The sequence below is a fragment of the Leifsonia sp. 2MCAF36 genome, assembly GCF_052115525.1.
Taxonomy (GTDB): domain Bacteria; phylum Actinomycetota; class Actinomycetes; order Actinomycetales; family Microbacteriaceae; genus Leifsonia.
Map to the genome: position 1 here is coordinate 1 of NZ_JBFRGV010000007.1, position 56,962 is coordinate 56,962.

Annotated in this window: 52 protein-coding genes (1 of these 52 cut by a window edge); 31 read left to right on the top strand and 21 right to left on the bottom strand. The window is 68.4% G+C overall.

All coding sequences use genetic code 11. The annotated features are described in order from the left end of the window. From AB4079_RS12180 to AB4079_RS12240, 13 genes are all read left to right on the top strand, one after another. Positions 1–810, top strand: an 810-nt coding sequence (locus AB4079_RS12180; RefSeq protein ID WP_441787564.1) for an alpha-hydroxy acid oxidase, incomplete at its 5' end; no start/stop codon positions are given. 304 nt (positions 811–1,114) lie between these two features. Next, positions 1,115–1,621: a GNAT family N-acetyltransferase gene (locus tag AB4079_RS12185; protein WP_441787565.1), complete on the top strand. Its 507-nt coding sequence runs from the start codon at positions 1,115–1,117 to the stop codon at positions 1,619–1,621. A gap of 224 nt (positions 1,622–1,845) precedes the next feature. Further along, positions 1,846–3,519, top strand: a complete 1,674-nt coding sequence (locus AB4079_RS12190) for a helix-turn-helix domain-containing protein (protein ID WP_441787566.1) — start codon at positions 1,846–1,848, stop codon at positions 3,517–3,519. A gap of 150 nt (positions 3,520–3,669) precedes the next feature. Further along, the gene (locus AB4079_RS12195; RefSeq protein ID WP_441787567.1) at positions 3,670–4,617 is read left to right on the top strand and encodes a C-terminal binding protein; all 948 of its coding nucleotides are present in this window, start codon (positions 3,670–3,672) and stop codon (positions 4,615–4,617) included. A 17-nt stretch (positions 4,618–4,634) separates the two neighbouring features. Continuing rightward, entirely contained in the window at positions 4,635–5,921 is a 1,287-nt protein-coding gene (locus AB4079_RS12200; RefSeq protein ID WP_441787568.1) for an aspartate aminotransferase family protein, read from the top strand. Beyond that, positions 5,921–6,805, top strand: coding sequence for a fumarylacetoacetate hydrolase family protein (locus tag AB4079_RS12205; protein ID WP_441787569.1), 885 nt, complete (start codon positions 5,921–5,923; stop codon positions 6,803–6,805). Before AB4079_RS12200 ends, AB4079_RS12205 begins: the two co-directional genes overlap by 1 nt. Positions 6,806–6,833: 28 nt before the next feature. Next, positions 6,834–8,924 carry a hydantoinase/oxoprolinase family protein gene (locus tag AB4079_RS12210; protein ID WP_441787570.1) on the top strand — a complete coding sequence of 697 codons (2,091 nt, stop codon included), beginning with the start codon at positions 6,834–6,836 and terminating at the stop codon, positions 8,922–8,924. A gap of 1 nt (position 8,925) precedes the next feature. After that, complete coding sequence (locus tag AB4079_RS12215; RefSeq protein ID WP_441787571.1) at positions 8,926–10,689, top strand: hydantoinase B/oxoprolinase family protein; 1,764 nt, start codon at positions 8,926–8,928, stop codon at positions 10,687–10,689. Positions 10,690–10,750: 61 nt separating this feature from the next. Then, positions 10,751–12,259 carry a PucR family transcriptional regulator gene (locus AB4079_RS12220; RefSeq protein WP_441787572.1) on the top strand — a complete coding sequence of 503 codons (1,509 nt, stop codon included), beginning with the start codon at positions 10,751–10,753 and terminating at the stop codon, positions 12,257–12,259. A 102-nt stretch (positions 12,260–12,361) separates the two neighbouring features. After that, positions 12,362–14,323, top strand: a complete 1,962-nt coding sequence (gene iolD / locus AB4079_RS12225) for a 3D-(3,5/4)-trihydroxycyclohexane-1,2-dione acylhydrolase (decyclizing) (protein WP_441787573.1) — start codon at positions 12,362–12,364, stop codon at positions 14,321–14,323. Positions 14,324–14,358: 35 nt separating this feature from the next. Next, on the top strand, positions 14,359–15,714 hold the full coding sequence (locus AB4079_RS12230) for an aldehyde dehydrogenase family protein (RefSeq protein WP_441787574.1): 1,356 nt from the start codon (positions 14,359–14,361) through the stop codon (positions 15,712–15,714). A gap of 32 nt (positions 15,715–15,746) precedes the next feature. Then, complete coding sequence (locus AB4079_RS12235) at positions 15,747–17,504, top strand: dihydroxy-acid dehydratase (RefSeq protein WP_441787575.1); 1,758 nt, start codon at positions 15,747–15,749, stop codon at positions 17,502–17,504. Then, positions 17,498–18,487 carry a D-2-hydroxyacid dehydrogenase gene (locus AB4079_RS12240; protein WP_441787576.1) on the top strand — a complete coding sequence of 330 codons (990 nt, stop codon included), beginning with the start codon at positions 17,498–17,500 and terminating at the stop codon, positions 18,485–18,487. The genes AB4079_RS12235 and AB4079_RS12240 overlap by 7 nt, the downstream gene beginning before the upstream one ends. Before the next feature lie 57 nt (positions 18,488–18,544). Here the strand turns inward: AB4079_RS12240 and AB4079_RS12245 are convergent, their stop codons facing one another. Next, complete coding sequence (locus tag AB4079_RS12245; RefSeq protein ID WP_441787577.1) at positions 18,545–19,078, bottom strand: VOC family protein; 534 nt, start codon at positions 19,076–19,078, stop codon at positions 18,545–18,547. Between the two features lie 181 nt (positions 19,079–19,259). On the opposite strand from AB4079_RS12245, the gene AB4079_RS12250 reads away from it, so the two are divergent. From AB4079_RS12250 to AB4079_RS12270, 5 genes are all read left to right on the top strand, one after another. After that, a complete protein-coding gene (locus tag AB4079_RS12250) occupies positions 19,260–20,468 on the top strand; it encodes an FAD-binding protein (RefSeq protein WP_441787578.1) in 1,209 nt (402 codons plus the stop codon). 182 nt (positions 20,469–20,650) lie between these two features. Beyond that, positions 20,651–22,159 carry an APC family permease gene (locus AB4079_RS12255; protein ID WP_441787579.1) on the top strand — a complete coding sequence of 503 codons (1,509 nt, stop codon included), beginning with the start codon at positions 20,651–20,653 and terminating at the stop codon, positions 22,157–22,159. 252 nt (positions 22,160–22,411) lie between these two features. Next, positions 22,412–23,683, top strand: coding sequence for a Glu/Leu/Phe/Val family dehydrogenase (locus AB4079_RS12260; protein ID WP_441787580.1), 1,272 nt, complete (start codon positions 22,412–22,414; stop codon positions 23,681–23,683). A 288-nt stretch (positions 23,684–23,971) separates the two neighbouring features. Next, complete coding sequence (locus tag AB4079_RS12265; protein ID WP_441787581.1) at positions 23,972–25,585, top strand: LuxR C-terminal-related transcriptional regulator; 1,614 nt, start codon at positions 23,972–23,974, stop codon at positions 25,583–25,585. A gap of 86 nt (positions 25,586–25,671) precedes the next feature. Then, positions 25,672–26,757 carry a flavin-containing monooxygenase gene (locus AB4079_RS12270; protein WP_441787582.1) on the top strand — a complete coding sequence of 362 codons (1,086 nt, stop codon included), beginning with the start codon at positions 25,672–25,674 and terminating at the stop codon, positions 26,755–26,757. Positions 26,758–26,798: 41 nt separating this feature from the next. Here the strand turns inward: AB4079_RS12270 and AB4079_RS12275 are convergent, their stop codons facing one another. Together AB4079_RS12275 and AB4079_RS12280 are read right to left on the bottom strand one after the other, a co-directional pair. Beyond that, the gene (locus AB4079_RS12275; protein WP_441787583.1) at positions 26,799–27,920 is read right to left on the bottom strand and encodes an epoxide hydrolase family protein; all 1,122 of its coding nucleotides are present in this window, start codon (positions 27,918–27,920) and stop codon (positions 26,799–26,801) included. A 189-nt stretch (positions 27,921–28,109) separates the two neighbouring features. Beyond that, positions 28,110–28,739, bottom strand: a complete 630-nt coding sequence (locus tag AB4079_RS12280) for a nucleotidyltransferase domain-containing protein (RefSeq protein ID WP_441787584.1) — start codon at positions 28,737–28,739, stop codon at positions 28,110–28,112. A 72-nt stretch (positions 28,740–28,811) separates the two neighbouring features. On the opposite strand from AB4079_RS12280, the gene AB4079_RS12285 reads away from it, so the two are divergent. Then, positions 28,812–29,348: an MOSC domain-containing protein gene (locus AB4079_RS12285; RefSeq protein ID WP_441787585.1), complete on the top strand. Its 537-nt coding sequence runs from the start codon at positions 28,812–28,814 to the stop codon at positions 29,346–29,348. A 26-nt stretch (positions 29,349–29,374) separates the two neighbouring features. On the opposite strand, the gene AB4079_RS12290 is transcribed toward AB4079_RS12285, so the two are convergent. Then, positions 29,375–30,025, bottom strand: coding sequence for a hypothetical protein (locus AB4079_RS12290; protein ID WP_441787586.1), 651 nt, complete (start codon positions 30,023–30,025; stop codon positions 29,375–29,377). 383 nt (positions 30,026–30,408) lie between these two features. Further along, positions 30,409–30,555, bottom strand: a complete 147-nt coding sequence (locus AB4079_RS12295) for a hypothetical protein (RefSeq protein WP_441787587.1) — start codon at positions 30,553–30,555, stop codon at positions 30,409–30,411. Between the two features lie 139 nt (positions 30,556–30,694). Here AB4079_RS12295 and AB4079_RS12300 point away from each other — a divergent pair, with 139 nt between their 5' ends. Next, the gene (locus AB4079_RS12300; RefSeq protein WP_441787588.1) at positions 30,695–32,482 is read left to right on the top strand and encodes a DEAD/DEAH box helicase; all 1,788 of its coding nucleotides are present in this window, start codon (positions 30,695–30,697) and stop codon (positions 32,480–32,482) included. Between the two features lie 15 nt (positions 32,483–32,497). On the opposite strand, the gene AB4079_RS12305 is transcribed toward AB4079_RS12300, so the two are convergent. Then, the gene (locus AB4079_RS12305; protein WP_441787589.1) at positions 32,498–32,788 is read right to left on the bottom strand and encodes a zinc-binding dehydrogenase; all 291 of its coding nucleotides are present in this window, start codon (positions 32,786–32,788) and stop codon (positions 32,498–32,500) included. An 820-nt stretch (positions 32,789–33,608) separates the two neighbouring features. Here AB4079_RS12305 and AB4079_RS12310 point away from each other — a divergent pair. After that, positions 33,609–33,815 (top strand): hypothetical protein, encoded by a 207-nt coding sequence (locus AB4079_RS12310; protein WP_441787590.1) that lies wholly within the window; start codon positions 33,609–33,611, stop codon positions 33,813–33,815. A 90-nt stretch (positions 33,816–33,905) separates the two neighbouring features. On the opposite strand, the gene AB4079_RS12315 is transcribed toward AB4079_RS12310, so the two are convergent. After that, positions 33,906–35,291, bottom strand: coding sequence for a dihydrolipoyl dehydrogenase family protein (locus tag AB4079_RS12315; protein WP_441787591.1), 1,386 nt, complete (start codon positions 35,289–35,291; stop codon positions 33,906–33,908). Between the two features lie 72 nt (positions 35,292–35,363). Between AB4079_RS12315 and AB4079_RS12320 the strand changes: the two genes are divergently transcribed. Beyond that, positions 35,364–36,302 (top strand): AraC family transcriptional regulator, encoded by a 939-nt coding sequence (locus AB4079_RS12320; protein ID WP_441787592.1) that lies wholly within the window; start codon positions 35,364–35,366, stop codon positions 36,300–36,302. 1 nt (position 36,303) lies between these two features. Here AB4079_RS12320 and AB4079_RS12325 read toward each other — a convergent pair whose 3' ends face one another. Further along, on the bottom strand, positions 36,304–37,524 hold the full coding sequence (locus tag AB4079_RS12325) for a DNA polymerase domain-containing protein (protein ID WP_441787593.1): 1,221 nt from the start codon (positions 37,522–37,524) through the stop codon (positions 36,304–36,306). A 90-nt stretch (positions 37,525–37,614) separates the two neighbouring features. On the opposite strand from AB4079_RS12325, the gene AB4079_RS12330 reads away from it, so the two are divergent. After that, complete coding sequence (locus AB4079_RS12330) at positions 37,615–38,976, top strand: LLM class flavin-dependent oxidoreductase (RefSeq protein WP_441787594.1); 1,362 nt, start codon at positions 37,615–37,617, stop codon at positions 38,974–38,976. Here AB4079_RS12330 and AB4079_RS12335 read toward each other — a convergent pair. Further along, complete coding sequence (locus AB4079_RS12335) at positions 38,973–39,353, bottom strand: UBP-type zinc finger domain-containing protein (RefSeq protein ID WP_441787595.1); 381 nt, start codon at positions 39,351–39,353, stop codon at positions 38,973–38,975. The two genes, AB4079_RS12330 and AB4079_RS12335, sit on opposite strands and share 4 nt — an antisense overlap. Continuing rightward, positions 39,350–40,639, bottom strand: a complete 1,290-nt coding sequence (locus tag AB4079_RS12340; RefSeq protein WP_441787596.1) for an APC family permease — start codon at positions 40,637–40,639, stop codon at positions 39,350–39,352. Before AB4079_RS12340 ends, AB4079_RS12335 begins: the two co-directional genes overlap by 4 nt. Before the next feature lie 134 nt (positions 40,640–40,773). Between AB4079_RS12340 and AB4079_RS12345 the strand changes: the two genes are divergently transcribed. Together AB4079_RS12345 and AB4079_RS12350 are read left to right on the top strand one after the other, a co-directional pair. Then, complete coding sequence (locus AB4079_RS12345; RefSeq protein ID WP_441787597.1) at positions 40,774–40,923, top strand: hypothetical protein; 150 nt, start codon at positions 40,774–40,776, stop codon at positions 40,921–40,923. 96 nt (positions 40,924–41,019) lie between these two features. Then, on the top strand, positions 41,020–41,145 hold the full coding sequence (locus tag AB4079_RS12350) for a hypothetical protein (RefSeq protein ID WP_441787598.1): 126 nt from the start codon (positions 41,020–41,022) through the stop codon (positions 41,143–41,145). A 117-nt stretch (positions 41,146–41,262) separates the two neighbouring features. On the opposite strand, the gene AB4079_RS12355 is transcribed toward AB4079_RS12350, so the two are convergent. Beyond that, positions 41,263–41,967: an SDR family oxidoreductase gene (locus AB4079_RS12355; protein WP_441787599.1), complete on the bottom strand. Its 705-nt coding sequence runs from the start codon at positions 41,965–41,967 to the stop codon at positions 41,263–41,265. A gap of 27 nt (positions 41,968–41,994) precedes the next feature. Continuing rightward, positions 41,995–43,218: an MFS transporter gene (locus AB4079_RS12360; RefSeq protein WP_441787600.1), complete on the bottom strand. Its 1,224-nt coding sequence runs from the start codon at positions 43,216–43,218 to the stop codon at positions 41,995–41,997. A gap of 78 nt (positions 43,219–43,296) precedes the next feature. Between AB4079_RS12360 and AB4079_RS12365 the strand changes: the two genes are divergently transcribed. After that, positions 43,297–44,172, top strand: a complete 876-nt coding sequence (locus tag AB4079_RS12365; RefSeq protein WP_441787601.1) for a LysR family transcriptional regulator — start codon at positions 43,297–43,299, stop codon at positions 44,170–44,172. Between the two features lie 259 nt (positions 44,173–44,431). Here the strand turns inward: AB4079_RS12365 and AB4079_RS12370 are convergent, their stop codons facing one another. The 6 genes from AB4079_RS12370 to AB4079_RS12395 form a co-directional block, all read right to left on the bottom strand. After that, positions 44,432–44,836, bottom strand: a complete 405-nt coding sequence (locus AB4079_RS12370; protein ID WP_441787602.1) for a hypothetical protein — start codon at positions 44,834–44,836, stop codon at positions 44,432–44,434. After that, positions 44,787–46,496, bottom strand: coding sequence for a cytochrome bc1 complex cytochrome b subunit (gene qcrB, locus AB4079_RS12375; RefSeq protein ID WP_441787603.1), 1,710 nt, complete (start codon positions 46,494–46,496; stop codon positions 44,787–44,789). Before qcrB ends, AB4079_RS12370 begins: the two co-directional genes overlap by 50 nt. Before the next feature lie 29 nt (positions 46,497–46,525). Next, entirely contained in the window at positions 46,526–47,857 is a 1,332-nt protein-coding gene (locus AB4079_RS12380) for an NAD(P)/FAD-dependent oxidoreductase (RefSeq protein ID WP_441787604.1), read from the bottom strand. Between the two features lie 96 nt (positions 47,858–47,953). Continuing rightward, complete coding sequence (locus AB4079_RS12385; protein WP_441787605.1) at positions 47,954–48,847, bottom strand: RNA polymerase sigma-70 factor; 894 nt, start codon at positions 48,845–48,847, stop codon at positions 47,954–47,956. A 9-nt stretch (positions 48,848–48,856) separates the two neighbouring features. Then, on the bottom strand, positions 48,857–49,618 hold the full coding sequence (locus AB4079_RS12390) for an SDR family oxidoreductase (RefSeq protein ID WP_441787606.1): 762 nt from the start codon (positions 49,616–49,618) through the stop codon (positions 48,857–48,859). A gap of 87 nt (positions 49,619–49,705) precedes the next feature. Further along, the gene (locus AB4079_RS12395) at positions 49,706–51,121 is read right to left on the bottom strand and encodes a DHA2 family efflux MFS transporter permease subunit (RefSeq protein ID WP_441787607.1); all 1,416 of its coding nucleotides are present in this window, start codon (positions 51,119–51,121) and stop codon (positions 49,706–49,708) included. Between the two features lie 185 nt (positions 51,122–51,306). On the opposite strand from AB4079_RS12395, the gene AB4079_RS12400 reads away from it, so the two are divergent. From AB4079_RS12400 to rox, 4 genes are all read left to right on the top strand, one after another. Next, on the top strand, positions 51,307–52,065 hold the full coding sequence (locus tag AB4079_RS12400) for an SDR family oxidoreductase (RefSeq protein ID WP_441787608.1): 759 nt from the start codon (positions 51,307–51,309) through the stop codon (positions 52,063–52,065). Positions 52,066–52,218: 153 nt separating this feature from the next. Beyond that, positions 52,219–52,611 carry a hypothetical protein gene (locus tag AB4079_RS12405; protein ID WP_441787609.1) on the top strand — a complete coding sequence of 131 codons (393 nt, stop codon included), beginning with the start codon at positions 52,219–52,221 and terminating at the stop codon, positions 52,609–52,611. A gap of 48 nt (positions 52,612–52,659) precedes the next feature. Further along, on the top strand, positions 52,660–53,544 hold the full coding sequence (locus AB4079_RS12410; RefSeq protein ID WP_441787610.1) for a LysM domain-containing protein: 885 nt from the start codon (positions 52,660–52,662) through the stop codon (positions 53,542–53,544). 127 nt (positions 53,545–53,671) lie between these two features. Then, on the top strand, positions 53,672–55,108 hold the full coding sequence (rox, locus tag AB4079_RS12415) for a rifampin monooxygenase (protein WP_441787611.1): 1,437 nt from the start codon (positions 53,672–53,674) through the stop codon (positions 55,106–55,108). A gap of 19 nt (positions 55,109–55,127) precedes the next feature. Here the strand turns inward: rox and AB4079_RS12420 are convergent, their stop codons facing one another. Further along, positions 55,128–55,397 carry a DUF4190 domain-containing protein gene (locus AB4079_RS12420; protein ID WP_441787612.1) on the bottom strand — a complete coding sequence of 90 codons (270 nt, stop codon included), beginning with the start codon at positions 55,395–55,397 and terminating at the stop codon, positions 55,128–55,130. Positions 55,398–55,461: 64 nt separating this feature from the next. Further along, positions 55,462–55,887 (bottom strand): MarR family transcriptional regulator, encoded by a 426-nt coding sequence (locus tag AB4079_RS12425; RefSeq protein WP_441787613.1) that lies wholly within the window; start codon positions 55,885–55,887, stop codon positions 55,462–55,464. Between the two features lie 105 nt (positions 55,888–55,992). On the opposite strand from AB4079_RS12425, the gene AB4079_RS12430 reads away from it, so the two are divergent. Beyond that, a complete protein-coding gene (locus AB4079_RS12430; protein ID WP_441787614.1) occupies positions 55,993–56,697 on the top strand; it encodes an NAD(P)-dependent oxidoreductase in 705 nt (234 codons plus the stop codon). Between the two features lie 118 nt (positions 56,698–56,815). Here AB4079_RS12430 and AB4079_RS12435 read toward each other — a convergent pair whose 3' ends face one another. Continuing rightward, on the bottom strand, positions 56,816–56,962 hold the end of the coding sequence (locus AB4079_RS12435) for a hypothetical protein (RefSeq protein WP_441787615.1). 159 nt of this gene lie beyond the right edge of the window; only the last 147 of its 306 coding nucleotides appear in the window; its start codon lies beyond the right edge, outside the window — the gene reads right to left on this strand; its stop codon occupies positions 56,816–56,818.

Sequence of the window (56,962 nt, forward strand, 5' to 3'; positions counted from 1 at the left end):
GCCGGTCGGAACTGGTTCCAGTTGTATGTGATGCGGCAACGCGAGATCTCCTACGGGCTGGTGGAGCGGGCAGCAGCGGCGGGGTTCGACACCCTGTTCTTCACGGTGGACACCCCGATCGCCGGGGCCCGGTTGCGGGATAAAAGGAATGGGTTCTCCATCCCACCCCAGCTCACTCTCGGCACGGTGCTGAACGCGATCCCGCGGCCGTGGTGGTGGTACGACTTTTTGACCACCCCGAAACTGGAGTTCGCATCCCTGTCCGCGACCGGGGGCACGGTCGGTGACCTGTTGAACGCGGCGATGGACCCGTCGATCAACTACGAGGACCTGAAGATCATCCGGGAGATGTGGCCGGGGAAGCTGGTGATCAAGGGGGTGCAGAACGTCGACGACGCCAAAACCTTGGTCGATCACGGGGTGGATGGGATCGTGCTCTCCAACCACGGCGGCCGGCAACTGGACCGGGCACCGATCCCGTTCCACCTGCTCCCCGACGTGGTCCGTGAGGTCGGTGCGCACACCGAGGTCGCCATCGATACCGGCATCATGAACGGCGCCGACATCATCGCCGCCTACGCATTGGGGGCCAAGTTCACCCTGATCGGCCGCGCCTATTTGTACGGGCTGATGGCCGGCGGCCGGGAAGGGGTCGACCGCACCATCCAAATCCTCACCGACCAACTGGTCCGCACCATGAAACTCCTCCAAGTCCGCACCCTCGACGAACTCACCCCCCACCACGTCACCCAACTCACCCGGCTGCAACCCCTCCGCCGTGACCCGGCACGACAGGACACCGACGCCTAACGACGGATAACCGCCCCGAAACCTCCGACCGGCCGCGGCCGGTCGGAGAAACCCGGCCCACGCATCCACATCCCCGACCGAGGCCCGCGAATCTCCGACGCAACGCGGCCGGCCCGGATGCCTGGACGCCGCGGGTTAGGCACAGGTGGGTCGAAACATCACCTCATAGTTCGGATGTTCTGATGTGGCGCTGCCATGACAGCGCGTGCCCCTTCAAAAAAACCCACAACCGAGTTTCACGATCGCTGCCGCATTCCTCGCAGATCTGCCACCGTGTCGGTGCCGCGGCGTAGAGTCCGGCCGCATGAGCAATGACATCTCCCTCCAGCGCTGGACAGCAGCTGACCTCGCGGTCTTGGAACGAACGAACACCCCGCAGATGACTGCCTTCCTGGGTGGCCCCGAGACACAGGAGAAGCTCGAAGAGAGGAACGAACGCTACGTGCGCGGCTGGGAGACCGGTGCCGCCGCGATGTTCACCATCCGCCTCGAGGGCGAACGGGACCCCGTGGGGTCGGTCGGCTACTGGCCGACGATGTGGCACGACCTCGACGTGTACGAGACCGGATGGGCTGTCACCGAGCCGTTCCAGGGTCGCGGTATCGCGTCGCGCGCTGTGGTGGCGGTTCTGAAACACGCCGCCGAGCATGGCGACCGTGCGCTGATGCTCGCCTTCCCGCGCGTCGACAATTCAGCGTCGAACGCGCTCTGCCGGTCCTGCGGCTTCGTGCACCGCGGCGAGGAGGACTTCGAGTATCCCGCTGGGAACCCGATCCGCACCAACGTCTGGGCGTTCGGCCTCCAGGGTTAGTGCATTTGTCCAAACATCACGCGATCCTTTGGCTGCTCCACGTATCCGTCTGAAGCCTCGGGTGTGTTACTTTCTGGGTCTGGTCAGTCATAACGGACAGGGAAGTTCATATGCACACAGGCGCTGTTGGCACCGCTCGCTCTTCCCCCGCGTCATTCACCGCCAATGACATCAGGGAGCAATTCCTGAGCCGGGCCACGGATGATCTTTCTGCTCTTCGCCCCGTGGTGGCGCGCTCGTGGTGGCGGAGCCGCGCGGCCGGTGTGGACGGAAGCCGTGATCGAGGGATCATCGACGAGGGCCACGTCGACGAGCGCACGCTGGGAATCGCAGAGCGCTACCTGCGCGAGCTGGACGCGGTCGCCGAAGACATCGGTGGATATGTCAGCCTCACGTCGCCGAGTGGCTCGCTCGTGAAGCCTGGATTCCTACGGGATGAGGTCGAGTTTCCGTCGGGGTACTCGCTGCTTGAAAGCAGCTGCGGAAGCAGCGGCGAGGGTGTGGCGCTCGAAGAGGGCCGCGCCGTGTGGCTCTCCCCCGAGGAACACTTCCGCGAGGACATGCGCGGCAACTGGTGTTTCGCGTCGCTCGTGCGCGACCCGTTCCACGAGCGCGTGCGTGCGGTCGTGGGACTGACCTTGCCGAACGCTCGAGTTCAGGGGCTCGACCCGTCGTCCACGCTCCTGATGCTGGAAGGTGTCACCGCGCGCATCGAGCGTGAGATCGAGCACTGCATGTCCTCACGAGAGCGTGCTCTGCTCAAGGAGTACATGATGGTCTCGCGTCGTCGCAGCAAGGCTGCGGTCGTCGCAACCAACGGCAAGCATTCGTTCATGAACGGAATCGCGACGTCTCAGTTGGAAGGCACCGACCTCTCGATCGTCACGGGCTATGCCAAGAGCGTGATGTCATCCGGTAGGCCGGTCAGCTTCGAGGCGATGCTCACGGGTCCCGGCCCGTCCGTCGTAGACATCACCGCCGTCGAACTGGGGGGATCGGCCTTCGGCGCGGTCGCGGTGGTGCGACCGCGCGCCCTTTCGCACCCGGCAGAGCTCGACTCCACGCCCTCGACCCGCGTGCTCGCTCCCGCGCCGACAGATCCCCTGACCGAACGACTCCAGGGGCAGAGCATCGCCTTCCAGCGGACCGTGTCATCTGCGCGGATGGCGATGGAAAGTGATCGTTCGGTTCTCATCGTCGGCGAGCCCGGCGCTGGAAAGAAGCGCCTTGCCGACGCCATCTCTTCGGTCCGACAGTCGGTCGTGCCACTGGACGGCCGCGATCCGGCAGCGGGTGTCCGGATGGAGGAGGCGCGGCACGCTGTGGCCGCGCGGCCCCCACAGACCTTCGTCATCGCGCACGCTGACGAGCTTTCGTCGGTCGACGCGCGAGACGTCGCTGCCCAGATCCGGATCGGCAACTGCAGCGTCATCCTCACCGTCGAGAGTGTGACGGAGGGCGTCCGCGCGATGGCTGACGCAAGCGGGGCGCTCGAGATACGCGTCGCTTCTCTGCGCCGCCGGCGCGAGGACATCCCTCTCCTCGCCACGGCGATCGCCGCCGAGATCGGCACGCGACGCCTCTCGCGCAGACTGGTCGCCAGTCTCACCAAGGCCGACTGGCCCGGAAACGTGACGCAACTGCAGCAGATCGTTTCCGACGCCGCGAAGCAGGCTGAAGGAATCGAAGTCGAGGACCATGACCTCCCCGCAAGCTTCCACCACCTCCTCACCGGCGGACGACTGTCGCGCCTCGAGGACGCCGAGCTTGCCGAGATTCGTGGCGCCCTTCGCGAGGCAGCGGGCAATCGTCGCCTCGCGGCCGAGTCCCTCGAAATCGGGCGCTCCACCCTGTATCGCCGCATGGACTACTTCCGCAGTCGCGGTTTCGATCTCTGACGTCTCCTGACGGCGACGAGGGGCTCAAGTCTCTCGTTCGCGCGCCCGGAATCCCGGGCCGAGTGTACCGATCTGACACGAATCGACTCTGCTGCACGCTGTTTGAATCGACTGGTTCCCGTGGACCACGACTAGGACAGGACGGCACGAATGAGCGGCGAAAAGCAGGGCACCATACTGGTGGCTCCCCATCACTTTCCCGACTTGAATCGTGAGCACGCGCTCGCGGAAGAACTCGGCTACGAGTTGGTCGCAGCCGCCGACGTCGACGCTTTCCGCGCGGGTCTGCCGGACGCCTCGGTCGTGATGGTCACTCCGTACGCGCGGCTCACGGCCGAGGACTACCCCTCGATGCCGAAGACCCGGGCCGTGATCCGCTACGGCATGGGCTACGACAACATCGACGTCGAAGCGGCCGCCGAGGCAGGAATCCCGGTCGCGATCGTGCCGGGAACGGCGTCGGAGGAGGTCGCCTCGCACGCGTTTGCCATGGGCTTGGCTCTCGTTCGCCGGCTTCCGGCCGGTGACACGGCGATCCGCGAACACGGTTGGGCCGGCATCATCGGCTACGACACTCCGGTGCTCTCGGATCTGCGGATCGGTGTCCTCGGCCTCGGCCGCATCGGGCAGCACGTGGCGCGGATGTGGTCGGCTGTCGGCGCACACGTACGCGGCTACGACCCCTACATTGCGAACGTTCCGGTGGAGCTCGCTGCCCTCGACAGCGTGCTGGAGGAGTCCGATGTGGTCTCGTTGCACCTTCCCCTCAACGACGGCACTCAGCATCTGATCTCCGCCGACAGTCTGAGCAGGATGCGCCGCGGCGCCGTGGTGGTGAACGTGTCGCGTGGCGGCCTGATCGACGAGGAAGCCCTCGCGGTCGCGCTCGCCTCCGGGCAGATCGGCGGAGCCGGCATCGACACCTTCTCGCAGGAGCCCCTCCCGCCGGAGCATCCGTTGCGCTCGACGCCGAACACCATCCTCACCCCGCACATCGCCTGGCGGTCCAATCGTTCGACAGGCGCCCTGCAGGAGGGCGCGGTCGAACGGGCGCGGCTTGCACTCACCGGGCAGCCCCTGACCGACGTCGTGAACTGAGAAGGCGGATCGGAGACATGACTACGAGCAACCCAGCCAGCGACTTCGTCGACGATGGAGCTCTGGAGGACCCGCACCTGCGCCGTGGACCGCGAGGATACCCGCTCCTGCCCGGTGGGTACGGCCGTTCCACCTACTACACCGGCCGGCCGAGCCCGTATGCGGTGCGCGGTGCGGGCTATCGCGTCTGGGACGACCGCGACCTCGAACTGATCGACGCGAACAACAACTTCACCTCGCTCATCCACGGCAACGCGCATCCGGAGATCACCAAGGCGGCGACAGCAGCGTTGTCGGCGGGGGCGAGCTGGGGCATCCCGAATCTGTACGAGTGGGAACTCGCCGACCTTCTGCTCGAACGGCTGCCGACGCTGGATCAGGTGCGGTTCACGAATTCGGGTACCGAGGCCGTCATGTCGGCCATCCGCATCGCGCGGGCGGCGACCGGTCGCGATCGCATCGTCGTGACGCAGGGTGGCTACCACGGCACCTCCGACGTCGCTTTGGCAGCTGGCGGTCCTGCGTACACCCGCGGTGTGACGGCCGGAGTGACACGCGATGTCACCCCGATTCCGCTCAACGACGTGCAGGCGCTGCGGGATGCGGTCGAGTCGGCTCCGGACGAGTACGCGGCGATCATTCTCGACCTGCTCCCGAATCGCGCCGGACTGCTCCGGATCACACAAGAGTTCGTGACGACTGCTCGTGAGCTTGCGAGCCGTCACGGCATCGTTCTGATCATCGACGAGGTCATCAGTTTGCGACTGGGCCTGCAGGGCCTGAGCGGGGCGTACGGTATCGCGCCTGATCTCCTGACCACTGGGAAGACGATCGGGGGAGGCTTTGCGGTCGGGGCCGTCGTGGGCCTAGCCGACCTGATGTCCGAGGTCGACCCGACCCGGGCAGGAAGCCTCCCCCACGGCGGTACCTTCTCAGGCAATCCGGTCAGCATGGCGGCGGGGGCGGCTGCCTTGCGCCTCTACCCGGAGTCCGAGATCGAGAGGCTGAACACGCTGGGTGATGTCGCCCGGGCCACGATCCAAGGCAACCTTGCCGGCAGCGGCTGGGAGATCCGTGGTTGGGGGTCGCTTCTGCGGGCGGTGCCCGAGGGAAGCCAGAAGGTGCCGGAGGACCTCCAGCACAAGCTCTGGTGGGAGTCCTACTATCGCGGCCTGCTCGGTTCGCCGGCGAATCTGCTCTCGCTCTCGACTCCGATGGACAAAGGGGTCGTCGACGACATCGTCGACCGGCTCACCGATGCGGTGTGGGCCGTCGCCGGCAACCAGGGTGCGAGGCGCGACTGATGCGACTCGTCTCCTACCTGCATCACGGCTCCGCTCGCGGCGGAGTGATCGTCGGCGACTCGGTGATCGACCTCAAGCGATTCCTGACCGTTGCCAAAGTGGAGCCGACCGCCTCGGTGCGCGAGTTCCTGGCCATGCATGCCGACGCGATCGCTGCTCTGTCGGGGGAAACGACACGACTCGCCGAGCTCTGCCCGGAGATCCGAGCAGGCGCACTGGCTGAAGTGCGGCTGCTCAGCCCGGTGCCCGACCCGGCGAAAGTGCTCTGCATCGGCCTGAACTACAAAGACCACGTCGCCGAGACCGGCCGAGCGCTGCCGCAGTACCCCGACGTGTTCGTCAAGTTCGCGTCGACACTCATCGGACCGCAAGACGAGATCCGCGGCGCCGACGTGAGCGACAACCTCGACTTCGAGGGCGAGGTGGCCGTCGTCATCGGACGCAGGGCTCACGGTGTCTCCGAGGCCGACGCGCTTTCGCACGTCGCCGGGCTGGCGCCGCTCAACGACACCACTGCGCGTGATCTCCAGTACCGCGGAACTCAATGGACCGCCGGTAAGGCCGTCGATGGCTCAACCCCCTGGGGTCCGGCGATCGTCACTCTCGATGAGGTCGGCGACCCGCAGACCCTGGAGATCCGAACCCGGGTCAACGGAGTCGAGGTGCAGCACTCCAACACCCGGCACCAGATCTTCACGATCGCGAAAATCGTGTCCTACCTCTCGAGCTTCCTCGCCCTCGAGCCGGGAGACCTCATCGCGACGGGGACTCCCCAAGGAATCGGCGCCAAACGCACACCCCCGGTGTGGCTCGCCCCCGGCGATGTCGTTGAAGTCGACGTCGACCGGGTGGGCCTGCTGCGGAACAGTGTCGCGTCCCTTTGACCACTTTGTACACAGATATGGAAGACAAATGACTGACGTACACTCGGCTCCCGCTCAAGAGCGATATCGCATCGCCGTCGACACCGGCGGTACGTTCACGGACGTCGTGGTGGGTTCCGGTCGCGGCGAGATGGCGGTCGGCAAGGCCCTCACGAACTACGACCGTGTCTTCCAAGGCTTCGAGGCGGCGGTGCATCGTGCCGCTGAGTCCGTCGGCTGGAACGGCCCGGACGTATTACGCAACGCCGACGTGATCGTGTACGGCACAACGCACGCCACCAACGCGGTCCTCACAGGCAGGGTCGCGAATACGGCGCTGCTGGTGACCGACGGCTTCGCCGACACCCTGTTGCTCCGCGAAGGAGGACGTCGCGACGCGTTCGATTCCAAGGCCGCGTATCCCGGTCCTTACATACCCCGACGACTCACCTTCGAGATCCGGGAGCGCATCTCCTCCGAGGGTGAGGTGCTCACTCCACTCGACGAGGCTCAGGCACGTGAGGTGCTGACCCGACTCAGCTACGACGGGGTGGAAGCGGTCGCCGTGTCCTTCCTCTGGTCGATCATCAACGACTCTCACGAGCTCAGGCTCGGCGAGCTCATCGAAGAGATCCTCCCCGGTGTGCCGTACACGCTGTCGAATCGCGCGAACCCGACCATCCGCGAGTACCGCCGCTCATCGGCCGCCTCGATCGACGCGTCGCTGAAGCCGCTCATGGCCGACCACCTCGGCAACTTGCGCTCGGACCTGCTCGACAACGGCTTCGCAGGCGATCTCCTCGTCGTTACCTCCGAAGGTGCCGTGCTCGACGTCTCCGATGTGCTCGACCGCCCGGTGCTGCTCCTCAACTCCGGGCCGTCGATGGCGCCTCTGGTCGGCGCGGCGGCCGCTCCGGACCGCGAAACCGTCGTCGTCTGCGACATGGGAGGCACGACCTTCGATGTGTCGCTTGTCGAGAAGGGCGTCGTGCGGCACACGCGCGAAGCCTGGCTCGGCGAGCCGTTCGTTGGGCACCTCACGGGCCTGTCGTCGGTCGCGGTCTCGAGTATCGGTGCGGGCGGCGGCAGCATCGCGTGGATCGACGGCGGCGGCTTGCTGCGCGTCGGCCCGCAGAGCGCTCGGAGCACGCCGGGCCCGGCAGCGTACGGACGCGGCGGGCTGGAGCCGACGGTGACCGACGCGTGCGTGGTGCTCGGCTACCTGGATGCGAGCGGATTCGAGGGAGGATTCGTCCTCGACCGCGATGCGGCAGAGGAAGCCATCGCGTCTCGCATCGCCGGGCCGATGAACATGAGCGTCGAGCAGGCCGCCCAAGCGATCCTCGACGTGTCGGCCAACCACATGGCGACCGCGATCCGCCATGCCTCGCTCGAGCAGGGGGTGGACCCGCGCGGCGCCCTCATCGTCGCCGGCGGCGGCGCGGGCGCCATGGTGGCTGCGGCGATCGGGGGCCTTCTGGAGACCGACACCGTACTCATCCCGGCCACCGCGGGTGTGCTTGCCGCCTACGGGGCCCACCGGGCGCCCATTGCCACCGAGTTCCTTTCTCCGCTTCACAACGACACCCTCGCGTTCGATTCGGAGAGCGCCGCGCGGGCGATCACCGAGCTGAAGGCCAAGGCCGCAGACTTCGCGGAACGGTTCGACGGTGTGGGCGGCGCGCCTGAGTTCACCTACTTCGTCGACGCACGCTACCCTGGTCAAGCATGGGATCTCAGGGTGCGCCTGGTCGGTCCACCCGAGACCGACGGGAATGCGGCCGAGGTGATCGCGACGGCGTTCCACGAGGAGCACGATCGCCGAAACGGCACCCACGACCCCCGGAGCCGGGTGGAGATCATCAGCTGGGGTGTCCGCGTCGAGGTGTCGCGTCCGGAGAACCTCAACATCCAGGTCGCCTCGGGCGGATCGCCGCAATCCCATCGAACCGATCAGATCATCTTCGATGGTGAGAGCTATGCGACCCCACGCTTCCGGGGCGTTACTCTCGGCCCGGACGACTCACTTCCCGGTCCGGCGGTCATCGATCAGCCGACCACCACGATCGTCGTCCCGCCCGAATGGAACGCCACCCTCGATGATCGTTCGAACATCTACCTGACCCGCAAGGAGGCGTGAGGTGTCACGCAATTTCGACCCAGTGAAGCTCTCGGTGCTGGCAAACGCCTTCGACGGTGTTGTCCGGGAGATGACGAGCGGACTTCTGCGCTCCGCGCGATCGTCGGTGATCAACACTGCCCGAGACTTCTCGTGCGCGGTGCTGACGGCGGACAATCAGTTGCTGGCGGCCGCTGAGGGCGTACCGGTGCACGTCTTCGGCGCCGGACCGCTCGGCGAGGACATGGTCGCGCTGCACCACGACATTCGTGAGGGCGACGCTTTCCTCCACAACGATCCGTACCTGGGCAATTCGCACGCTGCCGACCACGTGATCCTCGTGCCGATCTTCATCGAGGGCCGGCACCTCTTCACCGCGGTGACGAAGGCGCACCAAGCCGACTGCGGCAATTCCCTGCCGACGACGTTCTTCGCGACGGCACGGGACGTCTATGAAGAGGGCGCACTGATCTTTCCCTGTGTCCGGATACAGCGGGATTACACCGATCTAGACGACATCATCCGCATGTGCCGGGCTCGCATCCGAGTGCCCGACCAGTGGTACGGCGACTACCTGGCCTCGGTGGGTGCCTCCCGTATCGCGGAGCGTCGCGTCCAGGAACTCGCCGACAAGTTCGGTGCCGACACCCTGGTCGAGTTCGTCGACGCATGGTTCGACTACTCGGAACGTCTCGCGGTCAGCGCGATCGAGAAGCTGCCGGAGTACGTGATGACCGGCAGTTCGACACACGACCCCTTTCCGGGAACCGGGCCGGACGGCGTGCCGCTGCAGGCGACGATCAGCGTGAAGCCGCAGGAGGGCCGCGTAACGATCGACCTCCGCGACAACCCGGACAACCTTCCGAATGGGCTCAACCTCACTCGCGCGACGGCGACGGGCGCTGCACTCGCGGGAATTCTTGCTGGCCTACCCGAGAGCCTCCCGAGCAATGCCGGCACCTTCCGGCGGGTGGAGGTGCTCCTGCGTGATGGTTGCGCTGTGGGAGTTCCGAAGCATCCGTACTCGTGCTCGTCGGGAACGACCAATCTTGCGGACCGCGTGGTCAACATCGTTCAGGCCGCGTTCGCCGGAATCGAAGACGGCTACGGCACCGCGGAAGGAGCAGCCGGCCAGGCTCCCGCCAAGTCGGTCATTTCGGGCATCGACGAGCGCAACGGCAACGCCTACGTCAACCAGATCCTGGTCGGCGGGGTGGGAGGACCGGCCACTCCGTACGTCGATGGCTGGCCGACATATCAGCGGCCTGTCTGCGGCGCGCTGCTTTATCACGACAGCGTCGAGGTCGACGAGCAGCGCTATCCGATCCTGGTTCACGAGCGTGTTCTGATCGCCGACTCCGGCGGTGCCGGACGTCAGCGCGGCGGCCTGGGGACACGCGTCACCATCGAGGCCCGCGACGACGGTCTGACCCTCACCTACGGACTCGAGGGCAAGTTCAACCCGCCGCAGGGTGTGCGAGGCGGCGCCAACGGCTCGGTGCCGGAAGCCTGGGTCGAAACGCCGGACGGCACCCGGAGGGAGATCCCGGTGGTCGGCCGATTCGACATGGCGCGCGGCGAGCGAGTGGTTTCGATCGCTCCAGGCGGTGGCGGCTACGGCGACCCGCTGCAACGCGACGTCGACGCGGTTCTCGACGATCTGCGCGAAGGCCGCATCACGCCCGCGTCGGCTCGCGACGACTACGGTGTGGTCGTCAGCGGAGACGTTGTCGACGAAGCCGCGACGACTGCCGCTCGTCAGGCGGGGACGAAGACGGCGACATGACCGCGGGGAACCTGTCGGCTGAGTTACGCTCGTCCTGATCGAGAGGAGGACGACCGCGTTGGTGGCCTCCGGACGAGATTTCCTGACGATCGCCGACCTTGTCGCGATGCCGCACCTCGCGCTCCAGCTGGTGGGAGGCGCGGGCGGGTTGGAGAACGCCGTCCTCTGGACGCACACGTCCGAACTCGTCGATCCGGGACCGTGGCTCGAAGGTGGCGAGCTGCTCATCGTCAACGGCTTCGGCATCCCAGAGGACCCTGCCGGGCAGGTCTCATATCTCGCCAGTCTTGCTCAGCACCGCCTCGCGGGCATCGCGATCAGCGTCCGCGCGCCAGAGCTGTCCACCGAAATGTTGGACGAAGCGGATCGGTTGTCCTTCCCCGTGCTGCGGATCCCGCGTGAGATCCCGTTCATCGAGCTGTCGTACCTCGTTGCCAACGCCAGCGATCGCTCGGCGCGGAGCCGACTCGCGCGACATCTGCAGATCTTCGAGACCCTGCAGCTGCGGAACAGTCGTGATGGCGATACCGTCGCCATCTACTCCGAGCTCGAGCGCCTCTCGGGGTACCGCCTTGCCGTTGTCTCGCCTACCGGTCGACCCCTCCTCCCGGAATGGCCGTGGGTTCCCTCAGCCGAGAGTTTAGATTGGCTGGCGAACGGGAGCAGCGAACTGCAGGTGATCGAGGGTGGCTTCGTCGTTCCCCTTCTCGTGGGGGATCGCGTGACCGCATATCTCATCGGGAAGGAGCACCCCGAGGCCGCACCCGCCGGCCTCGCGGCGCTGCAACACGTTGCGACCCTGGCCGCCCTCGACGCGATCGACGACCAGCGGCGACGCGAAGCGATGCACCGGAAGGGCGGCGAACTGCTGGCCGGGCTGCTCGATGAGAATGCTGCGCTGTCCGATGCGGAGGATCGGCTGGCCGATTTCGGCCTCGTCAGCACACGTGGTCTGCGGGTGCTCGCCGTCGCCGACCGAACAGCGGACGTGGCGACGGAAATCGGCATGCGGGACTGGCTCGTCGACCATGACCTGCCGCACCTCCTGCTGAAGCAGGGTGTGCTCCTCGCCCTCGTCGACGCAGCGGAGAGCGACCTTCGGCGTCTCGCGGCGGAGGTGGGCGTTCGAGTGGGCGCCAGTTCACGGTTCACCGAGCTGTCCGAGCTTCCGCGGATGCGGCGACAAGCCACGTGGTCGCTCGGGCTGGCGGTCGATTCAGCCGAATCGGGAGCTTTTCTGGCGGAAGAGGAACTCGGGTTCGCGCAGTGGCTCAACCCCGACGTCGAGACGATCCGGCAGTTGACCGTCCGCACGCTCCAGACGCTGCTCGATCGCGAGGGGGAAGACCAGGCGGATCTGCTGAACACACTCGTGGTGTACTTCCGTCACCAGGGCAGAGTGCGCCCTGCCGCAGCCGAGCTCTTCGTCCACGAGCACACGCTGAGCTATCGGCTCAAACGGATCGAGAAACTCACGGGACGCGACTTGCGCAGCTATCGGGATGCGTTCGAACTCTGGCTCGCGGTGGCAGCGCTGCCCCTGCTCGACGAGAGGGATCGAAACCGTTAGGGCGCGTACTCGTGTCAATTTGGCACAGGCGTGAGATCGACGCCGCTGGAAGGCTGACCTCAGAGCAGGATCCGTCCGGATCCATCATGCGGAGGAGCAGTCATGAGCACTACCCTGACGGTCGACACCAGCGCCAGCGCGAGGGTTCCAGAGCGTCGGATCCGCCGTCGCACAGTCGCGCAAGCGGTGGTCGAGTATCTTCAGGTCCAGTACAGCGAGGTGGACGGCCGTCGTCGCCGCTTGATCCCCGGCATGTACGGGATCTTCGGGCACGGTAATTCGGTCGGTCTCGCGCAGGGCATCGATGAGTACGGCGTCGAGTTCCCGCACTATCAGGGCAAGAACGAGCAGAACATGGTGCACGCGGCCATCGGATACGCCAAAGCGACGAACCGCGCTGCAACCCTCGCCTGTACCGCCTCGGCCGGCCCGGGCTCGACGAACATGATCAGTGGTGCATCCACGGCGACGACCAACCGGATTCCCGTCCTGCTGCTGCCGGCGGACATCATCAACACCCGCAAGGGCGATCCGGTTCTGCAGCAGATCGAGCACCCCGTCGAGCGCGATGTCTCCGCCAATGACGCGTTCCGGCCCGTCAGCCGCTATTTCGATCGGATCACGACGCCATCGCAGCTTCTGGTCACGTTGCCCGAGGCGATGCGGGTGCTGACCGATCCTGTCGAAACCGGAGCGGTCGTCGTCTGTCTGCCTCAGGACATCCAGGGCGACGCGTACGACTTCCCTGAGGAGTTCTTCACCCCGCGTGTGTGGCCCATCCGCCGCCGGCCGGCGGCGCAGGAGGAGATCCGCGACGCGATCGAGATCATTCGGCACGGCAAGCGTCCGTTGCTCATCGCCGGCGGAGGGGTTCGCTACTCCGACGCCGCGGCCGAGCTCGCGGCCTTCAGCGAGGCGTTCGGCGTGCCGGTCGCCGAGACCTACGCCGGGAAGGGCATCGGGCCGAAGACGGACCTTCTCCTGGGCGGTTTGGGCGTCGATGGAACGGTCGGAGCCGACGAGATCGCGAGCGGTGCCGATTGTGTCATCACCGTCGGCTCGCGGTTGCAGGACTTCGTCACGGCCTCGCACTCCCTGTTCCAGAACCCCGACGTCCAGTTCGTACACCTCAACGTCAGCTCGTTCGATGCACACAAAATGGGCTCGTATCCCGTCGTCGGCGATGCGAGACTCTCGCTCTCTGCGCTTCACGAGGGACTCGCAGCCGTCGGCTACCACAGTGACGAGGGATACGAGGACGAGATAGCGGCCGGGCGCGCGAAGACGGCTCGCAACCTGGAGCATGACCTACAGGACTTCGCGGGCGAAGCGATGAGCCAGGCCCAGGTGATTCAGGTCCTCAACGAGCACACGGGTGCGGATGACGCGCTCGTGCTCGGTTCCGGCGGTGTGGTCGGCAATGTGCACAAGGCGTGGGACACGTCCAACGGCACGACGGTGCTCTCCGAGTACGCCAACTCGTGCATGGGTCACGAACTGCCGGCCGGCCTCGGCTACCGGCTCGCCACGCCAGGTGCTCCCGGCGATGTCTTCGTCCTGATCGGCGACGGTACGTACTACATGGCACCGACTGAACTGATCACGGCGGTGCAGGAGCACCAGAAGATCATCGTGGTGATCATCGACAACAGTGGTCACCAGTGCATCTGGCCCCTTCAGGTGGCGAAAGGCGGCGAGGGGCGGGAGTTCGGCACGCAGCTGCGCGAACGCAGCGCGGAGTCGGGGAGGCTCGACGGCCCGGTGGTGCCGGTGGACATCGCCGCCAACGCGGCCAGCATGGGCGCGGCGGCCTGGTCGACGACCACCCTCGACCAGTTCCGCGCAGCCCTGAGCGAAGCGCGGGCCGTCGAGAGCCGGCCGGCCGTGGTCGTCGCCCACGTCGAGCCTTGGCGCTATCTGAGCGGGAACGGCACCTTCTGGGATGTCGGCGCCGCTATGACGTCGGAACGTCCCGAGACCCTCGAAGGCGGCGAGAAGCACCGGGCGGGACGCGCGACTCAGCGCTTCTACGGCGCAACGGTCGTACCCGGAACCGACCTCTGAATCGGAACATCGTCCAGAACTGAAGGAGAAGCACGATGAGGACGTTCGCGGTAACGGATCCAGCGACCGACGAAGTGGTCGCCGAGTTCCCCCAGTCCACCGATCGCGAGATCGAGGAGGCCCTGGCGGCGGCGCATGCTACGTACACCGGTTGGTCACGCCAGACCGCCGTCGCCGAGCGGGCGGCGCTCGCACAGCGGGTTTCGCAACTCTTCGTCGAACGGAAAGACGCGCTCGCCGCGATCATCCAGCGCGAAATGGGTAAGCCGATCGTTCAGGGCGTCGGCGAGGTCGAGTTCGCCGCGAAGATCTGCGCCGCGTTCGCCGCTCACGCGGAGGAGTGGCTGGCGGACGAGCAGTTGTCGACCGATGACGGCCTGCGGGGCTTCCTGCGCTTCCAGGGTATTGGCGCCATTCTCGGGGTGATGCCCTGGAACTACCCCTACTACCAGGTGGCACGCTTTGCGGTCCCGAACCTGATTCTCGGCAACACGGTGATCGTGAAGCACGCGACGCAGTGTCCGGAGTCCGCGCTCGCGCTCCAGCAGTTGTTCGTAGACGCGGGCTTCCCGCAGGGTGCGTACGTCAACGTCTTCGCCAGCCACGACCAGGTCGGCACCATCATTGCGGACGATCGCGTCCAGGGCGTCTCTCTCACGGGCTCCGAGGCTGCGGGCGCGATCGTGGCAGAGAAGGCCGGTCGCGCACTGAAGCGATGCGTACTCGAACTGGGCGGGTCCGATGCCTTCCTCGTGCTCGACACGAAAGACATGGACAACGCCGTGAAGCACGCCGTCGCCATGCGCATGGACAACACGGGACAGAGCTGCAACGGGTCGAAGCGGATGGTCGTCATCGACGGACTCTTCGACGAGTTCGCGCAGAAGTTCACCGCGGCGATCGGGGCGCAGTCCTACGAGCAAGGTCAATACGGACCGCTTTCTTCGGCTGCCGCGACGAAGACCCTGAAAGGTCAGGTGCAGCGCGCACTCGATCAGGGCGCTACGCTCCTCGTCGGAGATAACGCACCAGATGGGAATGTGTACACGCCCGGGGTTCTGGGCAACATCAGCCCGGAAATGGACGTGTACAGCGAAGAGCTGTTCGGCCCGGTCGCACAGTTGTATCGCGTCGGGAGCGACGAGGAAGCGATCGCTCTCGCGAACTCCTCCCCGTACGGCCTCGGCGCCGTCATCATCTGCGACGACCTGGAGCGAGCAGAGCGCGTAGGCAGCGCGCTGGACGTCGGCATGATCTTCGTCAATGCCGGCGGTCTCGGCGGCCCGGATATTCCCTTCGGCGGTGTCAAGAAGTCCGGCTACGGCCGCGAGCTCGGCAGGGTCGGGATGCTCGAATTCGCCAACAAGAAGCTGTTCCGCTTCGCCTCGTAGCCCCGCACCTCGAATCAGGAGTACCGAACACGATGTCCGACACTGAGAATCTCCCCCTTCGCAGCGCCCACTGGTTCGCTCCGCACGATCTCACGGGGTTCATCCACCGCACCGCGATTCAGGCGGAGGGCTTCTCGAAGTTCGCGATCGAGAACCGACCTGTCGTGGGGATCGCGAACTCGTGGTCAGAGCTCGTCAACTGCAACATCCATTTCAAACTGCTCGCCGAGGCTGTCAAGCGCGGCGTGCTCATGGCCGGCGGTCTGCCGCTCGAATTCCCGACGATCTCCTTGGGAGAGAGTCTGATGAAGCCGACCGCCATGGAGTTCCGCAACCTCATGGCGATGGATGTCGAAGAATCGATCCGCGCCTACCCGCTTGACGCCATCGTCCTGCTCGGCGGCTGCGACAAGACGGTCCCCGCCCAGCTGATGGGCGCCGCGAGCGCCGACGTTCCGGTCATCATGCTCACCGGAGGTCCGCAGGAGCCCGCCTTCTTCCGTGGTCGTCAACTGGGAGTCGGGACGGACACCTGGAAGTACGCCGACGAGCTGCGGGCGGGGACCATCACCCAGGACGACTTCGACGAACTCGAGGGGAGTGCGAAGCCGTCAGCGGGCCACTGCAGCGAAATGGGCACGGCCTCGACGATGACCTCCATCGTCGAAGCGCTCGGCATGTGCCTTCCCGGTACCGCTTCGATCCCGGCCGTACACGCCCGTCGCGCGGCCGCCGCCGAAGCCACCGGCCGCCGCGCTGTCGAAATGGCCCTCCATGGTCCGCGGCCCAGCGAGATCCTCACCGAGCAGGCATTCGACAACGCCATCACCCTGCTCATGGCGGTCGGAGGCTCGACGAATGCTGTCGTGCACCTGCTCGCGCTCGCCCGCCGTGTCGGCTACGAGCTCCAGCTCGACCGCTTCCACGAGATCTCGCAGCGCACCCCGCGCATCGTCAACGTCAGGCCCTCGGGTGAGCACCTCGTCAAGCAACTGTTCGACGCGGGCGGTATCTCGGCGGTGCTCAAAGAGCTCGACCCGCTCCTGCACGGCGATGCGCTCACCGTCACCGGTGAGCGACTCGCAGAGGGTTACGCTGCTGCGCCGGCCCCGGACGGCGACGTGATCACATCGCTGGACAAGCCGTTCGACGCGACGGGAGGGATAGCCGTGGTTCGCGGTTCGCTGGCGCCCCGCGGAGCCGTCATCAAGCGGAGCGCCGCCTCGGCCGAACTTCTCAGCCATCGCGGTCCGGCCGTCGTGTTCGAGGACATCTACGACATGGGCAGGCGTATCGACGACCCCGACCTGACCATCACCGAAGACTCCGTCCTCGTGCTGCGCAACAGCGGGCCGAAGGGTGCGCCCGGCATGCCGGAGTGGGGCATGCTGCCTATCCCCGAGCGGCTGCTTCGCAAGGGCGTCCGCGATATGGTCCGGATCTCGGACGCACGCATGAGCGGGACGGCATTCGGGACGACGATTCTGCACGTGTCGCCGGAGTCCGCGGTCGGTGGCCCGCTCGCAGCCGTGCGCGATGGTGACCCCATCGTGCTCGATGTCGAGAATCAGCGCCTCGATCTCGATATCCCCCACGAGGAGATCGACCGCCGTCTCGCAGAGATCGATCCGCCGAAGCCGAAGTACCGGCGCGGGTACGGCCGACTGTTCCTCGACCACGTCACCCAGGCGGACGAAGGATGCGACTTCGATTTCTTGCAGAAGCTGCCCGACGAGGAACCACAGACCCTGCCGCTCGGCCTGACGAGCGGATGGCAGGGCGGGTGGTGATCGTGAACGCCGGAGGGCTGCAGGCCTCCCGGCCGAAGGCGATCGTCGTCGTCCCCGTCGGTGGACAGCTCCCCCCACTCGATGACGTTCGACTCGAGGCCGACGTGACTGTCGTGCGCACGGCGGGCGAACTGCGAACCGCCCAAGAGGATGCTGAGATCCTCTTCCTCAACGATTTTCGAAGCACCCTCCTGCGCGAGACTGGCCCAGGACGACTGAAATGGATCCACACCTCGAGCCTCGGCATGGACCCTCTCCTGACCCCGGAGATCGTCGGGAGCGAGATCATCGTCACGAATTCGCGGGGAGTGTGCGAGCGGCCCATTGCGGAGTGGGTGCTCGGCGTGTTGCTCATGTTCACCAAAGACCTGAGGCGGACCATCGAGCTCCAGCAGGAGCACCGCTGGCAGCACCGCGAGACGGAACCGATCCTCGGTCGACGGGTGCTTGTCGTCGGGCCGGGGCCCGTCGGTCGCGAGACGGCGTTGCTTCTCCGGGCTGCCGGCATGCAGGTGACCGTGGTGGGGCGAACGGCCCGGCGTGATCCCGAGCTCGGCGACATCGCTGCAATCTCGGCCGTGGACGATCTCTTACCCGAAGTGGACGACGTCGTTCTAACGCTCCCGCTCACGGAACAGACTCGCTCACTGTTCGATGCCTCCCGCCTGCGGCGAATGCGGCGCGGCGCTCGTCTCGTGAACGTCGGGCGCGGCGCGGTGGTCGTCGCTCGCGACCTGCTCGCAGCCATCGACGACGGCTACCTCGACGCGGCCGCCCTCGACGTGTTCGAGCAGGAACCGTTGCCTGCGGATGATCCGTTCTGGTCGCGCGACAACATCCTGGTATCGCCGCATGCATCGGGCGACCTCGTCGGCTGGCGCGGGCGAGTGGTGGAGCGTTTCGTCGAGAATCTGCGTCGTTGGAAGGCCGGAGAGTCACTGGAGAACGTGGTCGACTTGCGGGATCTCGGAGTCGTCGCATAGAGACGAAAGAGGGGAGGGTGGCCCTCGCGGGCCGCCCTCCCCTCACTGGTCAGCTGCTCAGCCGTGGTTGTGGCGCCAGGGCGGGGAGACCAGACGTTCGCTCGTGGACTGCTCGTAGGGCAGCCCCTCCGGCCAGCGGATGAGCTCGATGACGAGACCCCAATCGGTGAGGAAGTAGCTCCAGTCGAGGCCGTCCAGAGGGCCGCCCTCCTCCTTGCTCACCGCGTTCAGCCAGCGGATATCGTCCCGCTTCCGCAGCTCCTTCTCCGCCTCGTAGATGTCTTCGACGTAGAAGCAGAGGTGCATCCCGCCGGGCTGTGAGACCCGTGGTGCCGGCCCGTCGTTCGGGGCGTCGCGACGCGTGTATTCGAGGATCTCGATGTTGTCGGAGTCGCCGAGCCGGAGCATCGCCAGCCGCATGGTGGTGTTCTCCGGGCCGTCGTCGCCGGGCCAGGTGAAACCGAGGTCGTCGTAGGGGCCCGCATGGAACACCACATGACAACCGAAAGCGCTGACGAAGAAATCGATGGCTTGCTCGAGATTGGGAACGCTCAGGCCGACGTGGTCGACGGCGACTTTGCTTGTGATCACTGCTGTCCTCCAGATTGGGTTCGTGAATTCCACGATAGGTCGCCACACCCGGCGCTGACGTCCCAAAATGAGACAGCAGAAGGGGTCGCCCGTCGACTTCGATGGGCAAAGATTGCACGCGAAACCGATGCCCTGATCGTGTGTCGGGAACGTGCAGATTCACTGAACAGGAGTTGACCCCATGAAAGATGTGAAATGGGAAAACTGGGCGGGAACAGAGGCTTGTCGCCCTGAAGCGGTTATCAAGGTCACCTCCGTCGACCACGTCTGCGAGATCGTTTCCGATGCCACCCGGAGAGGCATCACGGTCCGGCCGGTGGGAAGCGGACACTCGTTCGCCCCGCTCGTCCCCACCGACGGCATCATCCTCGATCTGTCGGCCCTCAGCGGGATCGAGTCGATCGATACAGCTGCGGGGCGGGCGACGGTCAAAGCAGGGACGAGGATCTCGGCTCTCGGTGAACCCCTCTGGGATGCCGGCTTGACACTGCACAACCAGGGGGCGATCGACGCGCAGACCATCGCCGGCGCGATCAGCACCTCGACACACGGCTCGGGGCTGGGGCTGAAGATGATGTCCGGCTGCATAGTCGGAGCGGAGGTGGTCACCGCCGCGGGCGAGCTGGTGAAGCTCGGATCGGACGATCCGAGGCTGGCAGCGCTGCGAGCATCCGTCGGCACGCTCGGGGTGATCGTCAGCCTCGACCTGCAACTGGAGCCGATCTTCAAACTCAAGGAAACGCTCGCATTCTGGTCGTTCGAGGAAGTGCTCGAGCGCTGGGACGAGTTGACGCACAGTCACCGCCACTTCAGCTTCGTGCACGGCCCGCAATACGACATGTCGGCCGAACTTCCGCCGGTGCCCGACGGGACGAAAGTGCCCACGCTGGTGAGGATCTACGACCAGGTGGACATCGATGCTGAGGACAGCTACGAGCCAGCACATCGCGTCAACCGGCCGTACCGCATCTACCCCGATGAGTACACGCCGTCGTGGGAAGAGGTCGAGCCGTACGTGCCGTACGAGCGCGCCCTGGACGCCGTCGCGGCCACCCTTCCGGTGCTCGAGCGGTTCCCGGACGAGTTCCCCCTGGAGATCCGCACGGTCGCCGGCGACGACGCGTGGCTCTCGCCGTCGGGCGGAGTCGAGTCGGTCTCTGTCAACACCGTGCGCACCTGGGGAAACGACAACGGTCCGTTCTTCCGTGCGATCGAAGAGGCGCTCGCGCCGTTTCCCGGCCGACCGCACTGGGGCAAGCAGCCCTATCTCCGCGAACCGGACTTCTATCGGGAGGTGTACCCGCGGTGGGATGACTTCATCCGGCTCCGTCGCCAAATGGACCCGAGCGGGACATTCCTCAATGGGCCGCTACGCACGATCTTCGAGTAGGACCGCAAGCGCGTGACGATGGCAATCGTCACGCGCTTGCTTGCCTGCCGACGACCCTCCCGTGTTCCAATTTGGGACAGCTGCCGGCCTCGCGTGTCTCTATCTTCAATGCTACGCGGTTGCAAAGGCGAACCCCCGGCCTCTGCATTGCTCTTGCCCTCCACGAACGATCGGACATCGCCATGACGAATACGCAGTCCCAAGAAGCAAGTCAGAGTCCGGGTGCGGACCCGGCCATCCAGAAGGACCTCACCGGCTCGATGCGCACGACATCGCTGGTGTTGAGTGTGCTTGCCTTCTCCGCCCCTCTCGTCACAGTCGCGGGATACCTCGTGTTCGTGATCGCACCGGTCGGCGAGTCCGCTCCGGTCTCATGGATCATCGCCACCATCGTGCTGCTGATCTTCTCGGTCGGGTACACCACGATGACCAGGCACGTACCCCGACCAGGTGCCTTCTACGCGTACATCTCTGCCGCATTCGGTCGAACCCCGGGCGTCGGAGCCGCATACCTCGCGACGCTGTCCTACATCCTCATCGCCGGTGGCTTGTACATCTTCGCCGGCATCACGGTGTCGGGGCTCATCTCCGGTTTGGGCGGCCCGCAGACACCGTGGTGGTTGTGGACCTTCGCGACCCTGGTGCTGATCAACCTGCTGGGCTACTTCAACATCGATCTGTCCGCCCGCGTCCTCGTCGTCGTCATGACCATCGAGGTCATCATCGTCGTCATCTTCGACATCTTCGTCTTCGCGAAAGGCGGTTCGGGTGGCCTGACGCTCAAGCCGCTCAACTTCGCGGCGTTCTTGAACCCGGGTGCAGGCGTCGCACTCCTGATCGCTTTCGGGAACTTCCTCGGATTCGAGGCAACCGCGCTCTTCCGCGATGAAGTCAAGAACCCGAACAAGACGATTCCCCGCGCGACCTATGTGTCGGCGCTCTTCATCGGCATTCTGTACGCCGTCTCCGGATATGCACTGATCAGCGCCTACGGCTCGACCGCCGTTCATGTTGCGACGAGCAACCCGAGCGAAATGTTCGCCGACGCGTTGAACAAGTTCGTGCTCCCGGGTTCTGCAGCGTTCGTGAACATCGTTGTGGCAACGTCGGCGATCGCCTCCCTCCTCGCGGTTCACAACGTGTCCGCCCGGTACGTCTTCAACCTCGGCGTCGACAAGGCTCTCCCTCCCTATGTCGGGAAGGTCAACCCTCGTCGCCAGGCTCCGAGTCGCGCCTCGCTGTCGGTCGGGGTGGTCCTGCTGGTCCTCCTCACGGCATTCGGCGCGCCGTTCGCGTTCGGGGGAACGGACCCCTCGGTACTCATCGGTGCGGGGAGCGGCGTCGGATCGGCCGGCGTCCTGCTGCTGATGGCTGTCGTGAGCCTCGCGGCCATCGTCTGGTTCCGGCGAGTGGGCGTTCCCAAGTCGGAGAACGCCTGGAAGGTGTTCATCGCGCCTGCCATCGCCTTCCTGGCCCTTGCCGGCATGGTCGCGTTCGGGCTCGCCCGGTTCGATCTGCTGGTCGGAGGTGCGCCAGGGCAGTACTCCTGGCTGATCGGCGTGCTCGTCGGGATCTTCATCCTCGGCTGTGTCGTCGCGCTTGTGCTCAAGCGGACCAGGCCCGAAGTGTATGCGCGGCTCGGACGGCGCGACAGGATCGTTCCGGAGGTTCCCGAAGACGAGAAGGTGTAGTGCCTGAGGGCGCTGCGAACTGAACCGTGGCGGAGCCCTTCGGACGATGGATGTGGGTCTCACTCCGTCGTCCGGAGGGCTCCGTTTTGCACGCTCGCGCTGGTAGCCCAGGCCACCGGTGGTGTCGATCTGGGACATCGCGTCGCGGAGCAGCGTTCCTACTGTTGGTCCCAGGGAGAGGAAGGAGCCAGCGATGTCCAACGTGGTCACGGCCGGCCTCGAACATCGACCCGTTAAGAGAAAGGGCTCCGAATGACCAGCCTTCCCGACTCGACGACCACCCGAATGAGCGCTCTCGACGACGCCCGCCAGCAGCTCGCTGACGCCGCCATGCATCTGGAGTTGCCAGACGGCACCTTCCAGATGCTGTCGTACCCGCGGCGCGAATTGACCGTCAGTGTTCCGCTCCGGCTCGACAATGGCGACGTGCGACTGTTCGTAGGCCATCGTGTTCAGCACAACTTCTCCCGCGGCCCGGCGAAGGGTGGACTCCGGTATGCGCCAAGCGTCGACATCGAAGAGGTGCGTGCGCTGGCCATGTGGATGACCTGGAAATGCGCGCTGGCGAACCTGCCGTATGGCGGCGCGAAGGGTGGGATCACCATCCAGCCCCGCGACTACTCCCGAACGGAGCTCGAACGGCTCACTCGCCGCTATGCGAGCGAGATCTTTCCCATCATCGGGCCGGAGCGCGACATCCCAGCCCCCGATGTCGGCACCGACGAGAACACGATGGCCTGGATCATGGACACCTACTCGGTGGCATCCGGCTACACGGTACCGGGCGTCGTCACCGGCAAACCGCTCCAGCTCGGGGGTTCCCAGGGGCGCGCCTCCGCAACGAGCCGGGGCGTCACTCACGTTGCGCTCGCCGCACTCGAAAGGGTCGGAATCGAGCAACGCGGAGCACGCGTCGCGGTGCAGGGCATGGGAAAGGTGGGTCGCGATACCGCCCGATTCCTCGCGGCATCCGGTCTCAGAGTGGTTGCCGTGAGCGATCAGTTCGGAGCCGTTCAGAACGCTTCCGGCCTCGATGTCGAGGCGTTGTGCCGGCATCTCGACTCGACCGGAAGTGTCGTCGCCGCCCCCGGGTCCGACGCCTTGGAACGCGACGACTTGCTGGAGCTCGACGTCGACCTGCTTGTGCCCGCCGCGCTGGAAGGCGCGATTCACGAAGGCAATGTCGACCGGATCCGTGCACGGGTGATCGTCGAGGGAGCGAATGGGCCGACGACGACACAGGCCGATCGTGTGCTGAACGAGCGCGGCATCCTCGTGGTCCCCGACATTCTCGCAAACGCCGGGGGGGTGATCGTTTCCTACTTCGAGTGGGTGCAATCCAACCAGACCTACTGGTGGAGTGCGGACGAGGTCGAGGCGCGGCTCCAAGCTCGCATCCTGTCAGCGTGGAACGAGGTCGTGCGTCTCGCCGCCGAGCGGCGGCTCAGCCTGCGTGCCGCCGCCATGGTGCTCGCGGTCGGGCGAGTCGCACAGGCTCACGAACTCCGAGGGCTGTACCCGTGAGTGACGCCGCTACCTCGACCGGCTTCTGCTGGGTGTGCGGCACCCGGTGGCGTCTGGAGTGCGCGGAGCACCCGCTTTCGATAAGCGGCAGCCGAGTCGATTGGTCCGAGGGCCACCAGGGGCAGTCTGCACCCTCAGCGGAGGGGAGCTAGCGGCCGGCCGACGGACTCGTCAGCCGCCTTACCTCCTCACCCACGCTGCAGCGCTCCGTCGTCGTTCGCGGTTCGTGCGAGAGGACCGCTGAAAGCGGGAAGGCGGACTACTTGCGTCCGGAGCAATAATGACCGTATGGCGGACGCCCTGGGTGAGGCCCGCACGGCTTACGCGAGCCGGCGTTGGGAGGACGCGTTCGCCCTCTACGCCCGTGCCGACACGGCCGGAGCAACGCAGGCTGGGCCTCTCGGGCTCGCGGACCTGAGCCGGTACGCGCGCTCTGCCTCCCTCACCGCGCGCGACCCAGAGGCGTTCGTGCTGCTGGAGCGGGGCTATGAGCAGGCGCTTGCGGCCGGTGAGGAACTCGTCGGGGCGGAGTGCGCGTTCTGGTTGGGCTTCCGGCTGTTCTCCCTCGGGGAGGCGGGGCGGGCGCAGGCATGGCTGGCGCGGTCTCGGGAGATCGCCGAGCGGAACGGCGACTGCGTGCAGCGCGGGTATCTGCTGTTGCCGCGTATCCACGGCGAACTGCGGGTGCACCGCAACAAGGAGGCGCTTGCGCTCGCGCAGGAGGCGATAGCGTGCGCGAGCCGGCACGACGATCCCGAGCTGGCGGCCATCGCCCTCCAGCTCGGCGGCCGGGCGCTGATCGAGGACGGCGACGTCGAAGCAGGGATCCGGATGCTCGACGAGGCCATGCTGACGGCCACGTCCGCGGTCACTGGCGAACTGACCCGCGGGCTCGTCTACTGCGCGGTGCTGGGATGCTGCGAGCGCGTGTTCGCCGTGGACCGGGCGCGGGAGTGGTCTGCCGTACTGGGCGAGTGGTGCGACTCGCAGGCGCAGCTCGGAACCTTCAACGGCACCTGCCGGGTTCATCGGGCCGGCCTCTTCCTGTTCGCGGGGGAGTGGGATGCGGCCCTGGCGGAGGCGAACCGGGTGTCCACCGCGTCGACGTCCGACCGGCGCGAGCGTGCCGGCGCCGCCTATGAGACGGCCGAGGTGATGCGCCTTCGGGGCGAGCACGCCGGCGCGGAGAAGCAGTACGCGGCTGCCGCGGCCGGGGGCGTCGATCCGCAGCCGGGCCTCGCGCTGCTGCGCCTTGCGCAAGGCGACACCGCGACAGCGGTCGGCGGCATCAGGCGAGCGTTGGCCACCACGGCCAGCCCGCTCGGCCGCGCACGGCTGCTCCCCGCCGTCGTGGAGATTCTCCAGGCGGCGGCCGAGACCGATGTCGCCGAGGCGGCCGCGCGGGAGCTGTCCGAGATCGCGGGAAGCTTCGCCACCCCCGTCCTGCGGGCGGAGGCCGCTCAAGCGGACGGCCGCGTCCTGCTGAGCCGGAACGACCCCGCAGCCGCCGTCGAGGCGCTCGCTCAGGCGCTCGCCGGATGGCAGGAGCTGGGCGCGCCATACGACGAGGCCCGCGCGCGTGAGCTGCTCGCCGACGCGTTCGCCGCCCTGGGCGACGACGAGGGGGCGCGGATGCAGCGCGAGGCGGCCCACTCGGTCCTCGAGGCGCTGGGTGCAGCTGAGGCCCGAAAGCCGGCCGAGCGCCACATCCTGAGCCCGCGCGAGGCCGAGGTGCTCCGGCTCGCCGCGACCGGGATCACCAACAAGGAGATCGCGCAACGGCTGCAGCTCAGCGCGCGGACGGTCGACCGGCACGTGAGCAACATCCTCGCGAAGCTCGGCGTCCCCTCCCGAGCGGCTGCTACCGCCTACGCCTACGAGCACGACCTGCTTCGCGTCTGACTGGGTGGAAATACCCATCGCGCCGGGTCACGGACGGCGTGGTTCAGCCGACGCGCGCGCGTCGGCGCGGCACCTACCGTGTGCGCATGGATACCACCACAGACACCCTCGTCATCGGCGGAGGCCAGGCCGGGCTCTCCGTCTCGTACCACCTGCGCCGGCTTGGAATCGACCATTTCGTGCTGGACGCGAGCGAGCGGATCGGCGATGCCTGGCGCAACCGCTGGGACAGCCTCGAGCTGTTCACCCCGCGTCGCTACGACGCGCTCGACGGGATGCGGATGCCCGGCGACCCCGCGGGAACCCCGTCGAAGGATGAGATGGCCGACTACCTCGAGGCGTACGCCGCACGCTTCGAGCTGCCGGTGCTCACCGGTCACCGGGTGACCGCCCTGAGCCGTGACGGGGAGGGCTTCGCCGCCGAAACGGCCGGAGGCACGTTCCGGGCTGCCCAGGTGATCGTCGCGATGTCGAACTACCAGCGGCCGCGCATACCGGGCTTCGCCTCCGAGTTGGATGCGGGCATCCAGCAGGTGCACGCCGCGGCGTACGCACATCCCGGGCACCTCCGCCCCGGACGCGTGCTCATCGTAGGGGCGGGCAACTCCGGCGCGGAGCTCGCCAAGGAGATCGCGGCCGATCACGAGGTGATCGTTGCCGGCCCGAGCACGGGCGAGGTGCCCGGCTCCTACGCGGGCTTCCTGAACCGCCACGTCGTTGTCCACGCGCTGAACGGCGTGGTCTTCCCGCACCTGCTGTCGGTGAACACGCCCATGGGTCGACGGATGCGGCCCAAGGTCATGTCGCACGGCGTCCCGCTCATCCGCGTCAAGTCGCGAGACCTGGAGCGTCTCGGCGTCGTCCGGGCGCACCGTGTGACCGGCGTACAGGGCGGCCTGCCGCTGATCGACGGCGCACCCGTGGACGTGGCGAACGTCATCTGGTGCAGCGGCTACGACCCGGGACTGGACTGGATCCAGCTCCCCATCCTCGACGACCGGGGGGAGCCGCGCCATGAGCGCGGCGTGGTTCCGGAGGTGCCGGGCCTCTACTTCGTCGGCCTGCACTTCCTGACCTCGATGGCCTCCGCCATGGTGCACGGCGTGGGCCGCGACGCCGCTCGGATCGCCGCCCTCGTTGCCGCCTCCTCCCGTCAACCTGCGGCCGCCTGAGAGGGCGGGTAGGGCCTCAAGCTCACGTTGACATCCCGGATTCACAGGGTGCGCAGGAAGGCCGTGATGTCGGCGGCCAGCACCTCGGGTTCTTCGTGCGGGGCGAAATGTCCGCCGCGGGCCATTGTCGTGTAGCGCGTGACGTCGTACGTCCGCTCGGCCCAGCTGCGGGGCGGGTTGGCGAGGTCGTGCGGGAAGAGCGCGACAGCAGTGGGAACCCTCACGCGATCGACGCGGGTGGTGAAGCCGGCGGCGTACTCGTAGTAGGGGCGGAACGATGTGCCGATCGAGTTGGTGAACCAGTAGACGGACGCGAGCGTTGCCAGGTAGTCGTCGCTGAATCGTGTCGAGAGGTCGCCTCCGCAGTCGCTCCAGGCCCGGTGCTTCTCCAGGATCCACGACAGCAGGCCCGCCGGTGAGTCGGACAGCGCGGGCGCAAGGGTGAGAGGCCGGGTCTGCTGCTGGTGCTGATAGGCACCCTCGCTCGCGACCCAGGCGTCGACTCTCTTCAGGTGGTCACGTTCCTCCTCGGTGAGTGTCGCCTCGTCGAGGTCGCGCGGGGCGGCGACGGCGAGGAGGTGGATGCCGGCGACGGCGTCCGGATGGGTTTGCGCGAGTCGAGAGGTGATGCCGGCTCCCAGGTCGCCGCCGTGCGCCGCGTAGCGCTCGAAGCCGAGATGTTCGGTCATCAGCCGGTGCCACAACTCGTGGGTCTGCTCAGCGAACGTCGGGCGCTGAGGCGAGAACGGCAGCCCCGGAAGCGCGGGGACGATCACCGTGACGGCGTCGGTGGCGTTGCCGCCGAAGCGTGAGGGTGTCGCCAGTCGGCGTGCCAGGTCGACCAGTTCCAGCGCGCTGCTCGGCCAGCCGTTGGTGAGCACGACAGGCAGCCCGCCGGAGGCTTCCGCATCGAACCGGAGGTAGGCCACGGGCGTGCCTCCGAGGTCGGCTTGGTGCCAGGGCAGCGCATCGATCACGCGCTGCTGCGCGTCCCACTCGAAGTCATCGGCCCAGAACTCCACCAGGCGCCGCAGCTCGTGCAGGTCGGTCCCCGCTTCCCAGCTGGTGTCCGGCCATGCGGCGGGCCACCGGGTGTCGCGGAGTCTGCGACGCAGATCCTCGACATCCCGCTCGCTGACGGTGATGGGCCGGGTCTCAGACACGCTTGCTCCTTGAGGTTGCGGGAACCGCTGTTCGCCGAATAGTGTCACACGCGACCAGCGAGCCGGGAGGTCGACCAATGAGGGAGCCCTCGCCGCGGCCGCTTCGTTGCTCCTCATCGCGGGGTCCGCAGGCTGGTGGCTCGGCCGCCGAGGCCCGCTCGTAGCTGCGCCGGACACTGTCGCTGACGGTCAGTCCTGCAGCCGCCGGTTGATGCGTTCGATCCAGTGGTGACCAGGATGCGCCGAGTGGAGCGCCCCTTTCAGCCAGTCGAGATCGCTCAGGTCGAGGAGCGGAAGGCACCGTTCGAAGTCGTTTTCATCTTTGGCGCGCGGGTTCTGTGCTTTCAGGAGCAGTTGCACCTCCGGCCGGAGGTAGGTCACACCCTTGTACCGCCAGAGACAGTCCTTGAGGGGGCGCAGGATGCGCGGGTCTCGCTTGAAGATCCACATGCTGTCCTGGACGCGTTCGAGCATCACGTCGTACTCCCAGGGGTCGGCTCCGCTCGCGCGCAACCACAGGTTGTCGGTCCCTTCGTGAAGCCGGGGCGCCGACCCTGGGAACAGGGGAGTGAGGCTTCCCGCGGCGGCCCACACATCCAGTCCAGGCGAGAAGAAACGAATGAAGCCGTCGAGGCTGTCGCGGGGTATTCCGATGTCGAGGTCGCCATGTTCGCGGGATGATCCCACGAAGGCGTCGATCGCCCACCCGCCGGCGATCCACCACTGTCCGCCATAACCGCCGAAGCGAGTAGCGGCGTCAGCCGGTGTCCGGTGCGCCCACGGGCCGTACAGGCGAACCACTTCGTCGTGATCGAGCACGGTGCCATCGTAGAACCGCGGCGGGCCGTGACCCGCAGCCGACAGCCGGTTGTTCTGGTGCACGATGGTGGGATGACGACCGCACGCGTGATCTCGGTGAGCCGCGACGACGAGCACCGCTTCTCCAAGCCGCCGCAGGAGTCCATCACCCTGGTCGCCGGTCTGGGTGTCGAAGGGGATGCGCATTTCGGCTCGACGGTTCAGCACCTCTCACGGGTGCGGCGTGACCCGACGCAAGCCAACCTCCGTCAGGTCCACCTCATCCACGGGGAGCTGTTCGACGAGGTCACCGCCGACGTCAGCCCCGGACAGCTCGGCGAGAACGTGACCACCGGGGGCCTGGAGCTGCTCGAGCTGCCCCGCGGCACCCGGCTCCGCCTGGGGGATGAGGCCGTCGTCGAACTGACGGGGCTGCGCAACCCGTGCGTCCAGATCGACCGTTTCGAACCCGGACTGCTCAAGCAGGTCGTCGGAACCGATGCGGATGGCGCCACGGTTCGCAAGGCGGGCGTCATGGCCGTGGTCGTCACCGGTGGCGTCGTGAAGCCGGGCGATCCCATTGCGGTGCACCTCCCGGCGGAACCCTTCGAGGCGCTCGCGCCGGTCTGACCGCCGAGGCCGGATGGGCCTGCTCGTCAGCCGCCGCCGACCGCGCTGCCGGTCAGCTCGTGGCGCGAGAACGTGTAGATGAAGCAGTAGTAGGAGCGCGCTCCGGACGCCCACTGCTCCGCGGTGTCGGGGTAGCGCAGGTCGATCTGGACGTCCTCGTTCCAGACGGCGACCCAATCCCAGTTCAGGATGCCCGGAGCCCCGCAGAGGTCGGTGACCTGGGTGTCCAGCGCTTCCTTGCCGGGAAAAGGGGCACCGGCCGGCTGCGGTAGGACGCCCCGCGACAGGAGCTGTGCGATATGCGGGGAGGCGCAGTCGACCACCGGATAACCGGCCGCCGACTTCGAGGGGTAGAGCTGGAGGCAATCGCCGGTCGTGAGGGAGTCCACCGGCTGCTCCGGAACGGTGGCGACCGCTGTCCGCGTCGGCCGGGGCGGCAGGCCGAGTGGTGTCGGCCTGGTGGCTGCCTCGGGGAGCTGCGGCGCCTGCTGCCCGGAGGTCGACACGGCGTGCCCGGGAGCGTCCCCGGCGGGCATTCCGATCAGGAGGGCCGCGGCGGCCACAAGTGCGACCGCCACCGCGGCGGTGCTGCCGACGATCACGGCCCAGCCACGGCGCGACAGGCCCGAGGGCTCCTCCTCGGGAGGCCGCTCCCCGCGCGTTCGGCCGTCTCTCACCCGCACAGCCTAACCGGCGTCGGACCCGATGGAACCGTGGCGACCGTGCCGGACATTACTAGGTAAGGACGGGAAACCGACCGACCCGATTCCGCGCGCATGACAAGGGGACATACCGGCGCGGAACCAGGAACGGTGCCCGCCGCTGAGCGCCTTGGGGGGTGGGCGGCGGCGGGCACCTTCCGGACCGAAGAACGATATCCACGGAACGGATGCCACCACCATGGCATCCCATCAGTCAGGGGGACCACATGACATCCAGCTACTCCATCGACCCGGCGGCTCTTGAACTGCCGCCGACGCAGCCGATCGACATGACGGCGCTTCTGCAGCAGGCGCTCAACGACCAGCGCTGATCCGGCGCAGTCGCACGTCGGAGCGCGTCAGAGGACCCGGAATCTCAGGTGCGTCGCCGACGGGGTGACCCGCGCGTCGATCCGCTCGAGCTGAATCGCAGACTCGAGCGAGCCGAACAGCCGGGTCTTCGGCACCATCGCCGAAGGGATCTCCTCCTCGATTCCGGCAGCCACGTCGCGGGCCGGGTGATGCCGTCCTTATATCTAGTGGGTGCCCTGCAGGACGGGCAAGGGGGGAGGAGGACCGTGTCCGCCACGCACTCAAAGCGGCGCTGTGCACCACGCGACCGCCCGCGGGGACTACCGTTAAGCGATGACTACGCCTGATTCCGCGCCGACCGGCACCGAGACCGCCGACGACGCGCCGACCTTCACCTCCCTGGGGCTGGATGGCGCCGTCCTGAAGGCGCTGAAGGATGTCGGCTACGAGACCCCGTCCGCCATCCAGGCGGCCACGATCCCGCTGTTGCTGGAGGGCCGCGACGTCGTCGGGCTCGCCCAGACCGGGACCGGCAAGACGGCCGCGTTCGCGCTGCCCATCCTGTCCCGCCTCGACCTGTCGCAGAAGAGCCCGCAGGCTCTCGTGCTGGCGCCCACCCGCGAGCTGGCCCTGCAGGTGGCGGAGGCGTTCGAGAGCTACGCGACCCACATGAAGGGCGTGCACCTGCTGCCGGTCTACGGCGGGCAGGGCTACGGCGTCCAGCTGTCGGCGCTGCGCCGCGGCGTGCACATCGTCGTCGGCACCCCAGGGCGCATCATGGACCACCTCGACAAGGGCACGCTCGACCTGTCCGAGTTGAAGTACCTCGTGCTCGACGAAGCCGACGAGATGCTGAAGATGGGCTTCGCGGAGGACGTGGAGACCATCCTCGCCGACACCCCCGAGGACAAACAGGTGGCCCTGTTCTCGGCGACGATGCCGGCGCAGATCCGCCGCATCTCGAAGAAGTACCTGCACGACCCCGAAGAGATCACCGTCAAGTCGAAGACGACCACGTCAGCCAACACCACGCAGCGCTACCTCGTCGTGTCGTACGCGCAGAAGGTGGACGCGCTCACGCGCATCCTCGAGGTGGAGAACTTCGAGGGCATGATCGTCTTCGTCCGCACCAAGAACGAGACCGAGACCCTCGCCGAGCGGCTTCGGGCACGCGGGTACTCGGCGGCCGCCATCAACGGCGACGTCGCCCAGGTCCAGCGCGAGCGCACAGTCGACCAGCTCAAGTCGGGCAAGCTCGACATCCTGGTGGCGACGGATGTGGCCGCCCGCGGTCTCGATGTCGAACGCATCAGCCACGTCGTCAACTTCGACATCCCGGTCGACACCGAGTCGTACGTGCACCGGATCGGCCGCACCGGCCGGGCCGGACGGAGCGGTGCGGCGATCAGCTTCGTCACGCCGCGCGAACGCCGGCTGCTCACCGCGATCGAGAAGGCCACCCGCCAGCCGCTCACTCAGATGCAGCTGCCCAGCGTCGACGACGTCAACGTGACGCGACTCGCCCGCTTCGACGACGCCATCTCGGAGGCGCTCGCCCAGGAGGACCGGATCTCCCGGTTCCGTGACATCATCGGCCACTACGTGTCGCATCACGATGTCCCCGAGGCCGACGTGGCGGCGGCGCTCGCCGTGGTCGCGCAGGGCGAGGAACCGCTGCTGCTGAGCGCCGACGACCTGCTCTCGCAGCGCGTCGAGCGCGACTCCCGGCAGGAGGACCGCTCGGGCCGCGCCGATCGCGGTGGCCGGGACGACCGCGGGGGCCGGGGCGATCGTGGGCCGCGCCGCGAGCGCAGCGACAAGACGATGGCGCCGTACCGCCTCGAGGTGGGCAAGCGTCAGAAGGTCGAACCGCGCCAGATCGTCGGCGCTCTCGCCAACGAGGGCGGCCTCAGCCGCGAAGACTTCGGGCACATCCGCATCATGCCCGACTTCACGATCGTGGAACTCCCCGCCGACCTCCCCGGCGACACGCTCTCCCGGCTGTCGGGCACACGCATCGGCGGCAAGCTGATCCAACTGCGGCCCGACACCGGCGGACGCGGCAGGAGCGAGTCGTGGCAGCGCGACGACCGCCCGCCGCGCAAGCCCCGGCACAGCTGAGCGCGGCGGTGCGGGTCAGTCCTCGCTGACCCGCACGGTCGTCTTCCCGTTCCCTTTCGCGCGCCCGCCGAAGGCGGCGGGGGCGTCCTCCAGCCCGACGACGTCGCCCACGAACGTGCGCAGCCTCCCGTCGCGCGCCCGCCGGGCCAGCTTGACCAGCTGCGCCCGGTCCGGCTCGACGACGAAGAACACCGCGGAGACTCTGGGCCGCTGGATCTGCGGCGGCGCGACGATGGTCACGAAGGTTCCGCCGTCGCGCACCTGAGCCGCAACAAAGCCCTCTAGACGCTCAGGTCCAGGGGCCATGCTGCGTTTCCCTGCCCCTAGGAGGCGGGATCTCGCGTGTTCCCTATTCCTGGCCGTTTCGGAACCCGCGAACCGGCAACAAACAGTGCAACCACTACAGTTGCCGTGATTCCTGAGAGCCACAGCGCGTCGCCACGCGCCACTGTAGCGGCTAAGGCGAGCGCGCCAACGTACGCAACTCCCGCAACCGCAAGGTGCCATTTAGCCAGGAGTCCGGTAGGCGCCGGGCCTCGCGGACGAATAAGGCGGTCAATTACAACCCCCAGCACCACCACAACAAAAGAGACTAGGCCCGCCATTTTCAGCGGTAATGCGGCGAATGCGATCACCGACGATCCGGCAAGCAAGCCGATCGGCAAGAAGTACCGGACAGCTTGACGACGATTCTGAATCACGGTGGGATCCCTGTCGATAGCCATGGCTACAAGTTGTAGCAACTGCCGTAGGCCCCGAGCAGCGTGGATGCTGTACCTACCAGCCAAACGGCTGTCGCCGTCAGCGGGTTCCATGCGAGAACGGCTACACCAGCCAAAAATCGAGACTTCCGCACGGAGGTCTCCCTTCGCTTGTAAGCAAGCGAAGTGAACAGATGCCCATCACCCGGCAAGCCGGAACGGTCGCAGTCCACTACCGGGCGGGCAGAATGCCCCGCCGCCTATACCGACGAAGAAATCCCACAGAAATGACGCGCCGTTATGAAAACGTGAGCCAACCAGCCTCGCGGAAGGGAGTAAAGATCGCAAGGTCCGCGTCCGCGGCCTCCACTTCCCGGCGAAACCCCGGTACACCCGCTGAAAATTGGCCTCCCCTACACGCGTAGATGCGAGACGTTCGCGCCGGGATGGACGGCGTGCGGTCGCGACTCGCACGGTCCGTCCGGGTGGCGGGCCACTCCAGCTCGCCGGGCGTGAAGCCGGCGGCGCGCACCTCCACCACCACGTCGTTCTCGGCCGCGTGCGGGTCCGGCCGCTCCGCCAGCGCCATGCCCGCAACGCCCTCCGCTCGGTCGCTCACGGTGATCGCCTAGATGGGCCATCCTCCGTCCGTGCCGTCCTTCCATGATGCGAGCGATGGTGCCGCTCCGGCCAGAGCCGAATCGGGAGGGGGACCTGTGCGCTCAGGCCACGATCTTGCCCAACACCTCGTTGAGCGCCTCCGTCGTGCTCGGGTGGGTGTAGATGGCGTTCTTCAGCGTGGTCGCCGTGACGCCCTGGCGCATCGCGAGGGCCACCGTGTTGATGACCTCCTGGGCGTCGATGCTGAGGATCGCGGCGCCCAGGATCAGGTCGGTGTCCGCGTCCAGGATGAACTTCATCATTCCGCGGGTCTCTTCCACCGTGTAGGCGCGGGGCATCGCGACGATGTCGGCGACGTTCTCCCGGGCGACGAGGATGTTCCGTCCCTGCTCGCGAGCCTCACGCTCGGTGAGGCCGACGGTGGCGAGCGGCGGTGTGATGAACAGCGTCCGCGGTACGGCCACCCGGTCGGAAGTGCTCCGTGTGCCGGCGCGGAGGAGCTGGTCGATGACGATCCGTGCGTCGTCCAGTGAGACGTAGGTGAACTGCGGTCCGCCGTTCACGTCGCCGAGCGCGAAGATGTGCGGCTGCGAGGTCCGGAGGAACTCATCCACGATCACGGCACCGCGGTGGGTGGTCTTCACCCCTGCCGCCTCGAGCGCCAGGCCCTCGGTCGCCGGCTTGCGGCCGGTCGCGGCGAGGAACGCGTCGCCGTCGATAGTGGTCGTCGTGCCGTCTTTCGTGTAGCTGATCCGGGTGCCGCCGTCGATGTCGTCGATGCGAGTGACCGTCGCTCCCGTTACGACGGTGATGCCGTCGCCGAGGAGGATGCCGGTGGCGACGTCTGCCACGTCATCGTCCTCCTTCGGCAGCAGGCGGTCGGCGGCCTCCAGGACCGTGACCTCCGATCCGAAGTGCCGGTAGATGGACGCGAACTCCAGTCCGAGGTACCCGCCGCCGATGATGACGAGGTGCGCGGGCAGCACGGCAGCACGGGTCAGCTCCGTGCTGCTCACGATGTGCGCGCTGGTCGCAATGCCCTCGATGTCCGGAACGATCGGCTCGGATCCGGTGTTGATCAGGATGGTCGGGGCGGTGATGGTGATCTGGTCGGGGCCGACGCCGACGACGACGGTGTGGGCGTCGACGAAGTGTGCCGCGCCGGTGATGACCGTGGCGGTGTCCTTGCCGTCGAGCGCAGCGAAGTTGCCGGCGCGGAAGGAGGCCGTGAGCGCCCGGACGCCTTCGATCGAGTTGGCGAAGAACTCCTGCGCCTCATCCTCCAGGCGGCGCGAGTTGGAGTAGTGCACGAGCATCTTCGTCGGCACGCAGCCGACGTTCGGGCAGGTGCCGCCGTACATCTCCTCCGACTGCTCGATGAGGATGACGCGCTTGCCCGCATCCGTCAGAGCGTGTGCGGCGGTCTTGCCGCCCTTGCCGAATCCGACGACGATCGCGTCGGCAGTGAGGGAAGTCGTAGTGTCCATGTCTTGAGTGTGAGCACCGGAAGGTGATACCACTAGACGGTTGGGTATCAAGAAACCGCCCGAAAGTCTCACATGGATGAAATCAGCCAGCTGCTGCGGATGGCGCGTCTCGAAGCCACGCTTGACAAGCGCTGCCTGCTGGCGGGGTCGACGGAGATGGACGTAGCGGCCGGACCGCCTCGCGACATCCCGTTCCACGTCCTCCTGGAGGGCGAATGCGACCTCGAAGTCGCGGGCGGTCTGCACCACCTGACCGCGGGCGACGTGGTGATCATCCCGAGCGGCGGCCGGCACCGCATCATCACGGCGGGCTCGGGCACCACCCGTTCGATCGCGGAACGGCCGGGGGCCACATTTGCGCTGACGACGAGTACCGCGGGCGGTGAACCGGTCATCGACCTGTTCTGCGGCCACTACACGATCGGCGCGGGCGCCGGCGCCATCCTCTTCGGCTCCCTCCCCACGCCCACCCATGTCTCACTGTTCCGGTCGGAGGACGGCCGCGCCGAACTCCTCCGGCTGAGCGAGTCGATGCGCGCCGAAGCGGACCGCGACGGCGCAGGCTCCGCGGCCATCATGTCGGCATTCTGCACCGTCCTGATCGCGATGGTCCTCCGCACGAGCACCGCTCCGGGTGCTCATGGTCGCATCTGGACCGCCGTGGCAGACCACCAGCTGACCGCGATCATCCAGGAGGTGCTCGCCCGGCCGGGCGATCGCTGGACGCTCGAGCGGCTGAGCGCCCGCATGTCCATGTCTCGCGCCACCTTCATTCGGCGGTTCCAGGCTGCCACGGGGATGACCTTCGGTCAGTTCGTCACGCGTGCCCGCCTGATGACCGCTGCCGATCTGCTGGCCGGGTCGGACCTGGCGGTCGCCGGGGTTGCGGCTGAGGTCGGTTACCGCTCTGAATCGGCGTTCACCCGGGCGTTCCGATCTGAGACCGGCCAGACACCGGCCCGTTTCCGCAGAGCGCACCAGGACAGCCTGCTGCCGGTCGCGCGGGCATGACTCAGCCGCGCCCCGCCCACGGGTCGTAGTCGGCGAGCAGCGCGCCCTGCGCGGGGCGGTCCACCTCCGGGATGTGCTGCAGGTTGATGCGCACCCGGTACCAGAGCGAGCTCGAGCCGCGCATCCCGTCCACGAGTTCGTCTGCGGGGTGGAGCAGCGCCGCCGCGTCCGGGTTGGCCGCCTTCCACTGCTCCAGCGCATCCATCGCCTCGGGCTTCGTCTTCGTGCGGGCGACCTCGATGAGCGGCATCTGGGAGACCCGACGGCCCGCACCGTCTCCGGAGCGCGGCGGCTTCTCCGCAGGTCCGAGGCGCTCGGCGAGCGCGAGCAGTGCGTCGAGCGAGCCGACGGCGTCGTCGATGCCGGCGTGCGGGTCGCCGCGCTCGGCGAACCGCTCGAGCACGGTCGGCACGGTGAACTCCTCCGGACGCCGGGAGCGAACCTCATCCCACTCGAGCGGCGTGGAGACGCGCGCGTCGGGCAGCGCGCGGATCGAGTACGCGGAAGCGACCGTGCGGTCCTTGGCGTTCTGGTTGAAGTCGACGAACACGCTCTCGCCGCGCTCCTCCTTCCACCAGCGGGCCGTCGCGAGGCCGGGCGCGCGGTTCTCCACCTCGCGGGCGAGCGTCTCGGCGGCGAGACGGACGTCGGCGAAGCCCCACTGCGGCGCGATGCGGACCAGGATGTGCAGCCCACGCGACCCGCTCGTCTTCGGCCAGCCGACGAGGCCATGGTCGCTCAGCACGTCCCGCGCGATGAATGCGACGTCCACGATCTGCGACCAGTCGACTCCGGGCATCGGGTCGAGGTCGACGCGCAACTCGTCGGGATGGTCGAGGTCCTCCGCCCGGACGGGGTGCGGGTTGAGGTCGAGGCAGCCGAGGTTCGACACCCAGGCGAGTCCGGCGGCGTCGCGCACCACCGTCTCCTCGGCCGACGTCCCACTGGCGTAGTGCAGGGTCGCCGTGTCGATGTAGGGCGGGTGGCCGTCGGGGACGCGCTTCTGGAAGAACGGCTCCTGCGAGAGTCCCTTCACGAAGCGCTTCAGCACCATCGGGCGCCCGCCTGCACCCCGGAGCGCACCCTCCGCCACTGCGATGTAGTACTGCGCGAGGTCGAGCTTCGTCAGGCCGGCTTCGGGGAAGACGACCTTGCCGGGGTTCGAGATGCGCACCTCCTGGCCAGCGACCTCCAGGAACGTCTCCGACTTCGACGGGCTCATGCCGCCACGCTAACCGTCATGGGCCGCTGCTGCCAGGCCCGAGGCTGCGTACACTCGGCCTCACCCTCCAGCGTGAAAGCGAGACCCTGCGTGTCCGAGCCCAAGCAGCTGTTCGTCAACCTGTTCGAGATGGCGACCGTGAGCCACATCACGCACGGTCTGTGGCCGCTGCCCGGCAACAACCGCGAGCGCTTCGCCGACATCGACTACTGGGTGGAGCTGGCCCAGCTGCTCGAGCATGGCGGCTTCGACGGCATCTTCCTGGCCGACGTGGTCGGCGCCTACGACGTGTTCCGGGGCGGACCGGAGACCGCGCTGCGGGAAGGGCTGCAGATCCCGAACCTGGACCCGCTGCTGCTGGTGCCGGCGATGGCCGCGGTGACCGAGCGGCTGGGATTCGGCGTCACCTTCTCGACGACGTACGAGCCGCCGTTCGCCTTCGCACGCCGGATGTCGACGCTCGACCACCTGACGAAAGGCCGGATCGGCTGGAACATCGTCACGTCGTACCTTCCGAACGCGGCCCGAAATTTCGGGCTCGACGCCGAGATCCCGCACGATGACCGGTATCGCTTCGCCGACGAATACCTGGAGGTCCTGTACAAGCTGTGGGAGGGCTCCTGGGACGACGACGCGGTCATCGCCGACCGCGATTCGGGCGTCTTCACCGATCCGTCGAAGGTGCGCTACATCGACCACGTCGGCGAGCGGTACCGGGTGGCCGGGCCGCACCTCGTGCATCCCTCGCCGCAGCGGACGCCGACGCTGTTCCAGGCGACCGGGTCACCGGCCGGAATCGAGTTCGCGGGCAAGCACGCCGAGGTGGTCTTCACCGGCGGCCGCACGAGCGAGGAGTTCCAGCGGGCGGCCTCTGGGATGCGCGACGCGGCCGAGCGTCACGGTCGCCTCCGCGACGACCTGCGTTTCATCGCGATGGCCGGCGTCATCGTCGGGCGCACGCAGGAGGAGGCGGAGGACAAGTGGCGCCTCTACCGCGAGCACGTCAGCCTCGACGGGATGCTCGCCCACAGCAGCCTGCCCGTCGACCTGACCGCGTTCCCGCGCGACATCACCGTGCGTGAGGCGCTGGCCCGGGCCGAGTTCCCGCCGGAACGGGTGCCGTTCCTCCCGCTCGACCGGACCGTCGGCCAGGCGCTCGACTTCGTGCAGTACGGACGCGACGAGCGGTTCCTGGTCGTGGGAGACCCGAAGACGGTCGCCGACGAGATCGAGCGATGGCTCGACGAGGACGGCCTGGACGGCATCAACCTCCGCCAGTACCACTCGTTCGACACCGCCCGCGACTTCGCCGAGCTGGTCGTCCCCGAGCTGCGGCGACGCGGGCGTCTGCCGCATGAGGGCGAACGGCCGGGAACCCTCCGCGAGCGCCTGTTCGGCGAGGGCCGCATCCGCCTGCCCGAGCGCCATGTCGGCGCCCGCTACCGTCACTAGCCCCGCTGTCGCAGCTGGCGCTGCCAGTCGCCCGGAACCCGGTTCGCCGGTCCGGGGACCGACTGGTCGACGGGGTGGCTGACTGGGGGTGCGAGCTCGGGCCCGTCGATGAAAGCCTGCCTGCGGTAGTCGTAGAACCAGGCCTCGCCGGGCTCGAAGCTCCGGATGATGGGATGGCCGGTGCTCTCGGCGTGCTTGCTCGCGTGGGTGTTCAGCGAATCGTCGCAGCACCCGATGTGCCCGCAGGTCGCGCAGCGGCGCAAGTGCAGCCACCAGTCGCCGGTCTGTGTGCACTCCTCGCAGCCGGGCCCGCTCGGTCCCACCGTCGGGTCGATGACCTGTGTGCGTCCCGCTTCGCTGCTGCTGTGGTCTGTCATGGTTCCTCCTGGTCGAGCGGGGTGGGGTGGTGTGCGGTCCGCAGACGCACGAAACGGTAGCCGATCCCGACAGCCAGGACCACAACGCCGGCCGCGATCGAGCCGACGGGCAGGGTGGCGACGAGGATGACGCAACCGATGGCACCCGCGACAGCCAGCGCTCGCGGGTAACGCCGGTGGGCGCGGTCCTGCGTCCAGGCGGACGCGTTGGCGACGAGGTAGTACAGCAGGACGCCGAACGACGAGAACCCGATGGCGCCGCGCAGGTCCGTCACGGCGACCAGGACGCAGACGATCAGGCCGAGTGCGAGCTCCGCCCGGTACGGCACCCGGAAGCGCGGGTGGACGGCGGAGAACCAGGCGGGGATGTCGCGGTTGCGCGCCATCGCGAGGCTGGTGCGTCCGATTCCGGCGATCATCGCGAGGAGCGCGCCGAGAGCCGCAGTGGCCGCGCCGATCCGGATCACGACGTCCGGCCAGGCCGCACCGCTCGTCTGGGCGACGGCCCCCAGCGGAGCGGCCGCCTCCGCGAGACCGGCGGCGCCGAGGGCGTGCAGTGCGGAGATCGCGACGAGCGCGTACAGGACGAGGACGATGACCAGGGCGGTCGTGATCGCTCGCGGGATGGTCCTCGCCGGGTCGACGACCTCCTCGCCCATCGTCGCGATGCGCGCGTAGCCGGCGAAGGCGAAGAACAGGAAGCCCGCTGCCTGAAGGACGCCGTACAGCGACGCGGGCGCTCCGGGCTGTGCCGCGGAGGCTGCAGTGTGGCTGAAGCCGATGACGATCGCCACCGTGAGCGCGAGCAGGGAGACGGCGACGAGGATGCGCGTCAGCAGCGCCGTCCGCGTCACGCCGAGGGTGTTGACCACCGTCAACGCGGCCACCGCGACGATCGCGACCGGCTTGACCCACGCTCCCGGAACCGCGTAGCCGGCGAACGTCAGCGCCATCGCCGCCGAACTGGCCGTCTTGCCCACGACGAACGACCAGCCTGCGACGAAGCCGGGCCATTCGCCGAGTCGCTCCCGGCCGTACACGTACGTGCCGCCCGAGGTCGGGTACTGCGCGGCGAGCTGCGCCGACGACGTCGCGTTGCAGAAGGCGATGAAGCCGGCCACCACGAGCCCCACCAGCAGCCCCGCGCCGGCGGCCGCAGCCGCGGGGGCGAACGCGGCGAAGACGCCGGCACCGATCATGGAGCCCAGTCCGAGGGTGATCGCGTCGCCGAGGCCCAGCCGCCGCGCGAGCGCGCCGGACTGCGGGGGAGGCGGTGGTGTGGTCATCGGAGTGATCGCAGTGTACGCGAGCCGGGTGACGTCGACGTTTCTTGTCAAGCCCTGCCGACTTCGCGCCGGGAGGCGGATCGTGGATGCTGTACGGGACCCGTCGGGGCCCGGTTTGACCGCAGGAGCCGACCATGAGCGTCATCCATCACAGCGCCCTCCCGGGCCACGATGTCCACACCGACAACCCACTCGACATCTGGGGGCGCCGCATCGCCGTCGCCGTGACCGTGATCGTCGCCGTGCCCACCCTCATCATCGGGATGATCGCGCTGCTCTCCTAGCTCCTGGCGACTCCGGGCACCTGAGCCGAGTGGATGGACGAGGACCGTCGAGCGGGGTACCGTCGCGCGTTCAGGACCCAACGGAAGGATGACGCCATGAGCGACGAGAACAAGCGCCCCGATGCGGACGAGCTGCCCGACGGCTCCGGCTCCGACGGCAGCGCCCCCGAGCCCGGCGAGGACACCAACTCGGGCGGCGGCCCCGAAGACCCCGACCACTAACCGCCCCCGCCTCCTGCGCCTCCCGCCCCACCGTCGAGTCCACACTTTCTACACGCTTTCGGCGCCCCAAACGTGCACTTTGTGTGTACTCGACGGTGGGGGGTGGGGCGCGAGAGGTCAGCGGCGGCGGTGGGGACGCACGCTGAGGGACTCGATGGTGCCGGAGGGCGGGAGGTCGACGGCCGTGCGGACGGTCGCGGCGACCATCTCTGGCGTGATCGTGTACGCGGCGTCGTACTCGTGGCCCTCGCGGGCGACGAGCTCGCGCTGCATGTCGGTGTCCACCCGGCCGGGGTGGATGCTCGTCACGCGCACACCGTTCGGCCGCTCCTCCTCGCGCAGTGCGTCCGTGAGCGCCCGCAGGGCGAACTTCGATCCGGCGTAGACCCCGCCGCCGGGGCCGCTCGCGAATCCCGAGCCGCTGTTGATCGAGACCACCAGACCTCGCGCCGCGCGCAGCGCCGGCAGGGCACGTCGGGTCAGCGCCGCGACCGCGAAGACGTTGACCTCGAAGACGCGGCGCCAGGTCTCGGCGTCCGTCTCCTCGATCGTGCCGCCGTCCTCGACGCCCGCGGAGTGGACCAGCACGTCCAGCTGATTCGGAAGCGGAGGCAGCGTCCCGCCCGTCAGATCCGCGACGAGGTCGGCCACATAGGGTTCCGCCGAGGGCAACTGGGCGACCACCGCATCCACCGCCTCCGCGTCACGTCCCCCGACGAGGATGTGGTGCGTGCGTCCCAGCTCGACCGCGATCGCCCTCCCGATCCCGCGCGAGGCTCCGGTGACGAGGGCGATCGGGCGGGTCGGGTCGCTGGCTGTCATGCTCCGACCCTACGCGGGCGCAACGGCTCAGGCGCGACGCAGCATCCCCAGCCCGGCCGGAACGGACAGCACCGCGATCGCCGTCACGAACACCACGAGCACCGGCACCAGCGGCCAGACGATGAGGGCGATGCCGACCAGGAGGACCGGAAGCGCGAGCCCGATGTAGGCGATGAGGAAGATCGCGGACAGCACCTCGCCGCGGCGTTCCGGCGCCGCGATCGACGCGGTGACGGCGATGGCGGAGCGGAACTGGAGTCCGACGCCCGCCCCGGCGAGCACCCCGCTCACGACGAACACCGCGAGGGATGCCACCAGCACGCTCGCGGCCAGGCCGCTCAGCCCCAGCAGCATGAGCACCAGGGCGAGGATGAGCTGGCCGCGGGTCGACATCCGCACGAACACGATCTGCGACACCGCCGAGGCGGCGAACACCGCGAAGGGAACTGCTCCGGCGAGCAGGTGCGACGTCTCGTGCAGCGTCCCGGCCAGCACGCTCGGGGCGAGAGAGGTGAAGAGCCCGAACACCGCGAAACCCGCGAACGCGGCGACGGCGGCGGCCGAGAAGGCGCCCCGCGCCTCGGCCGGGAGGGAGATGCGCTGCGGCCGGTACGCCGGACGCTCCTCCGCCCGCTCCACCGTCTCCGGCACCAGCGCCACGGCGACGGCGGCAACCGCCAGGATCACCAGGAACACGGCGTACGGGAGGAGCAGCGGCGCCGGGAGGAACTGCGCGAAGGCGCCGCCGATCAGTGGGCCGAGGGCGAGCCCACCGGTGTTGACGACGGTCGAGACGGTGCCCGCCAGCCGGAGCCCCTCCTCCGGCCGGGCGACCGCGCGCAGCTCGCTCAGGTGTGCAGTGGCGCTCGCGGTGAGTGCTCCGACACCGATGCCGGAGAGGGTGCGGGCGACGATGAGGCCTGCCACGTCGTTCCAGACCAGGAACAGCGCCGCCGACAGGATCTCGATCAGTACGGCGATGAGCACCATCCGGCGCCGTCCCGCGATGTCGCTGAGGTGGCCGATCAGGAACAGGCTCGCGATCACGCCGACCGCGTACGCCGCGAAGATGACCGTGACCACCCAGGTGGGGAAGCCGTCGCGCGCCTGGTAGAGCGCGTACAACGGTGTCGGGATGGTCGAGAACGCCATCACCGCGAGGAACGCCGCCGCGATCACCCAGAAGCCGGCTCCGTGCCGGAGGCGGAAGGGACGGCGGGTCGAGCTGGGGACGTAGATCGAGGTGCTCATGGTTGAATGATGCCCCCGCGCATCCATCGAGTCCAACGGAAATACCCGATGGTGAGTATCGATGGATACGATTGGCACATGGACACGCGCCAGCTGGAGTACTTCGCCGCGGTCGCCGACGAACTCAGCTTCACCCGCGCCGCCGACCGGGTGTTCGCGGCGCAGTCGACCGTGTCCGCCGGCATCCAGAGCCTCGAGCGCGAGCTGGGTGCCCCGCTGTTCGAGCGCGACGCCCACGGCGTGCGCCTCACCGATGTCGGCGAAGCCGTCCTCGCGGAGGCCCGCGCCGGGCTGCAGGCGGTCGAGCGGATGCGCGAACTCTCCGACAGTGCGGGGCCGCTGCGGGGAACCGTCCGCGTCGGCATCTTCACGAACCTGACGACCGTCGACCTGCCCGGAGTCATGGGGGAGTTCCACCGGCGCCATCCGCAGGTCGACCTCCGGCTCGGGCCGTCGCCCAGCGGATCGACCGGTCTCGTCGAGGACGTGCGCCAGGGCCGCCTCGACATCGCCTTCCACGGGCTGCCGGACGCCGTTCCGGACTTGATGACGCGCCCGCTCGCCGACTCGCCGTTCCTCGCAGTGCTGCCGGAGGCGCATCCCCTGGCCGGCCGGTCGTCGGTGTCGCTCGCCGAGCTGGCGCCCGAGCCCTGGGTGGATGCGCGCACCGGCTTCGGCAACCGCGTCACGCTCGACCGTGCCTTCGCGGGCCTCGGGCTGTCGCGGAGGGTGCCCACCGAGCTTGCCGATCTGGGCGAGATCCCCCGATTCGTCGCCGCGGGGCTGGGGGTCGCTGCTCTGCCCGAGCTGACGATCATCCCGGCGCCGGGCGCCGTGGTGCGCCCGCTGCGGGAGCCGGTGGAGTGGCGTTTGAGCGCGATCGCGCGCACCCGTCCCGGCCGGGCGGCGGAGGCGCTGCTGACGCTGCTCGCGGAGCGGATCGGCGCCGCCTGAGGCGGACAGCGCCGCGCTGGCTTCCGTCGGAGTTCGAGCCGCTTGCGTCGGAGATCGAGCCGCTTCCGTCCGAGTTCGGGACGCTTCCGTCGGAGTTCGGGACGCTTCCGTCGGAGTTCGAGCCGCTTCCGTCGGAGATCGGCGCGCTGCCTTACGTCGGAGATCGGGAAGCTTTCGTCGGAGATTCCGGCCGCGTGGCCGCCGATTCTCCGACCGGCCGCGGTGCGTCGGAGAATCGGCGTGCAATCTCCGACCGGGCCTAGACCCACGACGCCAGCTTCTCGGGGTTCGTGACCACCCACACGTGGCCGACCGCGGTCGATCGTCCCTCCAGCGCGATGACGGCGACCAGCCGCTCGTCGCGGGTGGCCCGCAGCCCCGGCCGACCGTTGACCGAGCAGAGTTGCAGCTTCAGGGTCTCCGGTGCTCCGAGGGCGACCCGGAGGAGGGTCAGCGCCGCGGTGATCCCGCTCGCCGGGCCCTGGGCCGCTCCCGCCATACCGCCCGTGTCGACGACGACGCACACGTCGGGACCGAGCACGCGCGCGAGCGCGAGCGAGTCGGCGGTGCGGTAGGCGTCGCGGAATGCCGCCGCGAGCCCGGCATCGCCGCCGTCACGCCGCGCCCGCCTGGTCTGCCATTTCACGCCGGGTGATCGCCTCATCGGTTCGTCCTCCACCGTCGACGGTCCCGCCGAGCTCGTCCGTCCCGCCGCCCCCGGCGACCTCGCCGCCCCCGGCGACCTCGCCGCCCCCGGCGACCTCGCCGCCCCCGCCGACCTCGCCGGCCGGCTCCGCGGGCTGCAGCCGGTCCTCGAAGTACACGCGCGACAGGCCCGCGCGCACCCGCTGTGCGATCCCCACACGCCCGTCCTCACCGGGATGCACGTCGGCGTTGGTCGCGGCGACCGGACCGGCGACGCGGTACCGCTGCTCCGCATCCACTCGCCCGTGCACCTCGGCGTATTCGCCGCCGGGCAGCCTCACGATCCGCCCGGTCTCGTAGCCGTGCAGCAGGATGTCGCGGTCGCGCTTCTGCAGCGCAAGACACACCCGCCGGGTCAGCCAGAAGGCGCACACCGGCCCGAGAATCACGAGCGCCTGGTAGGCGGCGACGACCGACTCGACCGTGAGGTGGAAGTGGGTCGCGACGAGGTCGGCGCTGCCTGCGCCCCAGAGGGCACCGTAGAAGACGAGGGCTGCGACGCCGAGTCCGGTCCGGGTCGGCTCGTTCCGCGGGCGGTCCAGGATGTGGTGGTCGCGGTGACCGCCGGTGACCCACTCCTCGACGAAGGGGTAGATCGCAACGGCGAGAAGGTACAGGCCGACTACTGCGAGCGGCACGACGATGGCCAGCGTCCAGGTGCGGCCCAGCCACTCGACCTCCCACCCGGGCGGCACGAGCCGCAGCGCGCCGTCGAGGAACCCGGTGTACCAGTCGGGCTGGCTCCCGGCGGAGGCATCCCCGGGGGAGGACGGCCCGTACAGCCAGATCGGGCTGATCGTGACCGTGGCGGCGACGAGCAGCAGACCGCCGGTCACGAGAGCGAAGAGGCCTCCCGCGCGGACGGCCAGGTTCGGCCAGACCGGGACGCCGACGATCGCCTGCTCGCTCCTCCCGGGCCCGGCGAACTGCGCCGGCTTGTTCAGGTAAGCGCTGCGTGCGCGCGCGGCGAGCAGCACCACCAGCAGCACGGGCACGACAGCGACATGGATGGGGTAGAGGTTCTCGATGATCCGCCCCGGGAACTCGCCGCCGAACAGCAGCGCCGACAGCCACGTCCCGACGATGGGGATGCCGAGCACGATCCCTTCGACGATGCGCAGCCCGGTGCCCGAGAGCATGTCGTCGGGGAGCGCGTAGCCGCTCCAGCCGCCGGCCAGCGCGGTCAGCAGCAGCCCGAAGAGCAGCAGCCAGGAGAGTCGGCGCGGACGTCGGAAGGCTCCGGTGAAGTACGTGACCGCCAATTGCAGAATGAGCGCGGCCGGCAGCAGCAGCGCCGCCCAGTGGTGCGCCTGCCGCACCAGCAGGCCGCCGGGCAGTTGGAACGAGATCGCCAGCGTCGATTGCAACGCCTTCGACATCTCGGCGCCCGCCAGCGGCGAGTACGGCCCGTCGTAGATCACCCGCTCGCTCGACGGCGTGTAGGCGAACATCAGGATGAACCCGGTCACGAAGAGCACCACCACGCAGGCGAAGGCGACGACGCCGAACAGGTTGGTCCAGTGCAGCGGCGCTCGCCGCCTCCCGAGCTCGTCGCGCAGGGCGGCTGTCCGGCGGCCGAGGGACGTGCCGGCGACCAGCCGCGAGAGGCGCCAGGTCACGGAGGGCCGGACCCTCCTGTCGACGGGCATCAGGCCCGCCCGGCGATCTCGGGCACCCCGCCGCCGACGAACGCACGGCGCGGATCCTGCACCGACAGCAGCGACACGATGTCGCGCCCGAACACGACGGCGCTCGCCCAGACCAGGAGCACGCGCACCTTGCGCTCCCACGTCGGGATCGCCAGCACGTGGTAGCCGCGGTGCATCACCCAGGCCAGGAACCCGGTGATCACGATTCCGCGCCACTGGAAGATCCCTTTTCCGAGGCCCAGGGTGGCCACGACGCCGAGGCTGTGGTGAACGTAGTCCTTCGGCTGCTCGCCGCGCAGCGTCGCGATGATGTTCTTCGCGAGCCGCCTGGCCTGCCGGACGGCATGCTGTGCGTTCGGCACGGTGATCGCGCCGTCGATCGGTGAGGCCAGGTCCGGGACGGCCGCGTCGTCGCCCGCGGCCCACGCATCCGGCACCACGGCCTCCGGGGTCCCCACGCGCAGGTCCGCGCGCACCATGACGGAACCGCGCGCCGTCACCGGCAGGTCGGTGTGGTTCGCGACCACGGGGTTGGCCCCGTTGCCGGCCGTCCAGACGATGGTGTGCGCGTCGAACTCCTCACCGGTGGAGAGCACCAGATGACCGTCCTCCGCGGAGACCAGCTGTGCCCCCAGGTGGATGCGCGCCCCGCGCTGCTCCAGCGTGCGAACCACCCAGCGTCCCGGCACGTCGGTGACCTCCGGCAGGATGCGATCGCGCGCCTCCACGAGGTGGAACGACAGGTCGGAGAACCGCAGCTCGGGGTACGACTTCAGCAGCGCGGTGGCCAGCGAGAGCAGCTCGCCGAACCCTTCGACGCCCGAGAAGCCGCCGCCTACGAACGCGACCGTCAGCAGCCGCTTGCGCTCCGGACCCGGAGGGAGCACCGACGCGCGGTCGAAGGCGTCGAGCAGTCGGTCGCGGATGGCGACCGCCTCCTCCACGTGCTTCATTCCGATCGCGTTCTCGGTGATCCCCGGGATGGGGAAGGTGCGCGTGACCGCGCCGGCGGTGACCACGATGATGTCGTAGCCCAGCTGGAACGGCTCACCGTCCTTGGGGAGCACCGACACCGTCCTCGACGCATGGTCGATGCGGGTCACCGACGCGTGGATGAGCCGTGCGCGCTTCAGGTGACTGCGCAGCGGGATCGCCGCGTGCCGGGCCTCGATCGACCCAGCCGCCACCTCGGGGAGGAACGGCTGGTAGGTCATGTAGGGCCGGGGATCGATCACCACGATCTCGGCTTCGTCCCGCCGGAGCTTCTTCTCCAGCTTCCATGCGGTGTAGAAACCGGCGTAACCGCCGCCCACCACCAGGATCCGGCGCATTGCTGCCTCCTGTCTCGCCAGCTGAATTGCCTTCACCAGTTATGACCGGACAGCCCCCCGATTTGTGACATTCGGGCGTGCGGCATCCAGGAACGATCAGGCGGGGACGGGGAGTCGCTCCAGCTTCTCGGGGTTGAGCACCCACTGCAGCCGGCGGATACCGTCCGCGGTCGCGTCCAGGCTGACGAAGGCGACCACTGCGCCGTCGCGGACGAGCACTGCCGCCGGTCCGCCGTTCGCCTCCACGATGTGGACGGTCCCCTCCCAGAACCGGTTGTGGAAGGCGTGCAGGTACTTGGCGACGGTCTCCCGCGTGAAGACGGGGATGCGCGACGCGCGCGCCAGCCCGCCGCCGTCCGAGTAGCTGACGATGTCCGCGGTGAAGAGCCGCTCCAGCTCGCCGATGTCTCCGGACTGGGCGGCCTCGAGGAACGCCTCCAGCATCCGCCGCTGCTCCTGCTGGTCGACTTCGCGCACCTGCCGCTCCTCCGCGAGATGCTTCCGCGCCCGGCTCACCAGCTGCCGCGCCGACGCCTCCGACCCCTGGATGATCTCCGCGATCTGCGCGTACGGGTAGTCGAACGCCTCCCGCAGCACGTACGCGGCTCGTTCCGTCGGCGTCAGCTTCTCCAGGAGCACGAGCACGGCGAACTCGAGCGCCTCCCCCCTCTCTGCACCCAGCAGGGGGTCGGCGCTCGTGTCCACCGGTTCGGGCAGCCACGGCCCCACGTACGTCTCGCGCCGCACCCTGGCGGACTGCGCCTGGTTGATCGCGAGCCGGGTCGTCGCCGTCGCGAGGAACGCCGCCGGCTCGCGCACCGCGCTCCGGTCGGTGCTCTGCCAGCGCTCCCAGGTGTCCTGGACGATGTCCTCCGCGTCGGCGACGGTTCCGAGCATCCGGTATGCGATGCCGAACAGGCGCGGCCGAACCGCCGCGAACGTTCGTGCGGCGGCATCCAGGTCGTCCGTCTGCGCTGTCTCTTCGAGCATGGCCGAATGCTAGCGAGCATCCTCCAGCCAGCGGGAGTAGCTGGTGCTCTCGAGACGCTGGTCGGTGATCGCCGGATCGTTGCCCGGGACCAACGATTGGTCGTCGACGGTGCCCCCGAAGTATCCGGCGTTCGTGTCGGTCACCACGGTTCGTGCGTCGCCGCGTGCCGCCAGCAGCCGGCGCGCGAGGTCGTCCAGTCGCAACGGCTCCGGGCCGGCCACCTCGATGACGCCGTCGACCGGCGCAGCGACCGCTGCGTCCGCGAGGGCAGCAGAGACGTCGGCTGCCGCGATCGGCTGCATGAGCACATCCGACAGCACGGCGGTGTCGCCGCGGGTCGCCCCATCCGCCAGTGCCCCGATGAACTCGAAGAACTGCGTCGCCCGGACGATGGTGAACGGGATACCGCTCTCGCGGACGATCCGCTCCTGTGCGACCTTCGCACGCATGTAGCCGATGTCGGGCAACCGGTCGGCGCCGACGATGGAGAGGACGACGTGATGCCGGACGCCCGCCTCCTTCTCCGCCGCGACCAGGTTGCCGGTCGACCGCTCGAAGAATTCGAGCACCGGCCCGTCCTCGAACGAGGGCGCGTTGGGGGTGTCGACGACCACGTCCGCTCCCCGCAGCGCCTCTGCCAGGCCGCTGCCGGTGATGGTATCCACCCCGGTGGAGGGTGAGGCGGCGACAGCGTCGTGCCCGCGGTCCCTCAGCAACTCCACCACCCGCCGGCCGATCAGCCCGGTGCCTCCGATGACGACGATCCTCATGTCGTTCTCCATTCCGCCCGCGGCCGATCCGAGGGCTCACCGGCTATGACCGGACACGGCGCCGGGATGTGACAGGCGGCGGAGAAGTCAGCGAAGCAGCGAATGGTGCGGGGCCGCCGCGGTCAGGGACGAAACGTCTGCGTCGGCGGTGCGCGGGTTCCGGATGCCGATGCCCGAGACGGTCGCACCGACCGCGATCGCGATGCCTGCCGCGCCGGCCAGCTCGTGGAACCCGATCACGGCCGACATCGCCCCTCCGGCGGAGCCCGCGAGAGCGACGGCGACCAGCCCAGCCACGCGTGACACGGCGTTGTTCACTGCGGACGCGATTCCCGAGCGCGCCGAGTCGACCGAACCGAGAATCGTGGCGGTGAGCGGCGCTACCGTGATCGACATCCCGAGCCCGAACACGGCGACGGCGGGCAGCACCTCCGTGAGGTAGTCGGCCTGGGCGGTGATACGGAGCATGAGCGCGAAGCCGCCAGCCGCCACGAGGGGCCCCACCGTCATCATGACGCGAGCGCCGACCCGCGCGCTGAGCCGTCCGAAGAAGGCGGAGAGTGCGATCAGAAGGATGCTGGACGGCACCATCGCGAACCCGGCGAGGGTTGCGCTGTAGCCCGCTCCCTGCTGGAGGAACAGGGCGAGCGCGAAGGTTCCGACGGCCACACCGCCGTAGATGAAGGCGGTCGCGACGTTGCCCACGGAGAAGTCGCGGGCGCGGAAGATCGCGAGCGGCAGCATCGGCTGCGCGGTGCGGCGCTCCCACAGCACGAACGCGACGAGCGCGGCGAGGCCGAGGGCGAGGGATCCGGCGATCAGCGGCGAACCCCATCCGAACCGGGGATGCTCGATCAGCGCGAACACCGGAATGCCGAGCCCGACCACGCCGAGCGCCGCCCCCAACCAGTCCACCCGGGCGCCCGTGGTGCGCCGGGCGTCGGCGGGCAGCCCGCGCAGGAGCACGAGCGTGACGGCGATCGGCGCGAGGTTGATGCCGAAGACCCACCGCCACGAGAGCGCGTCCACCAGGACGCCGCCGAGGACCGGGCCTGCGATGCTGGCGACCGACGTGATGGCCGTCCAGGTGCCGATCGCACGGGCCTGCTGCGACCCGGAGAACGTGCTGAGGATGAGCGCGAGCGAACTCGGGACGAGTAGCGCGCCGGCGACCCCTTGCAGCCCGCGCGCGACGATGAGCACCCCGGCGGTCGGCGCGACCGCACACAGTGCCGAGGCCACCGCGAAGCCGACCAGACCCCAGAACAACACGCGTCGCCGCCCGAACAGGTCCGAGAGCGACCCGGCGAGCAGGATCACCGAGCCCAGGGTCAGCAGGTACGCGTCCACCACCCACTGCTGGGCCGCGAGGCCCCCGCCCAACTCCCGTCCGATCGCCGGGAGGGCGACGGTGACGACACTCCCGTCGAGGAAGGCGATGAACGTCGACAGCACGGCGACCGTCAGAATCGTGCGCTGCTGCGTCGTGAGCCATCGAGCCATGGTGACCGTCCGTCCGTTGTGATGCCGGGGACTTCCCGGCTCCGGCTCTGACCGGACGTGGCATCCGTTTGTGACACGACAGCCGGATGGCCGCCGCTGTCACATCCCGCCGCCGTATCCGGTCATAGCTGGTGAGCGGCCGCATCGCGTGGCCGTCGCATCGCAGATTCGAGGAGACACGGGACATGAAGATCGTCGTCATCGGTGGGACCGGCCTGATCGGTTCGAAAGTGGTCGCCAAGCTGACCGCGCACGGGCACGCGGCGATCGCCGCCTCGCCCAACTCGGGCGTCAACACACTCACGGGTGAGGGGGTGGATGAGGCGCTCGCCGGAGCCGACGTCGTCGTCGACGTCTCCAACTCCCCGTCGTTCGAGGACGCGGCCGTCATGGACTTCTTCACGACCTCCACCAATACCCTGATCGCGGCCGAGCGGAGGGCGGGCGTCCGTCACCACGTCGCCCTGTCGGTCGTCGGCACCGAGCGGATGACGGACAGCGGCTACATGCGGGCCAAGGTCGCGCAGGAGCTGCTCATCCGCGAGTCCGGCATCCCCTTCTCCCTCGTGCACGCGACGCAGTTCTTCGAGTTCGTGAAGTCGATCGCGGACGCGGCCACCGACGGCGACACCGTCCGGCTCGCGCCCGTGCAGATCAAGCCGACCGCCGCGGAGGACGTGGCCACGGCGGTGGCGCGCACGGCCGCAGGAGCACCCCTCGACGGGGTGCTCGAAGTGAGCGGCCCGGAGGAATTCCTCCTCACCGAGCTGATCGCCCGCGGCCTCGCGGCGCGCGGTGACTCCCGGACGGTCGTGGCGGACCACGACGCACGCTACTTCGGCGCCTACCTCACCGGTCGTGAGCTTCTCCCCGGCCCCGACGCCGAGGTCTTCCCGACGACCTTCGACCAGTGGTTGGATGCACAGGTCACCGTTACACGGTGACCCCGACCGGTCCGGCCGAGCCGTGAGGTAAGAGCGGAGACACCGGGTTTCAGGCGTCCCCTTCGACGGGGGAGTCGCCAAGCAGACCACGGCTGGTCCCATCCGCCGCCGGACCCCTCTCGCAGCCCTCCCTGCTCGCAGAAAGGGGTTCTCATGTCGATGACCGCGTGGCGTCCGTCGGTCGTTCCGCGACGTCGCCGTACAGTCGGCGAACTGCGCGCGGCAGCGTCGGCCCGCGACCTCCGCCGGCTGCGCAGCCTGCTCGACCCGGATGTGTCGGTCGTGGTGGATGCGGGCGAGCCCGGCGCGGCGACGGTGCGAGTGGTGCACGGCGTCGAGGACGCGTCCCTCCTGCTCGCACACGGTCTCGGCGCCCAGCGCGGCCTGCAGGTCAGTGAGCGTCCGGTGAACGGCGGCCCAGGCCTCCTGTTGTGGCAGGACGGCCGGACCACCGCATCCATCGCCGTCGATCTCACCGGGCGGCTGGTCAGCGTCGTCTGGGTGCGACTGCACCCGGTCGCGCTCCGCCACGGGAACGCGGTGTAGCGAGACCTGTTAGCATCCCCGGTGGGGGGAACGATGGGACTCAGAAGTATGCCGTTTCGACGGCTCGCGGCGTGTGCCGCACTGCTCACCGCGACGGGCGTCCTGACCGGCTGCGCGCTGTTCGGCGGGGATGCGAAGGCGGACACCGGGGTGAAGCGGACGCCGCACCCGACCGCGTCGTCGAAACCGACGCCGCACATGACGCCGGGCGCCGGAGTCATCAGCGGGTCGCCGACACCGCTGCCCGTGGCGACCACCCCGCCTCCGCCGGCCCCGGCCTTGACGCCCGTCCCGGCGGGCACGGTGGTCGCCCAGGGGAGCGTCGCCTCGCCCAAGGGCAGCATCCACTACCGCTACCGCGTGGTGTCGACCGGGGACAACCTGTACTCGGTGGAGTATTCGGGATTCACGTCGACCGTGCCTGTGCCGGTCTCGGTGACCTTCCTCGAGGTCGCGCCCCGCGTCGGCGACGGGCTGACGTATCACGGCGTCGGCGACCATCTGCTGGGCGGCCCGACCACATCCGCGGCGCCGACCTCTTCGGCGGCGCTGGGCTCGAAACCGTCGTACCTGGCGGCGCTGGTCACGTATTCGTCCGCTGCCTCCGAGGACGGCCTCCCGGTCGAGCTGGGCCCCAACAAGGTGCTGGCGGTGAATACGGTGTCGTGGTCCATCCCGGTGCGCCAGTCGAACGTGCACCCGGTCGACGGCGGCGCGCGGACCGGCGCGCAGGGTTCGGTGACCGCCACGACCGCGAGCGGCGCACCCGCGCGCTACGTGGTGGCGCAGGGCGACACGACCGAACTCGTCGCCGCCCGCTTCGGCATCCCGACGCAGTACCTGGTCTGGCTCAACGCCGACCGGCAGGTCTTCGACCAGCAGCAGCAGCTCTACGCCACCGTCACCATCAACCTCGACCCGGACAGCCTCTAGCCGGGGTCGGCGACGTCTCCCTGCATTTCCAGGATACCGGAGGCGGGGGGACTTGCCGCAAGGGCCCTCCCGTCGACCAGAATGGCTGGTCGCGGCTGGAATCGATCCGGTCGGAAATGGGGGCTCAATGGGTTCGAAAGCGTTCGACGTCGTCATCGCGGGCGGCGGTCCGACGGGGATGATGCTGGCAAGCGAACTGCGCCTGCACGGCCTGGGTGTGCTGGTGCTGGAGCGCGACAGGGAACCGACGACGCTCGTCCGGTCGCTGGGACTGCACGCCCGCAGCCTGGAGATCATGGACCAGCGCGGGCTGCTCGAGCGCTTTCTCGAGCACGGCACGACGTACCCCGTCGTCGGCAGCTTCGCCGGGATCGCCAGCCCGCACCCGGTGAAGCTGGACACCGCGCACGCCTACACGCTCGGCATCCCGCAGCCGGTCACCGACCGCCTGCTCGCCGAACGCGCGGCCGAACTGGGCGCGGAGGTCCGCCGTGGCCAGGAGGTCGTCGGCTTCTCGCAGGATGAGGGCGGCGTCACGACCGAGCTCGCCGACGGAACCAGCGTCCGGTCGAGCTGGTTGGTCGGCTGCGACGGCGGCCGTAGCCTGGTTCGCCGCACGCTGGGGATCGACTTCCCGGGCCAGCCGGCCACGACCGAGTGGATCCTCGGCGAGGTGGATGCGACGGCGACCGTGGAGGAGGTGACCGCCGTGTCGGAGGAGGTGCGGAAGACCCACCGCGGCTTTGGGATCGGACCGACCGGGGACGGCACCTTCCGTGCGGTCGTGCCGGCAGCATCCGTCTCGGAGGACAGGACCGTGCCGCCCACCCTGGAGGAGTTCCGGACGCAACTGCGGGCGTTCGCGGGAACCGACTTCGGCATCCACTCGCCCCGCTCCCTTTCCCGTTTCACCGACGCGACGCGGCTGGCGGAGCGCTACCGGGTCGGCCGCGCGCTGATCGCCGGGGACGCCGCGCACGTCCACCCGCCGCTCGGCGGCCAGGGACTGAACCTCGGCATCCAGGACGCCTTCAACCTGGGCTGGAAGCTCGCTGCCGAGATCGCAGGCTGGGCGCCCGAGGGTCTGCTGGACACCTACTTCACCGAGCGGCACCCGGCAGCGGAGGAGGTGCTGACCACCACCCGCGCGCAGAGCGAGCTGATCTCTCCCGAGCCCGGCCCGCAGGCGGTGCGCCGCCTGCTGACCGAGCTGATCGCCTTCGACGACGTCGCCCGGGTGCTGGCCGAGAAGGTCACGGGCACGGGCATCCGCTACGACCTCGGCGAAGGCTCCGACCTGCTGGGCCGCCGGATGCGCGACCTCCCGCTCTCACAGGGGCGGCTGTACGAGCGGATGCGCGACGGGCGCGGCCTGCTGCTCGACCGGACGGGCACGCTGTCGGTGGAGGGCTGGGCCGACCGCGTCGACGAGCTCCACGACGCCGGCGCGGAACTCGACCAGCCCGCGGTGCTGCTGCGCCCGGACGGCCACGTCGTGTGTGTCGGTAGCGACCTGGAGGGCCTGCGGGAGCACCTGCGGAGGTGGTTCGGGCAGGCGGGGTAGCCGGCTTCCGTGCTCTCGGTCAGGGCGTTGGCGGGATGTGCGAGAACACCTGCACGAACAGGCTCAGCCAGACGATGAAGAAGACCACACCGAACAGGGTGAACACCGAACCGATGATGAGCGCGGCGCGAGCGAGCCCTCGGCCGCCCTCCCCGCTCACCCGCGTCTGGTTGAGGCCGATGACGCCCAGCACAATGCCGGCGATCGGCACCACGAAGGCGGCGATGAACCCGATGAGGGCGATGGTGTTGATCTTCTGCGCTGGGGCGGCGTACTGAGGGGCGGTCACGACCTGTTTCTACCGCATGCAGCGGCCGGAGTGCTCCCCCAGTGCGCGTCACATGCGGGTCGATTCAGTCCGGTCGGGGTGCGGCGAGGTCGGCGGCAGCGGTGGAACCTGCGGCGGCCGCCCGGGCCAGGAAGTCGGCAAGGGTGGCGAGCTGTTCCTCGTCGTAGTCGTCGATGATCTGGTCGAGGGCGTCGTTCATGCCCGTGTAGAGATGGAACAACTCGCCGGCGCGGTCGGGAAGTGCGCGGACTCTGATGGCCCGACGATCCTCCTCGTCACGCTCGCGCACCGCCCAGCCGTTCTTCTCGAGGCGGTCGAGGATGCCCGTGATCGTCGCCGGGTGCAGGCCGGCTCGGCGGGCGAGATCGCTGGGGCTCATCGGTCCGTGGATTGCGATGACGTCGAGGCAGTCCAAATCGAGCGGTCGGAGGTCCGCGCGGGCGCCGACCGCGTTGTTGAGCAGCGCGACCTGGTTGTTGAGCTCTCGCAAGCCGCGTTTGATCTCGGACGCTGTTCGGCGCCGAGCGCCAGTAGGTGATTTGGATTCCATATGATACCGTTTCCGTATTATACGACTTTCAGTCGAGGAGTCACGATGAATCTAACTCTGTTCGGAGCGAACGGCGGCACGGGCCGCATCCTTGCGCGCCAAGCTGCGCGGGAAGGGCACCGCGTCACGGCGGTCACCCGTCATCCCGAGACCTTCCCGCTCCGGCACGAGAACGTGCAACTCGTAGCCGGGGATGTCACTGATCCCGCTGTCGCCGCGCGCGCGGTTGCCGAAGCGGATGCGGTGATCTCCACGTTGGGGGTGCCGTTCAGCCGCAAGCCGATCACGATCTACTCCGCAGGCACGGCGGCGATCATGCGCGCGATGGAAGCGCACTCAGTACGCCGTCTGCTGTGCGTCAGCTCGAGCGCCACCGACCCGGCGACGCGCTACCACGACACCGGAGGCGGCTTCCTCTTCGAGAAGGTCCTCAAGCCGATCATCACCAAGACCATCGGACGGGAGACGTACGCGGACATGCTTCGGATGGAGCAGAGCGTGATGGCAAGCGACCTGGATTGGACGATCGCGCGACCCTCCGGGCTCTTCGAGACGGACTCCGTCACCGACTACGAGGTGGCCGAGGGGACCCTTCCGCTGCAGTACACCTCGCGCACCGACCTGGCCGACGCGCTGCTGCGGGCGGCCACCGACGGACTCTGGGTCCGCCGGACGATGGCGGTCGCCACGGTCGACCCGCGGCCACGGGTGATGGACCTGCTCCGCCAGGAGGCGTTCAGCCGAGGGTGAGCGGCGTCGCGGAGCGAGATCATGAAACGCCGCTGGTCACCGACGGCTCGTCGCTAACAGCACCCATCGCCCGCTACAGGTCGAATGCCGATTGGGCGGGTGCGGCGACGCACGCCGGCTAGAACTTGTCGGGAGAATCCACGGATTCGCCGAAGGTGACTTCCGGGGCCGTGTTCGGGTCACCGCCGACAGAACCGATGAACGACATCAGCTGGGGATCACTGAAGAACGTGTTGAACGCTTCCGCGGACTCCCATTCGTCGAT

What these genes read in the sequence shown, in the direction of transcription:
- AB4079_RS12185 (WP_441787565.1), top strand. Translation starts at nt 1,115, where the DNA reads ATGAGCAATGACATCTCCCTCCAGCGCTGGACAGCAGCTGACCTCGCG.
- AB4079_RS12195 (WP_441787567.1), top strand. Translation starts at nt 3,670, where the DNA reads ATGAGCGGCGAAAAGCAGGGCACCATACTGGTGGCTCCCCATCACTTT.
- AB4079_RS12200 (WP_441787568.1), top strand. Translation starts at nt 4,635, where the DNA reads ATGACTACGAGCAACCCAGCCAGCGACTTCGTCGACGATGGAGCTCTG.
- AB4079_RS12205 (WP_441787569.1), top strand. Translation starts at nt 5,921, where the DNA reads ATGCGACTCGTCTCCTACCTGCATCACGGCTCCGCTCGCGGCGGAGTG.
- AB4079_RS12210 (WP_441787570.1), top strand. Translation starts at nt 6,834, where the DNA reads ATGACTGACGTACACTCGGCTCCCGCTCAAGAGCGATATCGCATCGCC.
- iolD (WP_441787573.1), top strand. Translation starts at nt 12,362, where the DNA reads ATGAGCACTACCCTGACGGTCGACACCAGCGCCAGCGCGAGGGTTCCA.
- AB4079_RS12230 (WP_441787574.1), top strand. Translation starts at nt 14,359, where the DNA reads ATGAGGACGTTCGCGGTAACGGATCCAGCGACCGACGAAGTGGTCGCC.
- AB4079_RS12235 (WP_441787575.1), top strand. Translation starts at nt 15,747, where the DNA reads ATGTCCGACACTGAGAATCTCCCCCTTCGCAGCGCCCACTGGTTCGCT.
- AB4079_RS12250 (WP_441787578.1), top strand. Translation starts at nt 19,260, where the DNA reads ATGAAAGATGTGAAATGGGAAAACTGGGCGGGAACAGAGGCTTGTCGC.
- AB4079_RS12255 (WP_441787579.1), top strand. Translation starts at nt 20,651, where the DNA reads ATGACGAATACGCAGTCCCAAGAAGCAAGTCAGAGTCCGGGTGCGGAC.
- AB4079_RS12260 (WP_441787580.1), top strand. Translation starts at nt 22,412, where the DNA reads ATGACCAGCCTTCCCGACTCGACGACCACCCGAATGAGCGCTCTCGAC.
- AB4079_RS12265 (WP_441787581.1), top strand. Translation starts at nt 23,972, where the DNA reads ATGGCGGACGCCCTGGGTGAGGCCCGCACGGCTTACGCGAGCCGGCGT.
- AB4079_RS12270 (WP_441787582.1), top strand. Translation starts at nt 25,672, where the DNA reads ATGGATACCACCACAGACACCCTCGTCATCGGCGGAGGCCAGGCCGGG.
- AB4079_RS12285 (WP_441787585.1), top strand. Translation starts at nt 28,812, where the DNA reads ATGACGACCGCACGCGTGATCTCGGTGAGCCGCGACGACGAGCACCGC.
- AB4079_RS12300 (WP_441787588.1), top strand. Translation starts at nt 30,695, where the DNA reads ATGACTACGCCTGATTCCGCGCCGACCGGCACCGAGACCGCCGACGAC.
- AB4079_RS12305 (WP_441787589.1), bottom strand. Translation starts at nt 32,788, where the DNA reads ATGGCCCCTGGACCTGAGCGTCTAGAGGGCTTTGTTGCGGCTCAGGTG.
- AB4079_RS12310 (WP_441787590.1), top strand. Translation starts at nt 33,609, where the DNA reads ATGCGAGACGTTCGCGCCGGGATGGACGGCGTGCGGTCGCGACTCGCA.
- AB4079_RS12315 (WP_441787591.1), bottom strand. Translation starts at nt 35,291, where the DNA reads ATGGACACTACGACTTCCCTCACTGCCGACGCGATCGTCGTCGGATTC.
- AB4079_RS12320 (WP_441787592.1), top strand. Translation starts at nt 35,364, where the DNA reads ATGGATGAAATCAGCCAGCTGCTGCGGATGGCGCGTCTCGAAGCCACG.
- AB4079_RS12325 (WP_441787593.1), bottom strand. Translation starts at nt 37,524, where the DNA reads ATGAGCCCGTCGAAGTCGGAGACGTTCCTGGAGGTCGCTGGCCAGGAG.
- AB4079_RS12335 (WP_441787595.1), bottom strand. Translation starts at nt 39,353, where the DNA reads ATGACAGACCACAGCAGCAGCGAAGCGGGACGCACACAGGTCATCGAC.
- AB4079_RS12340 (WP_441787596.1), bottom strand. Translation starts at nt 40,639, where the DNA reads ATGACCACACCACCGCCTCCCCCGCAGTCCGGCGCGCTCGCGCGGCGG.
- AB4079_RS12345 (WP_441787597.1), top strand. Translation starts at nt 40,774, where the DNA reads ATGAGCGTCATCCATCACAGCGCCCTCCCGGGCCACGATGTCCACACC.
- AB4079_RS12350 (WP_441787598.1), top strand. Translation starts at nt 41,020, where the DNA reads ATGAGCGACGAGAACAAGCGCCCCGATGCGGACGAGCTGCCCGACGGC.
- AB4079_RS12355 (WP_441787599.1), bottom strand. Translation starts at nt 41,967, where the DNA reads ATGACAGCCAGCGACCCGACCCGCCCGATCGCCCTCGTCACCGGAGCC.
- AB4079_RS12360 (WP_441787600.1), bottom strand. Translation starts at nt 43,218, where the DNA reads ATGAGCACCTCGATCTACGTCCCCAGCTCGACCCGCCGTCCCTTCCGC.
- AB4079_RS12365 (WP_441787601.1), top strand. Translation starts at nt 43,297, where the DNA reads ATGGACACGCGCCAGCTGGAGTACTTCGCCGCGGTCGCCGACGAACTC.
- AB4079_RS12370 (WP_441787602.1), bottom strand. Translation starts at nt 44,836, where the DNA reads ATGAGGCGATCACCCGGCGTGAAATGGCAGACCAGGCGGGCGCGGCGT.
- AB4079_RS12380 (WP_441787604.1), bottom strand. Translation starts at nt 47,857, where the DNA reads ATGCGCCGGATCCTGGTGGTGGGCGGCGGTTACGCCGGTTTCTACACC.
- AB4079_RS12385 (WP_441787605.1), bottom strand. Translation starts at nt 48,847, where the DNA reads ATGCTCGAAGAGACAGCGCAGACGGACGACCTGGATGCCGCCGCACGA.
- AB4079_RS12390 (WP_441787606.1), bottom strand. Translation starts at nt 49,618, where the DNA reads ATGAGGATCGTCGTCATCGGAGGCACCGGGCTGATCGGCCGGCGGGTG.
- AB4079_RS12395 (WP_441787607.1), bottom strand. Translation starts at nt 51,121, where the DNA reads ATGGCTCGATGGCTCACGACGCAGCAGCGCACGATTCTGACGGTCGCC.
- AB4079_RS12400 (WP_441787608.1), top strand. Translation starts at nt 51,307, where the DNA reads ATGAAGATCGTCGTCATCGGTGGGACCGGCCTGATCGGTTCGAAAGTG.
- AB4079_RS12405 (WP_441787609.1), top strand. Translation starts at nt 52,219, where the DNA reads ATGTCGATGACCGCGTGGCGTCCGTCGGTCGTTCCGCGACGTCGCCGT.
- AB4079_RS12410 (WP_441787610.1), top strand. Translation starts at nt 52,660, where the DNA reads ATGCCGTTTCGACGGCTCGCGGCGTGTGCCGCACTGCTCACCGCGACG.
- rox (WP_441787611.1), top strand. Translation starts at nt 53,672, where the DNA reads ATGGGTTCGAAAGCGTTCGACGTCGTCATCGCGGGCGGCGGTCCGACG.
- AB4079_RS12430 (WP_441787614.1), top strand. Translation starts at nt 55,993, where the DNA reads ATGAATCTAACTCTGTTCGGAGCGAACGGCGGCACGGGCCGCATCCTT.